This is a genomic window from Streptomyces sp. NPDC093109, assembly GCF_040701725.1.
GTDB lineage: Bacteria > Actinomycetota > Actinomycetes > Streptomycetales > Streptomycetaceae > Streptomyces.
Window position 1 is genome coordinate 55,550 of the sequence record NZ_JBFBEZ010000026.1, and the last position, 57,671, is coordinate 113,220.

Sequence of the window (57,671 nt, forward strand, 5' to 3'; positions counted from 1 at the left end):
TCCGGGTGCCGGCCGACGAACTCGGCCCAGGCGTCCTGGGCCGCGATGTCGCCGCCGCTGTTGGCGAAGAAGAAGAACCACAGCACGTGGACGGCGCCGGCGACGGCGGTCGTGAAGAGGACGGGGTGCCGCAGGACGCGGAGGCGGACGGGTTCGAAGCGGGTGCGGAGGCGGGAGCGGAGGTGGGTGGGGACGTGGGTGCCGGGCGGGGTGGTCGGGTCCTCCCCGCCGTCCTGGCCGCCGTCCTGGCCGCCGTCCTCGCCACTGCCGCCCTCGGGCTGTTCGCCCGGCGGTCCTGTGCCTCCGGCCGGCCGTGGCCCCGGTACGTCTATTCGCGGAGCGGCGGCGACGGCTCGCCCCCCGGCCGTGCTGTCGACCGTGCCGTCGGCGGTGCTGTCAGACGTGCTGCTGTCTGGCGTGCTTCCGGCGCGCGTCGGCTCAGCGGTGGTCACTGCGGCTCTCCGTCTCCCCGTCTCACCGTCGTCTGCCCGGCGTGCCGACCCCCCGGCAGCCCCAGGGACGCCATCCCGCCTCCGACGGTTGCCCGGCCGGCGAATCGGGACCGCGGCGGGCAGACGTCCGTGCAGATGTCCGTTTCGCGACGCTAGCACGCACGGGAGGGCTGAGCGGCTCGAATTCGATCCGTCACTGATCGACTTCGCTGAGCGCCCGCGCCTCGCCGTAAACGGCTGTGTGCCCGCCGGAAGCACCGGCGGGCACACAGGAGGGGGCGGGGGGACGTCAGCTCACACGCGTCACCTTCGCGCCGAATCCGGGCTCCGCCAGCTCGGACTGGAGGGCGACCGGGACGGACTCCTTGCCCGCGGTGACCTTGCCCACCACGGTGCCCGCCGCGGCGGAGTGCGGAATCGTCTCGCTCTCCTCCAGGGCGACCTTCACCTTGAAACCGCCCCAGCCGATCGCCTTGAGGTCCTTGGTGGCGACCACCGGGGTACGGGTGCCGAGCCCGTCGTCGACGTAACCGACGACATCACCCTTCTTGACGACCGTCTCCGAGCGGACCCCTGCCTGCGCGGCCTGGATCAGCTTCAGGCTCTCCTGCTTGGCGAGCGTGAGCTTCTCGTCGAGCAGATTGGCCTTCTGCATGCCCATCACGATGCCGAGAATCCGGCGCGGCTTGCCGTCGATGACCGTGTTCGCGGACCAGAGGAGGTTTCCGCCGGCCGGAGTCGACGAACCGGTCTTGATTCCGCCCACCCCGGGCTCCAGCAGAATCGTGTTGTTGTTGTAGATCGTCTTGTCGATCCCCGGAATATCGATCTGCGGCATGTCGACGATGGTCCGGAAAACATCGTTCTGCATCACGGCCCTGGCCAGCTTGATCTGGTCCACGGGGGTGGACACGGTGGCCGAGTCGAGGCCGCTCGGGTCCGTGTACGTCGTGTCCTTCATGCCGAGTTCCTTGGCGGCGGCGTTCATCTTCTCGACGAACGCGTCCTCGGACCCGGAGTCCCAACGAGCCAGCAGCCGCGCGGCGTTGTTCCCCGAGGGGATCATCAGGAGCTGCAGCATCTGCTTCTCCGTGTACTTCTGCCCCACCTTGATGGGCGCCACCGACTCGTCCTCCCGGCCGGCCTCCTCGCCCGCCTTCTTGTCGACCTCGATGTCCGGGCCGTCCTGCTCGCCCTTGATCGGGTGTTCCTTCAGGATCACGTAGGCGGTCATCGTCTTGGCGACGCTCGCGATCGGCGCGGGCTTCTGCTCGCCGAAGGTGCCGATCGCGCCCACGCCCTCGACCTCGACGGCACCCTGCCCCTCGTCGGGGTACGGCATGTCCAGCTTCTCCCCGTCGAAGGTGAAGCTGGAGTCCGCCGAGAGCGCCAACTGCGGCTCCGGGAGCGGGCGTACGGACTGGACGACCATGAAGACGATCGCCGCGAGCACGACCAGCGGCGTCCAGATCTTGACCCGGCGGACGGCCTTGCGGGTCGCGGTCTCCGGGGTGTTGGTCAGCTCGGCCAGCAGGTCGAGCGGCGGCATCGGCGGCATGGGCTGCTGCCGGGTGCGCTCGGCCTCGGGGAACGGGGCCTTGACCGCGGCGGGCGGCGGTACGGGCGGCGCCGCGACGGCGGAGGCGGCGGGCGCGGCGGCGGAGGCAGTGGCGGTGGCGGTGGCGGTGGACGCGGCGGGCTTGGCCGCCGCGTCCGGCTCCGGCTTGTCGTCGCGGCGCAGGGGGACGAAGGTGCTGCTCTTCGGCGCGGCGGCCTTGGCCGCTTCCGCCCGGAGGCTCGGGGGGATCTTCAGCGCGGTGGTGGGCTGGTCGACCGGGGGGCGCGGCAGGGCCTTGAAGACGGTGGTCGGCCGGTCGGGCTGACCCGGCTTGCCGGGCTCGTCAGGTTCGCCGGGCTCGTCGGGCTTGCCGTCGGATGCGCCTTCGGGCTTGGTCCCGGGCTCGACCGCGGGGCCGTCCGCATCGGCTTTGGTGTCCGGCGCGGGCTTGGCGGGGGCCTCAGCGGCCTTGGAGCCCTCGGCTGAGGCACGAGTGCCCTCAGCGTCTCCTGAGCCCTCAGAGGCGCCAGAGGCGTCGGATGCGTCGGGCGCAACGGATGCGTCGGGTGCGTCCGGCGCATCGGATGCGTCCGGTACGGCGGCGGGCTTGGCCCAGGAGGGCGCCTTGGCGTCCGCCGCCTCTGCGTCCGCCTCCTTGCCCTCCGCATCCTCCGCGTCCGCGTCCCCGGCCTCGTTCTTGGGCTCTGCGGCTTCTTCTTCCTCGGTGTCCTTGTCCTTCTTCGCGTCCTTGGGGGCCTCATCGCCCCTTTCGGCTATCGGCCCGCCGTCCGACTCGTCGGAGTCCTCGCCGGCTCCGCCGGCCTCCCCCGCCTCGTCCGAGGGCGTCGGCTCCTCCGTACGATTTGCGGTCGCGACCTTCGTCGACACCGCGGAACCCGATCCGGAGCCGGAACCGGATTCGGCCTTCTCGGCCGTTCCGGTCCTCTCCGCCGCCGTTTCACGGAAGACTGAGAGCCGGGGATCCTGCTCTCCCGGGGCCGTCTCCCCCGATGACTTCCGCTGCTCCGACTTACCGGGGGACTCGCCCGCCACCGCGTCTCCTTCATGTCTCATCCGACGTACCGCACTGTCCGAAGCATCTATCAGTGTCCTGCTCTGAGACCTCGGCCCACGTGCTAGACGAGAACGACATACATAACGGTTCCCACACAAAGCACCCAGGCACCCTCGACAGACCATTGTGAGAGGGGTCACCCTGTCATTCATCCACGCGGGGAGGCATGGATGGGCAGGAGCCGCAGAACAATTCCGGAGGAGCTTCTGTTGCTCGCTCTGGACCCGGCCACGGGTACCACAGCGCAGCCGCAGTCGCTCGACCTCGGCCTCGCCGGAGCACAGCTAGTGGAGCTGGCTCTGGCAGGACGGATAGCCCCTGATGGGGATCGTATCGCCGTGGTGATGCCACGGCCGACCGGAGATCCGACTCTGGACTCCGCACTGGAACTGCTGCGCAGACGCGGCAGTCCGGTCCGGGCCGTCCATTGGATTGGCGGACCCCGACTGGGGCTTCGCCAGACCTATCTCTCGCATCTGGAACGGTGCGGCATGGTGCATGCCGTGGCGGGCCAGATGTGCGGGGTGCTGCCGACGACGCGCTACCAGGCGACCGAGACGGCGATCAGCCGGGAGATCAAGTCCCGGCTGGACAATGCGATCCGCACCGGCGTTCCGCCGGACCCGCGGACCGCGGCGCTCGCCGCGCTGGCCCATGCGGTCGGACTCGGCAAGCACCTCTACCCCGGGAACGAGGGGCGCTCTTCGCGCTCCCGGCTCCGGGACCTGATCAGGCACGACCCGATGGGCGGCCTCGTGGCACACGCCGTGATGGACGTCCAGAACGGCGCGGGCGCTCAGCCGCGTCGTAACCCCGCCCAGGGCGCCGTCGGCGCTCCGGGCGGCGGCAGGCCGCCCGGCGGCGTGCCGATGCAGCCGCAGCGCGGCGGCATGGACCGGGTGCCGGCGCACTGAGCACCGCAGCACCGCTCGACCGCAGCACGCTCGACCGCATCACCGCTGTACCGCAGTCCGCCGTATCGCAGTCCCCAGACCCGGTCCGGGAGCCGCACAAGACGCGCGGGGTGGCCGGAAACCATTCGGCCACCCCGCGCGTTGTGCGTCCGGCCGGACCGGCCCGGCCGGACGGCCCCAGGCGGCCTCCAGCGGGCCTCGTGAGCCCGCAACGGCCCCCGGGGGCCGCCGTGGTCGCTGCGGAACGGACAGGGGGCGCCAGGGCGCGCGGAAGGGCGCGCGGCGTGCGGGGCGCAGACCGGTGCATACGTCTCTGTGGCCGTTTCCCAGCGCAGTTGGGACCTTTGGTGGCAGTCTGCTCAGCAGTAGATACGTACAGCTACACCAGTTATGCCGGAGGTGCAGTTTCCCGTGGCGTCCAACGTCAATCCCACCGTCAGGCGACGCCGATTGGGCCAGGAGTTGCGTCGGCTTCGCGAACTCAAAGGCATGACCGCCGAAGAAGTGGCGGAGCGCCTGCTGGTGTCCCAGTCGAAGATCAGCCGGCTGGAGAACGGCCGCCGCTCCATCAGCCAGCGCGATGTGCGCGACCTCTGCGGCGTGTACGAGGTCGAGGACGCCCGGATCGTCGACTCGCTGATGCAAATGGCCAAGGACTCGCGTCAGCAAGGCTGGTGGCACGCGTTCGGCGACATCCCGTACAGCGTCTACATCGGTCTGGAGACGGACGCGGCGTCACTCCGCGTGTACGAGCCCCAGGTCGTTCCCGGGCTGCTCCAGACCCGCCCGTACGCCGAGGCGCTGATCAACGGAGCGCTGCCGGAGGCGCCGGCGCCGGACGTCGAGAAGCGCGTCGGGGTACGGCTGCGGCGCCAGGACCGCGTCAACACGCCCGACAACCCGCTCCGGCTCTGGGCCGTGGTCGACGAGGCGGCGCTGCGCCGTGTCGTCGGCAGCAAGCAGCTGATGCGCGAGCAGCTGGAGCATCTCGTCGAGCAGTCGCAGCTCCCGCACGTGACCGTGCAGGTGCTGCCCTTCGAGATGGGCGCGCACCCCGGGATCAGCGGGCACTACGCGATTCTCGAATTCCCGGACGCCGCGGACTCCAGCGTGGTCTACATCGAGGGCGTCACCAGCGACCTCTATCTGGAGAAGGCGAATGACGTGCAGCGCTACAGCGTGATGTACGAGCACCTGCGCGCCCAGGCCCTGAATGTCGAGCAGACGCGGGATTTCATCTTGAAGATCATCAAGGATTACACCGAGCGTTGATCCATGCCCTGATCCGAGGGCTGAACCACGCGCCGAATCGGCCCTATTCCGGTCCCGGGATCACGGACACCCCCCGTGCTTCCGGGACCGCGCCGTTTCGCGTGCCGTTTCACCCGCCGTTTCGCGCGCGGTTTCCGCACCGCATCAGCCGAAATAGTCGGACAGATCCATTTACCGTCAACAGATGCGAGGGGATTATACCCCCCAACCGGGCTATTCCGTAAGCCCGTTCGCCTATTAGCCATCCGTACGAGTGAACGCCTCCCCCGGACAAGGAGCGAGGCGAGTAGCGTCGATCATGCCAGCGGGAAGTTGGCGCTATTTCACATCACTTGCTGAACCGGAGCGAACATGGCAATTCTTCAGGGCGCTACGGACACGTGGACGAAGTCCTCGTACTCCGGCGGAAACGGCGCATGCGTAGAGGTGAAGTCCCCCGTCGTCCAGACCATTGCCGTCCGGGACTCGAAAGCCCCCGAGGGGCCGTCGATCTCCTTCGTGCCCACCTCGTGGAACGCGTTCGTACAGCAGATGAGCGCGGGCTCCTTCGACCTCGGCTGAGGTCACGGAGCACCGCACCACACGCGCCACATACGCGCGGTAGCCACAGACGCGCCGCAAACGCGTACATACGCACCACTGAAGAGCCCTCTCGACCGGTCCGCCGTCCTGGCCGAGGGGGCTCGGTCATGCCCGCGACCGGGCCGCCGGCCACGCCCACCGACCGCGCCCGCCGCCGTTCGGCTTCGTGACCCCCGTTCATATCTATGACTGCACAACGTCTTGACCCGCCACAGAAGTTGGCGGTTCAATCCCTCCGGCACTCCATGGTTCATAAGGCGGAACGAACCCCTGGAGGGGATATGAACAGCCTCGACTGGACCGTGCTCATCGCCTACTTCGGTGTGATGATCGCGATTGGCCTGTGGTCGCACAAACGCGTGGACAATGTCAGTGACTTCTTCACCGCCGGCGGCAGGATGCCCTGGTGGCTGTCGGGCATCTCGCACCACATGTCCGGCTACAGCGCGGTGATGTTCACCGGATACGCGGGCATCGCCTATACCTTCGGCGTCACCTCGTTCGTCACCTGGTCCCTGCCCATCGCCATCGGCATCGGGATCGGTTCGAAGCTCTTCGCCCCGCGGCTGAACCGGCTGCGCTCCCGATTACACGTCGCGTCCCCGCTCGAATACCTCAAGAACCGCTACGACCTGAGAACACAGCAGGCCCTCGCCTGGTCGGGGCTGCTGCTGAAGATCGTGGATGTCGGCGCCAAATGGGCCGCCATCGCCACCCTGCTCTCCGTCTTCACCGGTATCTCCCTCAACCAGGGCATCCTCATCACCGGTGTCATCACGGGCATCTACTGCACCATCGGCGGGCTGTGGGCCGACGCCCTCACAGAGCTGGGGCAGTTCGTCATCCAGCTCTTCGCCGGCATCGCCATGCTCGTCGCCGTCATGGGCAAGCTCGGCGGGTTCAGCGCGCTGTGGACGGTCTGGGACAAGCTCCCCGACGGCCACGCGTCGCCGACGGCCGGCCCGTACACCGTCACTTTCCTGCTGGCGTTCCTCTTCATCAAGACCTTCGAGTACAACGGCGGCATGTGGAACCAGGCGCAGCGCTACATGGCGACCGCCAACGCCCGCGAGGCCACCCGCTCGGCCCGGCTCTCCGCCGTGCTCTGGCTGGTCTGGCCGCTGGTCCTGTTCTTCCCGATGTGGTGCGCGCCGCTGCTGGTGACGGCGGAGAAGCCCGACGCGTCGGACGCGTACGCCCTCATGACCGAACAGCTGCTGCCGCACGGGCTGCTCGGCCTGGTCATCGTCGGCTTCTTCTCGCACACGATGGCCATGTGCTCCTCCGACGCGAACGCCATCGCGGCGGTCTTCACCCGCGACATCGCCCCCACCCTCTCCAAGGCGGCGCGCTCCTGGTCGGCGCGGGCGGGGCTGCTGGCGGCGCGGCTGTCGACCATCACGTTCCTGGCGCTGTCGATGGCCATCGCGACCCAGGTCAACTCGCCGACGTTCAAGGACATCATCACGGTCGTCATCAAGTGGGTGGCGGGGCTGATGGGACCGATCGCGATCCCGTTCATGCTCGGCATGCTCAAGACGTTCCGCAGATCGGGCCCGACGGCCGCGCTCACCAGCTGGTCGATGGGGCTGCTGGCCTTCTGGCTGGTCAACTATCCGATCAACTGGAGCGTGACGGGCGGGGTGCCGCTCCAGTACCAGGTCTCCGTGCCGCTCGCGGTGTCGCTGGTGCTGTACGTCGTGATCGGCCTCCTGAAGCCGGAGGACACGCCGGCGCGCGATGTGCTGCTGGCGCGGATCAACGGCGAGGGCGACGGGGACGGTTCCGGCCTGACGGCGGAGTCGCTCCGGGTGCCTTCGCAGGGCAGGCAGGGCCATCAGGGCAAGCACGGGAAGCGGGAGAAGCGGGAGGGGTCCGGGTCCGGGTCCGGTTCGGGGTCGTCGGGCGGCTGACGGGCCCCGTCGCGTACGTACGCGCCCTACCCCTACCCCCGCGGGTAGCGGGCCAGCCAGCCCGACGCCGTCTCCGACGGGCTGTGCAGGGCCCGGCCCTGGGTCATCTCCATCGCGAAGTCGTCGGCCATCTCCAGCAGGGACGGACGGCCCTCCAGCTCGGCCACCCAGGCCGGCGGCAGGGCCGTCTCCCCGTGCAGCGCGCCGAGCAGGGCGCCGCACAGGCTCCCGGTGGCCGCGGAGGGGCCGTCGTGGTTGACGGCGAGGCGCAGCCCCTGCCGTACGTCCTCGGCGACCAGCGCGCAGTAGACGCCGACGGCGAGCGCGGACTCGGCGGTCCGTCCCTCGCCGAGTGACGCGATCACCGACGGGCCCGGCACCCCCTGGCGTACGGCGGCCATCGCCTGCCGGAGTGCCTCCGTCACCGGCTCGTGCCCGGGGCGCGGCGCGAGCAGCGCGAGAGCGCGCTCCACGCCCGTCTCCAGCGACTCGCCGCGGGCCGGCGCGTGCACGATCGCGGCGAAGGCGCCCGCCGAGAGATACGCGCCGGGCGAGCCGTGCGACTGGACCGCGCACTCCAGCGCCAGCTGGCAGACCAGCTGCGGTTCCCAGCCCACCAGCAGCCCGAACGGCGCGGAGCGCACCAGCGCGCCCGCGTCGCGCGCGATCGGGTTCCTCGGCTGGTCGAGCGAGCCCATGACCTCGCCCCCGAAGCCGGTGAGCGTGGAGATCGTCGGGTCCCTGCGCGCGTACAGCCACTCCTCCTGCGCGAGCCAGCCGTTGTCCTTGCGGCGCAGATCGGGCCCCCAGTCGCGCTGGGTCGCGAGCCAGCGCTGATGGGCGCGGTACACGTCGGTGGGCGGATGCCAGGCGCCGGTGTCGCGGCGGATCTGGGCGCGTATCAGCCCGTCGACGGTGAAGAGGGTCAGCTGGGTCGCCGCGGTGACCGCGCCCCGGCGGCCGTACGCGGGGACGAGGTCCACCACGCCCTCGGCGCCGTACGCGGCCCGCATCTCGTCGAGGGTGAGTGCGGCGACCCCCGCGCCCAGGGCGTCACCCATCGCGCCGCCGAGCAGACAGCCCCGCACCCGGCTGCGGAAGTCCTGCTGCTCCAGACGGCCCCAGATGGCACCGGACGGTGTACTCACTCGCCCCTCCCTCACCCTGTGCCTCGCAGCGGCTGCGCAGCACTGTAATCGACCGGGAACAGCGGGTTGAGGGCGCTCTTGGTTACGTCCCGGGATCACGGGGCCGGTATGGGGGGCCGTGGTCGCGGAGGTCGCATTTGAGCCACGTGGAGGGTATGTAAAACTTCGGTTTACGACGTGAGGCGCATGGCCGGCCGCTCCCGATAGGTGGCGGCCCGCAGCAGCCACTCCACCGGGCCCATCCGGAACCGCCGCAGCCACCACGCGCTCCACAGCAGCTGTACGGCGTAGATCGCCAGCGCGATGCCGATGACCCCCGCGTACGGGACCCGGCCGACGAGGCCGAGGCCGGTGCCCGTGAAGATCAGCACGCAGAGCAGGGACTGGCTCAGGTAGTTGGTGAGCGCCATCCGGCCGGGCCGGGCGAGCGCCTGAGCCACCCGGCCGCCCCGGACCGTACGGAAGAGGCGCAGCAGCGTGGCGACGTAGGCGGCGGTGAGGAAGGGCGCGGTCAGGAAGTGGAGGCTGCCGGCGAACAGGTTGTCCGTACTGGCGAAGGTGTAGAAGGCCGAGCCGGCCAGCCCCACCGGGAAGCCGATCCACTGGATCAGCCTCAGCTTCGCCTCGTACGCGCCGGGGCCCGCGCCGGGGTCCTGGTCCGCGCCCGCGCCCGGGCCCGCCAGGACGCGCCGCTTTCCGGCCGCCAGTCCCACCAGGAAGGCGGAGAAGGCCAGCGGCCCCTGGACGAAGACGGTCAGCGGAAGGGTCGTCGACAGCGCCGCCACCCGGTCCGCGATCACCGACCACGGGCCGCCCCGCATCGCCTCGGTGGCCGCCGCGCCGTCGGCGAGCATCTTCGCGTGCTCCGCGGCGGTGGGAGAGGACGACCCGTCGAACACGGCCACCAGCGTGGCCAGGGCCAGGAAGAGCAGGACGAAGGTGCCGGTGATGATCCCGGCCACCCACAGCGCCCGGCGCGGGCTCACCCGGTGCATCGCGAACAGCAGCAGCCCGAAGAGCGCGTATGTGATGAGGATGTCGCCGTAGTAGAGCAGCGCCGCGTTGGCCACGCCTATCAGGAACAGCGCCCCGAGCCGCCGCAGGAAGCGTGGCCGGAAGTCGACCCCGCGTGCGGCGGCCGAGTCGAGCTGGAGGGTGAAGCTGTAGCCGAAGAGGAACGAGAAGAGCAGATAGAACTTCGCCTCGAAGAAGAACTGGACCACGCCCAGGGCGAGTCCGTCGTGCCAGGCCGTCCGGGCCGGATCGGCCACCCCCGGCAGGGTGTAACCGCTTGCGAAGAACGGGATGTTGACCATCAGGATGCCCAGGAGTGCAAATCCGCGCAACGCGTCGACATCCGTCAACCGGCCCGTCGAGCGTCTCCTGCTCGTGCCGCTGTCTACCTCAACTGTCATACCGCGACGGTACAAACCACTGCCCGGCCCTGGACAGCCGACCAAAGTAGCGCGGCCCGTCTCTTCGGTCTCCCCGCGACGCGGTCGTCGTCGGGGAGACCGAGGAGCCGGAGTGGCAGCGCGTATCAGCGCGCCGTGCGGCCGTCGAGCGCGCCGATCCAACCGCCCTTGGTGCCCGCCGAGTTGAGCGGAGAGTGGCGGGTGGGGCGGAGGAAGTCGCCGTAGATCAGCGCGCCGTCCTTCTGGCGGGCGTACGTGCCCGGCAGTGTCAGGGAGCGGAAGTCGCGCGCCCCGGCCGTGGTGGTGGCGTCCTCGTTGGTGGCGCGTTCGCCGTCGAAGAGGACGTTGGTGCGGTCGGTGTCACCGGAGATGTAGTCGCGCACCGGGGTGTCGCCGCCGCGGCCCTCGGGGGTGCGGAACGACAGGTTGTCGCGGTAGACGCCCTGCTCCTCGACGGAGAAGTAGGGGTTGAAGCGCATGATGTAGTTGAAGCGCTTGTTGTCGAACGCGGAGTTGTGGGACAGCTCAAGACGGCCCGGGTTGAAGTTGTCCGAGAAGCCGTCCATGTTGTTGTCGAAGGCGATGTTGCCGCGCACGACATGGGCGACGGGCAGGCCCTCGCCGCCGACCTTGAAGCCGTTCCCGGTGTCGCCGTCCTCGTGATAGCCGTTGCTGAGGCGGCCGTTGGCGTAGGCGATGTTGTTCTCCAGGAGGACGGGCATGTTGGCGCCCTCGTTGACGCGGTTGTAGAGGTCCCAGCCGTCGTCGATGTTGTGGTGCGCGATGTTGCCCCGGAACACGTTCCCCGCGCCGACGCCGAGCTTCGCGGCGAAACCGTCGGCGTTGATGTCGGTGAGGTCCCGGTTGTCGTGCGACTCGCTGTTGAGGATCAGGTTGTGCGCGGGCCACAGGGCGGGGGCGTCGCCGTTGCCCGACATCTGGAAACCGCTGTCCATGTTGTAGTTGAAGAGCATGCGCTCGATGACGTTGTGGCTGCCGCTGACCCGCATGCCGTTGCCCGTCGAGCCGGTGACGCGGAAGCCCTCGAAGCGCCAGTGGTCGGCGTCGAGCCGCAGGGTGATGGGCAGGACGCCCCGGCCGTCGAGCACGACATCCGCCCCGCGGTAGGGCTTGACGGTCTTGGGCTTGCCCTTGGTCCCGCTGTACGCGGCGTCGACCGCGACCGTGCCGGCCGGCGTGTACGTACCGCCGTGCAGCAGCACCTTGCCTCCGGGGGCGACGTACGCGAGCGCGGTGGCGAGGTCGACGGGGTCGGCGGCCGTACCGGCGGCGGTGGTGGCGCCCTCGGGGGCGGCGTGGATGGCGGCGCCGTCGCCGCGCTCGCCGTACGCCTTCGTCCGTACCGTCAGCGACTGGCTCACCGGACCGCCGGCGGACGCGTCGTCCGGGACGAAGCGCAGGCCGAAGTCGGTCCGCCCGGCGGTGAGGGTGACCCGGTGGCCGACCGTACGGTTCGCGGTGGTGTGTTCACTGTGCAGTACGGTCCCGGCCGCGTCGGTGAACTCCACCGTGCCATCGACGTTGGGGCGGGCCCGCAGCGGGTAGTCGAGTCCGCCGGCCACCGGCGGAGAGAGCACGGTGAGTGCGGGCTTGACAGGGACCGGCTCGATCGCCGGGCGGGGCTGGGTGTGCGCCTCGGAAAGTTCGAGGCGGGCGTTGTCGAAGGTGACCTTGGCGTTGCGGGCCGCGTAGAAGCCGACGTACATGTGGTCCGGGTCGATGTCCTGGACCCAGTCCGCGCCGGTCACGCGCCGCTCGAAGGTGACGGGCTGCCCCACGTGGGTGAAGGTCGAGGAGATGATGAACTCGGTGTCGGTGCGCTCAAGACGGAGGGTCACCGGAGTGTTGAGGGGCAGTGTGTAGCGGGAGTCGGTGGTGAACGCGGTGGCGCTCATGCTGCTGCCCGTGTTGCCGTACGGCTTCACGACGCCGGTGCGCTGGATGGCCGTGACGCCCTGGCGCATCACCCCCGAGGCGAACATGTTGGACGCGGCCGGCACCTCCTCGTAACCGAGGACCATCGGGTTCTGGCGGGCCCCGCCGTTCACATCGCGCACCATGATGCCGGCGCTGTCCTGGGAGCCGACGGCGCCGCCGGTCTCGGGGCCGAGCTGGTTGACCGTCATGTCGGCGGTGAGGACGAAGTTGTCCGTACGGGGGTCCAGGGCGGTCTGGTAGAAGGTGAGCCCGTCGTGCCCGGGGGCGATCTTGCCGCCCCGGCTCTCCATGACGACGCGGCCGTCGATGGTGCCGGGGTGCTCGGGCGCCGCGTAGTTGGTGCCGACCTTCTCCGGCAGCACATTGGAGGCGAAGTTGAGGTCGGTGGACTGGCCGAACGTGATGGCTTCCCAGGCCGGAGCCGCGGCGGCGGCAGCCGGAACGGCCGCAGCAGAAGCGGCGACGGCCGTGGCAGGGGACGTCAGCAGCCCGGCCGCGGCCAGCAGCCCCGCCGCGGTCAGCGCTGTCAGACGTTGGGCTCGCGCGATGGGTCTCACATGCAACTCCCTCATGAAGGCGCCGACTTGGCCGTCCTGTGCGGGGACAGTCAAACGGCCGCGCCTTCGCGGGGGCAACAGGTAGGAAGCGCTTTCTTATCCGGACTCCTCTTCTGTCCATTACTCGACTACGCGAACCCGGCTACGAGCCCGGCTACGAGGGCAGCACCGGCAGCAGCTCCGGCAGATGCCCGTCCGAGGCCGCCGCCGCCCGTACGCGCTCCTCCGGGACCTCGCCGTACAGCGTCGTACGGGGCCGGGCGGGCCGGCCGGCGGCATCCGCGATGGCGACCAGGTCCTTGACCGACCGGTACGAGCCGTAACTCGACCCGGCCATACGGGAGATGGTCTCCTCCATCAGCGTGCCGCCCAGGTCGTTCGCGCCCGAGCGGAGCATCTCGGCGGCGCCCTCGGTGCCGAGCTTGACCCAGCTGGTCTGGATGTTGGGGATATGGGGGTGGAGGAGGAGCCTGGCCATCGCCATCACCGCGCGGTTGTCGCGGTCGGTCGGGCCAGGGCGGGCGATTCCGGCCAGATAGACCGGGGCGTTGGTATGGATGAAGGGGAGCGTGACGAACTCGGTGAAACCGCCCGTCTGCTGCTGGATGCGGGAGAGCGTACGGAAGTGGCCCAGCCAGTGGCGCGGCTGGTCGACATGGCCGTACATCATCGTGGAGCTGGAGCGGATGCCCAGCTCGTGGGCGGTCGTGATGACCTCGATCCAGGTGGCCGTGGGCAGCTTGCCCTTGGTGAGGATCCAGCGGACCTCGTCGTCGAGGATCTCCGCCGCCGTACCGGGGATCGAGTCGAGACCCGCCTCCTTCGCGGCCGTCAGCCACTCGCGGATCGAAAGACCCGTGCGCGAGGCGCCGTTGACGACCTCCATCGGCGAGAAGGCGTGCACATGCATGCCGGGGACGCGCTCCTTCACCGCCCGCGCGATGTCGAAGTACGCCGCGCCCGGCAGGTCCGGGTGGATACCGCCCTGCATGCAGACCTCGGTGGCGCCGACCTCCCACGCCTGCTCGGCCCGGTCGGCGACCTGGCTCAGGGAGAGCGTGTACGCGTCGGCGTCCGTACGGCGCTGGGCGAAGGCGCAGAACCGGCAGCCGGTGTAACAGACGTTGGTGAAGTTGATGTTGCGCGTGACGATGTACGTGACGTCGTCGCCGACCGTGTCGCGGCGCAGCTCGTCGGCGATCCGGGTCAGCGCGTCGAGCGCCGGTCCTTCCGCGTGGAACAGCGCGAGCGCCTGGTCGTCGGTGAGCTTCGTCGGGTCGTCGGCGGCCTGCGCCAGGGCTCCCCGGACGTCCGTGTCGATCCGGGACGGCACCATGCCGGGCGCGGCGGCCTCGCGCAGCGCCTCCCAGTCCCCGTACACGACGTCGAAGTCGTCGCGCCGGTCGCCCGTGCGGCCCTCGGTGTCGATGGTGCGGTGCAGATCGGTGCGGCCGGTGGAGGTGAAGCCCTCGTCCGGCTCCTGCCAGGGCAGGCCGGCGGGCAGGACGCCCTCCCGGGCCAGCCCGGTCTCCGGGTCGGCCAGCGCGCGTACGTGCGGCAGCAGCCGGGGGTCGAGCCACGGCTCGCCGCGCTGGATGAACTCCGGGTAGATCGTGAGCCGTTCGCGCAGCTCGAAGCCGGACTCGGCGGTCCGTGCGGCCAGTTCGTCGATGTGCGGCCAGGGGCGCTCGGGGTTGACGTGGTCGGGCGTGAGCGGCGAGACGCCGCCCCAGTCGTCGATGCCCGCGCCGATGAGCAGCGCGTACTCCGCGTCGACGAGATTCGGCGGGGCCTGGATACGGGCGGCGGGGCCCAGGATGTGCCGTGCGACGGCGACGGTGGCCGCCAGCTCCTCCAGCTCCGCGTCCGGCATGCCGCGCATCGCGGTGTCCGGCTTGGCGCGGAAGTTCTGGATGATGGCTTCCTGGAGGCCCTGGTACGCGCGCTGGACGCGCCGCAGCTCGAAGAGGGCGTCGGCGCGCTCCTCGTACGTCTCCCCGATGCCGATCAGCACCCCGGTGGTGAACGGGACGTTGGAGCGGCCGGCGTCCTCCAGCACCCGCAGCCGTACGGCGGGCTCCTTGTCCGGCGAGCCGTGGTGCGGGCCGCCGGGCTCGGACCAGAGGCGGGTGGCGGTGGTCTCCAGCATCATGCCCATGCTCGGCGCGACCGGCTTGAGCCGCTGGAGGTCGGTCCAGGTCATGACGCCCGGGTTCAGGTGGGGCAGCAGCCCCGTCTCCTCCAGGACCCGGATGGCCATGGCGCGTACGTACGCGAGCGTGTCGTCGTACCCCTCCGCCTCCAGCCACTCACGCGCCTCCGGCCACCGGTCCTCGGGCCGGTCGCCGAGCGTGAACAGCGCTTCCTTGCAGCCGAGCGCGGCGCCCTGGCGGGCGATCTCCAGCACCTCGTCGGGCGAGAGGAACATGCCGTGCCCGGCCCGGCGCAGCTTGCCGGGCACGGTGACGAACGTGCAGTAGTGGCACTTGTCCCGGCAGAGCCGGGTCAGCGGGATGAAGACCTTGCGGGAGTACGTGATGACGCCAGGCCGCCCGGCCGCCGCGAGCCCCGCGTCCCTGACCCGCGCGGCGGACGCGGCGAGGTCGGTGAGATCGTCCCCGCGCGCCTGAAGGAGCACGGCGGCCTCGGTGACATCGAGGGCGACGCCGTCGCGGGCGCGCTTGAGCGCGCGGCGCATGGAGTTGGCGGTCGGCCCTCCGGGCTGCTGATTCGTCATGAACCCGAGCATACGAGCGTGGGCGGGGAACATGCGGGTGGGCAAGGGGGTGGCATAGGTCTCGTCCGAGCGGCGGCGCCGCCGCGCCGTCGCCTTCTCGCCTCCGCCCAGCCGCCCGCCACCCGGCGCGTACCCCTCGATCCAGGGCTCGCCCGCGCAGGCGTCGTGGCCCTGGCCGGCGGAGGCGATGTCGATCAAGGTTGACCGGCCGGGCGCACCTTCGACAACCGCGCCCGCGACTTGCTCGCCAACAGCTGAGTCACACGTCGTCGTGTACCGGCGACTCCTGTGTGTACCGACGGACAACCGGCTCCAAGTAGTCCACGTGCGGGCCGGCCAGGCCGGCCAGGTCAGCCGGGGAGCGTACGAGCGCGAACTCGTCGAGTTCGGGTTCACGCCCCTGGGCGTGTTCCGTCCTCGCCGCAGCGGCAAAGCCCTCACGCAGCGCTGACTCCGGCAGGGCCGGGGCCAGGTAGGTCAGGCCGACGCTGCCGTTCTTCCCCCGGGTGACCGCCCACAGCCGCAACGTGTCGGGAGGCGTACTGATACCCATCTCCTCGACCAGCTCTCGCGCCGCCTGGCCGCCCAGCGCGGCCTCGTCCAACGTCTCTCCGTCCTGAGGCGGCTCCACGGAACCGCCCGGTAACTGCCAGCGGCCCGGGGCGGCCGTGGACGGCGACATCCTCGCCGCCAGTACACGGCCCTCGTCCGTCGGCTGAACAACGTTGACGAACAACGACGGCAGCGCGGTGGCGCCCGGGACCCGGCGCAGGGCGTAGTGCCGGTAGGTCACCCGTGCCCAGGAAAGACTCAGAGCGCCCTGACCGGCCCATTCCAGCCCCGCACACGCCGCCACCGGCCCGTCGAAGAGAGACGGATTGGCCTGGACCGCCCTGTCCCACGCACGGTCTCTGGCCGATTCGTCCGCGGGTGACAGCGGGGGAGCTTCCGACTCCACCAGGCAGAGCCGCTCAACATCGAAGAGGTCAATACCCACGGGGGGCAGCGTCTCGGGCACCTACTCATCGTAAAGCCCGTTCCGATCACGCGCCCCAGGGACCTCAGACGTACGCCGCGTACGCGTCCAGCGTGCGCAGCACCTCCGTCTCGCCCGCCGGCGGCAGCTGGAGGACTACCTCCTCGATGCCCAACTCCGCGTAGTGCGCCAGCTTTCCCTCGCTCGGGATCACCGCGTACGGCACGACCTGGAGGCCGCCCGGGTCGCGGCCCGCCGCCGTCCAGGCCGCGCGCAGTGCCGGGAGTGTCTCCGTCAGGCCCCGGCCGCCGATCGGCAGCCAGCCGTCGGCGGACTCGGCGATCCCGGCGAAGAGCTTCGGCCCGGCCGTGCCGCCGATGAGGACGCGGGGCTCGCCCCGTACCGGCTTCGGGTACGCGGTGCTGGGCCGTACGGCGCCGAACTCGCCCTTGTACGCGGTCGGTTCCGCCGCCCACAGCGCCCGCATCAGCGCCAGCCGCTCGTGGGTGAGCGCGCGCCGCGACGCCCACTCCACTCCGTGGTCGGCGGCCTCCTCCTTGTTCCAGCCGAAGCCGACGCCGAGCGTGAAGCGCCCGCCCGAGAGGTGGTCGAGGGTGGCGATCTGCTTGGCCAGATCGATCGGGTCGTGCTGGGCGACGAGCGTGATGCCGGTGCCGAGCCCCAGCCGCTCGGTCACGGCGGCGGCCTGGCCGAGGGCGACGAAGGGTTCGAGCGTACGGCCGTACTCGCGCGGCAGTTCACCGCCGGCCGGGTAGGGGCTGGTCCGCTCGACGGGGATGTGGGTGTGCTCGGGGAGGTAGAGCCCGGCGAAGCCGCGCTCCTCCAGCGCGCGGGCGAGCCGTACGGGCGTGATCGTCTCGTCGGTGAGGAAGATGGTGGTCGCGATCCGCATGGGTGGAGCCTCCGTCGTCGGCGTCGGTGGGGCGGCTGTCACCGTACAACTCCCGGTTACTCGCGGGTAGTGGGGCGGAGGGGCCCCGCGGGGTGCTCCGGCCGTGTTTCGGTCATCCTCCGACCGCCGTGCCGTGTGCCACGGTTCACCGGGCGTGGGCAGAGTACGCACACGTACGCCCCCACCCCCCTCGGCATCCCGGGAGCCGCCACCATGGGCAAGGACCGTACCGACAGCACCGACTCCACCGACCGCGCGACCGCGGGCCCCGGCCGGCGAGGGCTCCTGGTGACGGGAGCCGCCGCCGCGCTTACGTTGGGCCCCGTGAGCTTCGCGAACGCGGCGTCCCCCGGCGGCTCCGGCGCGTCCGGTGCGTCCGGTGCGTCCGGTGACCTGACCCGGACCGTGCGCGGCACGCTCCCGCCCGGCGCGCCCGACTTCGTCTACCTGCCCGTGGACGTGCCCGAAGGCGTCGGCGAGATCCACGTGTCGTACGCCTACGAGCGGCCCGCCGTCCCCGCCGGCACCCTGGGCAACGCCCTCGACATCGGCCTCTTCGACGAACGCGGCACGCGGCTCGGCGGCCCCGGTTTCCGCGGCTGGTCGGGCGGCGCCCGCAGCGAGTTCTTCGTCCGCGCGAACGCGGCCACCCCCGGCTACCTCCCGGGCCCGGTCCGCGCCGGCACCTGGCACATCGCCCTCGGCCCGTACACCGTCGCCCCGGCGGGACTCCCGTACGAGGTGACGATCACGCTGCGCCCCGGCCCGCCCGCACCCGGGGGAACGCCCGCACCCGAGGGGACGCCCGCGCCCAAGGGAACGCCCCCGACGCCCGCGCCCGTCTACCCGCCGCCGCGTGCGAAGGGGCGCGGCCGGGCCTGGTACCGGGGCGACTGCCACCTCCACTCCGTGTACTCGGACGGCCGGCGCACGCCCGCCGAGATCGCCGCGCTCGCCCGTGCCGCCGGGCTCGACTTCATCAACACCAGCGAGCACAACACCCACGCGGGCCACCGCGCGTGGGAGGGCCTGTGGGGCGACGACCTGCTGATCCTCACGGGCGAGGAGGTCACCACCCGCAACGGGCACGTCGTGGCGCTCGGCATGGACCCGGGCACGTTCATCGACTGGCGCTACCGGGCCCGCGACAACCGTTTCGGCCATTACGCGCGCGAGATCCGGCGGGCCGGCGGGCTGGTGGTTCCGGCGCATCCGCACGGCACCTGCCTCGGCTGCACCTGGAAGTTCGGCTTCGCGGACGCGGACGCGGTCGAGGTCTGGAACGGCCCGTACACCCCGGACGACGAGGTGTCCCTCGCCGAGTGGGACAACCTCCTTGTGCCGGCGGCCCGTTCGGGCGCGCGCTGGACCCCGGCGATGGGCAGCAGCGACGCCCACCGCGACCCCGACCCCGTCGGCACCCCGCAGACGGTCGTCCTGGCCGAGGACCTCACGCGCGACGCGATCCTCGCGGGCCTGCGCGCCGGCCGCAGCTACGTCGCCGAGTCCGCCCGGGTCTCCCTGGCCTTCGGCGCCACCGGCGGCCGGGGCCTGCGCGCGGGCATCGGCGAGCGGCTCAGGGTCGCCGCGGACGCGCCGGTGACGGTACGCCTCGACGTCACCGGGGCCCCCGGCCGCACCGCCCACTTCGTCACCGACCAGGGCACCGTCCACACGGCCACGCTCCCCCAGGCCGGCACAGGCACCGTCGAATGGCGCACCACCGCCTCGTACACCACCTACGTACGGGCGGAGGTACGGCACCTCCCGACGGTCCCGGGTCTGCCGGGTGCCCTCGTCGCCTTCACCAACCCGGTCTTCCTGGGACAGCGACCGGGGGAATAAAAAGGGGGAACGGAGGAGAATCGGGCGGGCTGGAACCGTTGGCACCGGGCACCGCATCCTTCTCTGAATGACCGTTCGGGCGCCCGCCGTCACGATCCTGTCGCGGGCCCCCGGAGACCCGAACTCACTGCTGACTCAACGCCTCTGACAGGGCAGACTGTCGGGGGCAGTGAGGCAGTAACGGTGGCAACGGGGGCAGGGCAGGGGGAGCAATGGAACGTGACGGCGGGCCGCGCGTGCCGGAGCAGCGGGCTCCGGCGGGAGCGGCGGGCGAGGGCAGGAGCACGGGCGGGGGCGCGGGCGAGGCCGCGAGCGCGAACGGTGACGAGCTGCGCTTCAGTGTGCTCGGCCCCGTACGCGCCTGGCGGGGTGCCGAGACACTGGCGTCCGGATCGCCGCAGCAGCGCGCGCTGCTGGCCGCCCTGCTGCTGCGCGACGGCCGTACCGCCACCGCCCCCGAGCTGATCGACGCGCTCTGGGGCGACCGGCCGCCGTCGCAGGCGCTGGCCGCCGTACGGACGTACGCCTCGCGGCTGCGCAAGGTGCTCAGCTCCGGTGTGCTGGTCAGCGAGTCCGGCGGCTACGCCCTGCGGACCGCGCCCGAAACCCTCGATCTGAGCCTCGCCGTGGAGCTGGCCGGGCACGCGGACAAGGAGCGGGCCGCCGGGAACCGCGCCCTGGCCAGGGACCTGCTCAACCGGTCGCTCGACCTGTGGACCGGCGAGACGCTGGCCTCCGTACCGGGGCCGTACGCCGAGACGCAGCGCGCCCGCCTTGAGGAATGGCGTCTGCAACTCACCGAGTCCCGACTTGACATGGACCTGGAGGCCGGTTGCCATGCAGGGGCCGTCTCCGAGCTGACCGCCCTCACCGCCGCGCACCCCCTGCGCGAGCGGCTGCGCGAACTGCTGATGCTCGCGCTCTACCGGGGCGGCCGGCAGGCGGAGGCGCTCGCGGTGTACGCGGACACCCGCCGTCTGCTCGCGGACGAACTCGGTGTCGACCCCCGCCCGGAGCTGGCCCGGCTCCACCAGCGCATCCTGGAGGCCGACGTCTTACTGGCCGGCCCGGCCGAGGAGCCCGCCCCGTCGCACCCCGTACTGCGACCCGCTCAACTGCCCGCCACCGTGCCGGACTTCACCGGCCGCGGCGCTTTCGTACGGGAGCTGAGCGACCGGCTGGCGACCCCCGAGGGCGCGGTGATGGCGGTCTCCGCGATCGCCGGAATCGGCGGCGTCGGCAAGACGACCCTCGCCATCCATGTCGCGCACGCGGCCCGATCGCACTTCCCCGACGGGCAGTTGTACGTGGACCTCCAGGGCGCGGGCCCCCGCGCCGCCGAGCCGGAGGCCGTACTTGCCTCGTTCCTAAGGGCGTTGGGCCTGCCCGACAGCGCCATCCCCGACTCCCTCGACGACCGCTCCGCGCTCTACCGCTCCACGCTCGACGGCCGCCGCGTCCTCGTCCTGCTGGACAACGCGCGCGACGCCGCCCAGGTCCGGCCCCTGCTGCCCGGTACGACGGGCTGCGCGGCGCTGGTGACCAGCCGGGGCCGGATGGTGGGCCTCGCGGGCGCGCATCTGGTCGACCTCGATGTGATGTCACCGGAGGAGGCGCTCCAGCTCTTCACCCGGATCGTCGGCCCCGAGCGCGTCGCCGCCGAGCGCGAGGCCGCCCTCGACACCGTCGCGGCCTGCGGCTTCCTGCCGCTGGCCATCCGGATCGCGGCGGCCCGCCTCGCCGCCCGCCGTACCTGGACGGTCTCGGTCCTCGCCGCGAAGCTCGCCGACGGGCGGCGCCGGCTCGACGAGCTCCAGGCGGGCGATCTCGCCGTCACCGCGACGTTCGAGCTCGGCTACCGGGCCCTCGACCCCGCGCAGGCCCGCGCCTTCCGCCTACTCGGCCTGGCCGACGGTCCCGACATCTCCCTCGCCGCGGCGGCGGCCCTGCTCGGCCTGCCGGTCCAGGAGGCCGAGGATCTCCTGGAGTCCCTGGTCGACACCTCCCTCCTGGAGTCCGCCGCCCCCGGCCGCTACCGCTACCACGACCTCGTCCGGCTCTACGCGCGTGCCTGCGCCGAGCGCGACGAACAGCCCGCGTCCGGACGGGAGTCGGCGCTGTCGAGGCTGCTGGACTTCTATCTGGCGACGGCGGCGAACGCGTACGCGCTGGGACGCCCGGGCGACCGGCTCGTGAACCACCTGGAGCCCACGTCGTACGGCGGCCTGGAGTTCCCGGACTCCGGCGAGGCGCAGGACTGGCTGTACGAGGAGGCCCGGGGCCTGCTCGCCTGCGTACGCCAGTCGGCCACCGACGCGCGGCGGCTGCGCCGGGCGGTGGACCTGCTGTGGGCGGCGCTGGACCTGGTCGAGTCGGGCGCCAACTCCAAGGAGTACGAGTCGACGGCGGTCGGCGTGCTGAGCGCGGCGCGGGCTCTGGGTGACTCCTGGGCCGAGGGCCGCGTCCTGGTCACCCTGGGCAATGTCCACCACCTCATGGGCCGGTTCGACCAGGCCGACGAGGAGGCCCGGCGCGCCACCGAGCTGGCCCGCCGTAACGGCGACACGCTTGCCGCCTGCTGGGCGGGCAACCACCGGGGCATCATCGCGATCTATCAGAATCGTGGCGCGGACGGGGAGCGGTACTTGACGGAGGCGATCGAGGGCTTCCGTGCCGGGGACAACCAGCCCGGCACTGCCTCCGCGCTCTGCAATCTCTCGCGCATCCGGCTCGCCATGGGCCGTACGGCCAGCGCGGTCTCCCTCGCCGAGGAGGGCATGAGCCTCTACGACGCCACCGGCAGCACCTTCCGCGGTGCGAACGCCCGCTACGCGCTCGGGATGGCCCTCACCCGGAGCGGCCGGCTCTCCGACGCGGCCAAGCGGCTGACGGAGGCGCTGGAGGTGTTCCGGGAGAGCCGGCAGCGGCTGTGGGAGGGGATGGCTCTGTACCGCCTCGCCGAGGTGGACCTCGCGGCCCGGCGGCACGCCTCGGCGGCCTCCCACGCGGAGATGGCGCAGACCGTTCTGCGCGGAATCGGCGGGGAGTGGCGGCGCGCCAATGTGCTGACGGTGCTCGGGCGGGCGCTTGACGGCATAGGGCAGTCGGGCCGGGCCCAGGTCTGCTGGCAGGAGGCGCTGGCTGTCTTCGAGGAGTTGAACGCCCCCGAGGCGGCGGAAGTGCACACCCTCCTCGTCTCGGCCACCGCCGCGTAGTTCCGTTTCGCCGAACCCGCCCTGGTCTGGGCGTTCATCATTCATTTAGCGGCACACGGCATGGTCGTACCCGTCGAACCGTTGCTTCGGGGGGCAGACGGATCGATGTAAGGCCGAACCCCTAGGGTGAGCGGCCTTGAGACGCCCGCCTGGTCTTTCGGGGGAACGGCCGGGCGGGCCTCATGCCCCACATCGAGAAGATCCACCCAAGGGAGTACGGACGATGAGCGACAAGACGACGGACACGGTCACCAAGCCGCAGGGCGACTCCCACGCCACCGGCGGGGCCGAGCCGAAGACGGCCACGACGCAGGGTGACTCGCATGCCACGGGTACGCCGGACGGCGACTCGCACGCCACTGGCGAAGGCGTCTAGAACCGCCTGAACACACCTCTTCGACGGGGGTGACGACCGCGGCGGCGCGGAGGGGGAGCCGCCGCGGTCGTGGCATGTCCGGACCCCCTCGGAAACCAGGTCGGCTCTGCTCAGGAGCCGCTCGGAAAGGTATGGATGACGCTCTCCAAGAGAATTCTGGTCACTGCGACCCTGGTGGCCGCGACAGCTGGGGGCGCGGCATCGCCGGCGCTCGCTGACAACCACATCACCTCCGGCGACAGCCACGTCACAAGCGGCGACTCGCACGTCACGAGCGGCGACTCGCACGTCACGAGCGGCGACTCCCACGTCACTGTCACGCCGCAGGACAGCCACGTCACCTGAGAACCACCGGGGACGTCGCACAACAGTGGGGCCGGGGCTCACAAGGCCCCGGCCCCACCCATGTTCCCGCGCCCGGCTGAGCCGACGCCGGCTCAGCCCGCTCGCTCAGCCCTCCACGGTCGCCGTCGCCGCGCACTGCCGTACGCGCGTCACCTTCCGCGGGGTGTCCATCGGCACCCGCACCGTGCGCGTCTCGCCGCCGGCCAGGGTGACCTCCGCGTCGCCGTAGTCGACGTAGGCGCCGGCCGCGTCCTTGAAGGTGACGTCGATGTCGTATGTCTCCGACGCCGGCGAGTCCTCGTCCGCCACCACCCGTACGGTCGCGTACGTGACGGCCTTCCGCTTGCCTTGCGCCTTCCGTACGCAGCTCACCACCTCGGCCCGGACGCCGTCGTCGTCCGTAACCGGGCCGGACGAGCTGCCCGAGCCGGACGAGTCGGTCGAGTCGTCGCGGTGCTGCCCGCTGATGCCGGAGCCCGATCCCGAGCCCGAGTGCGAACCTCCGTTGCCCTGCCTCGGGCTGGAGCAGCCGCCACCCCCACCGCTCCCGCCACTGCTGCTGCCGCCGCTCTTGCCGTGGCCGCGCGAGCCACGGCCGCCGGACGCGGCCGGCTGGAAGCCCGTCAGGGCCAGTACCACCACGACCAGGACCGCCATGAACCGTGCGTGTCGCATCGTCAAAACCGTTCCACTCCCCCGTCCGTGCCCTCGGGCGCGTTGCCCGTGGACCTGTCAATCGCGCGCGACAACGTATCAGCGCGCCCACGGATCCCGGCGTCCGCATGGCGCGGGCCTGACACCCGGCGTAGCGTCGGGCTCCGTAGCCGCATCACGCGTCAGCAGGCCCCAAGGAGGCCGACGATGGTCCGTAACGTCCTCGGTTCGATCCTCGCGCTCGCCGGCGCCGCCGCGGCCGTCCTCGCCCCGTTCCGCCCCTGGTACGACGGCCGTGAGGGGCGCGACTTCCGCATCGCCGATCTCTTCGAGGGCCTCACCGACCGAGGCTCCGGGGTCCTCGTCTCGCTCCTGGCGCCCTTCGCCTTCGCCGCGCTGCTCACCCTGTTCGCACTGACGCTGCGTTCGCGGGTGCTGGTTGCGCTCGCCGGGCTGGTCGTTCTCGGCTTCACCGTGCTGTGGATGGTGCGCCAGGGCCAGGCGGCGGGCAGTCTCGCCCTCAACGGTGACGGGTCGGGGCTCGGGATCGGCGTCGCGTACGCCCTCGGCGGCGGGATCGTGCTGCTGGTCGCCGCGCTGCTGATGAGCGGGCGGCGGCGCGCGAGGCAGCCGTGGCCACCGGCGCAGCAGCCGCAACAGCAGCAGCCGTATCAGCCGCAACAGCCGCCGCAGGACTGGGAGTACGCCCCTCAGCAGCCGCATCAGCAGCAGTCGTCGTCGCCCTACGGGTACGACCCGGGCCCGGCGCCCCAGCAGCCGTACGCGCCCCAGCAGCCCCCGCAGCCGTACGCGCCCCAGCCCTACCCACAGTCCTACCCGTCCCCGCAGCCCCAGGACGGCTGGTCCCACGACGGCGACACCCAGTCCCTGCCCGTCGTCGACCGCGACCGCCCGTCCCACGACCCGCGCGCGTAGTAAGCCCATAAGCGCGCTACCGCGCCCCGCCGCGTCCCGTCGCCGTCCCCTTCACCGCGTCCAGCGCGTACACGCACCGGTCCTTGCTGCACGCGTACACGACCCCCCGCCGCGCCACCGGCGAGCCGGTGATCTCGCCGCCCGTCGCGAGCTTCCAGCGGAGCTGGCCGCCGCTCGCGTCCAGCGTGTACAGCACATGGTCGGCCGAGCCGAAGTGCAGCCGGCCGTCCGCGACCACCGGCGCGCCGATGACGTCGCCGCCCGCCGCGAAGCGCCACTTGGGGGTGCCCGTCACCGCGTCGAGGGTGTAGAGCGCGCTGCCGCTGCCGACGTGGATGTTGCCGTCGGCGACGAGCACCGGCTCGATGGACTGGCGGGACTCCGTCGCGATCCGCCAGCGGTCCTTGCCGGTGGTGGCGTCCAGCGCGTACACCGTGCCGAGGTAGTCGGCGAGATAGACCCCGCCGCCCGTGACGGCCGGGCCCGGCGCGAAGGCGGGCGGTGAGAGGAAGACCGCGGGCGCCTCGAAGTGCCAGCGCACATGGCCGCTCACGAGGTCGATGGAGAGCACGCGCGGACCGGCCGCCACGTACAGCTGGCCGTCCGGGGCCGGACTCACCCGTACGGGTACACCGCCGCAGGAGGCCGCGTCGCCGATGGGGTACGACCACAGCTCGGTGCCGGTGCGCGCGTCCAGCGCGAGCAGCCGGGCGTTCTTCCAGACGTAGACCGTGCCGCCGGAGATCGCGGGCCCCGCCTCGGGGGTCTCGAAGTCCGTCTGGGCGCCCGAGGTCTCCCAGAGCTTCTCGCCGTTCGCCGCCTCCCACGCCTGGACGCCGCCGCCGCGCGTCCCGGTGACGACCGTGCCCCGGTCGACCTTGAGGGAGTACACCCAGGCGTCCGTCTGGAGGCGCCAGCGCTCGCTGCCGTCCTTGCCGTCGAGCGCGTAGAGCGTGGGGCCGTCCGAGGCGTGGATCCGGCCCCCGGAGACGGCCATCGCCCAGGCCACGTCGCGGGTCTTGAACTGGCGGCGCCCGCTGGCCACGTCCAGCGCGTGCACCTCGAAGGAGGTGACGTAGAGCAGATCGTCCTCGACGACGGGCGTTCCCCAGACGTCGTTCGACATACGGAACCGCCAGGGCCGCCAGTGGGCGGGGGCCGGTGCCGCGTCGGGCGGCCGGGTGGGCGCGGGCACCGGCGGGGCGGCCGGGGCCGTAGCGGGACCGGCGACGGCGTCCGGGGCGGTGAGCCCGGCCGGTGGTCTGACCCAGCCGGTGGCCTGGCCTGCCTCGGCGGCGCCCGCGGCTCCCGCGCCGGCGCCGCCCGCGCCCGCGACGCGGGGCCCGGGGCCGATCGGCAGGGGCGCTCCCGGCAGCCGGACCGGGCCGTCCGGGGACGCGGCCGGGGCGGCGCGCGGGGCCACCAGCGGCGGCGCGGGGGGCGGCGGGAACGGTGTCGGCGGGGGATGCGGCGCGGTCCGCTGCACCTCGGCGGCCGGCCGGCCGCCCACCCTGCGTCCGCCGCCACCGCCACCGCCGCCGTCCGGCCGCCACGCGGCGTCCCAGTCGGGCGACTGCGCGGGCCGGGGCGGGGGCGGGAGCGGCGGGGGCGGGGGCTGTACGGGCGCGGGCGCCGGGGCCGGGGGCGCGGCGGGCGTGGGGCCCCGGCCGCCGGCCCGTCGGCGCTCGATCATCGCGGTGGCGGACTCGGGCAGCCACGCCGACGCCGTACCGCTGTCGTCACCGCCCGAGGCGAAGAGGTGCGGCGCCAGCTGCGCCTGGAGGTCGGCGGGCGTGGGCCGCAGCGTCGCGTCGGTCTGCATGCACGACTCGATCAGCGGTCTCAGCTCGTCCGGCAGCCCATCGAGGTCCGGGCCTTCGCGCAGCAGCATGAAGACCGTCTCGACCGCGTTGACCCCGTGGAACGGCGCGTGTCCGGTCGCGGCGAAGACCAGCGTGGAGCCGAGCGAGAAGATGTCGCTGGCGCCCTTCACACTGCGCGAGTCGCGCGCCTGCTCGGGCGACATGTAGGCGGGGGTGCCCACGGCGACGTTCGTCATGGTCAGGCGGGTGTTGGAGACACCGGAGGCGATGCCGAAGTCGATGACGCGCGGGCCGTCCTCGACGACCAGCACGTTCGACGGTTTCAGGTCGCGGTGGACGAGGTTGGCGCCGTGGATCGACTGGAGCGCCTCGGCGATGCCCGCCGCCAGCCAGCGCACCGCCTGCGCCGGCATGGGACCGCACTCGTTCACTATCTCTTCGAGGGAGGGCGCGGGCACATAGGCGGTGGCCAGCCAGGGCACGGCGGCCCGGGGATCGGCGTCCACCACGGCGGCGGTGTAGAACCCGCTGACGGCGCGGGCGGCCTCCACCTCACGCGTGAAGCGGACCCGGAACAGCTGGTCCTCGGCGAGCTCGGTCCGTACGGTCTTGATCGCCACCCGGCGGCCCGAAGCCGAGCGCGCCAGATAGACCAGCCCCATGCCGCCGGCCCCGAGCCGCATCAGCACCTCGAAAGGGCCGATACGCCGCGGGTCGTGCTGCGTCAGCTGCTCCACTTGCCTGCCACCTCCCCGTACGGGCCACGAAGGTACGGCCCCATCCCCGGTGATTCTTCCTGTCGGAGGCGGCTGTTGCGAACCCGGGGGCGGATCGGGGTGTCCCGTACCGATCCGGACACCGCGACCTGTACGGGTTCGGGTTCTTACGCCGGTTTACGACCCTGGTCCGGACCGGAATCCGCCGCCGAGTCCGTCGCCGAGTCCGCCGCAGAAGCCGAGCCCGTCGCAGAAGCCGTCTTCGATTCCGCGACTGATGCCGCCGAGGCCGCTGTTGCCGCCGACTCAGACAGTACGGCGAAGGACGCCCCCTGATTGTCCAGCAGCACGGCCATCCGGCCGTGCGGGATGTCGAACGGCGGCGCGGTGACCCGGCCGCCGAGGCGGGTGGCGAGCGCGGCGGTCGCGTCGCAGTCGAAGACGGAGAAGTAGCTGAGGAAGTGGCTGGGCATCGCCGCCGGGAAGGCGTCCGTGATGACGCTGCGCCCGCCGATCGCGGTCGCCTCCCCCGGTTCCGTACCGGCCGGGGACCACATCCGGAAGTCGACGGAGGGGCCCGGCAGATCCGTCCCCCGGAAGCCGAGGACGGACTCGTAGAACGGGTCGACGCGCTCCTTGTCCCGTGTGTAGCACTCGGTCCAGCAGAAGGATCCGGGCAGGCCCTTCTTCTCGAAGCCCGGGTCCTCGCCGGCCTGCCAGATCCCGAAGACCGCGCCGTCGGGGTCGGCCGCCTGGGCCACGATCCCGCTGCGCCCGATCGCGACCGGATCGCGCACCAGCCGGCCGCCGGCCTCGGTGATACGGCGGCAGAGCGCGACGGCGTCGGCGGTGGCGAAATAGATCCCCCAGACGGTGGGCATCCGCCCGTCCTTCTTGGCGACGAGCCCGGCGACGCGCTTGCCGTCGCTGAGCGCCTCCGTGTACTGCCCGGACTCCCGGTCACCGCTCGCGCCGAAGGTCCAGCCGAACAGCTCTCCGTAGAAGCGCTTGCCCGCCTCCAGGTCGGGGAGCGACACATCCACCCAGCACGGCGTGGATTCCGCGAATGCGGCCATGGGCCCGAATCCTTCCTGGCGTGGACGCGGAAACAGGCTTCCCGCACCGCCAAGCTAATGCGCGGCGGACGGAACCGCAGCGCGTGAGCCGACTGCCACCCCGAGTTATCCACCGAAGTTATCCACAGGCTGTTGATAACACTATTCACGCTCACTTTCAGCCAGAGAGCAGAGCACCCGCGGCTCGGGACCCCTGTGCGAGATGGCCGGTTCCCCATTTGCAGTCGGCCAAATCGCGCTGGGATCACCCCTCGGTAAGCTGACGGCATGACAGGACAAGTGCGCACCGTCGACGGCCGCGTGGCTGGTCGACGTGGGCAGGCGACGCGGCAGAAGCTGCTCGACTGCCTCGGCGAGATGCTGAGCTCCTCGCCGTACCGGGACGTCAAAGTCATCGACGTCGCACGGAAGGCGGGCACCTCGCCCGCGACCTTCTACCAGTACTTCCCGGACGTCGAGGGCGCCGTCCTGGAGATCGCGGAGGAAATGGCCAAGGAGGGCGCCGGGTTGACCGGCCTGGTCTCCGGCCGCTCCTGGGTCGGCAAGGCCGGCTGGCAGACGTCGGAGGAACTGGTCGACGGCTTCCTCGATTTCTGGCGCAAACACGACGCCATCCTCCGGGTGGTCGACCTGGGCGCGGCGGAGGGCGACAAGCGGTTCAACAAGATCCGGCTGAAGATCCTGAACTCCGTGACCAACTCCCTTACGGAGTCCGTGAAGGAACTTCAGTCCAAGGGCCGGGTCGACAAGGACATCAGCCCGGCGGCACTGGCCGGCTCCCTGGTCGTGATGCTCGCGGCGGTGGCCTCGCACCAGAAGAACTTCCAGAGCTGGGGCGTGAAGCAGGCCGAACTGAAGCCGAACCTCGCGCTCTTGGTCCACCTGGGCATCACCGGCAAGAAACCCACGAAGTAACACCGCCCGCAGGGCACGAGGCGCAGGGCACGAGGCGCGGGGCACTGGGCGCGACCAGCTCCACAGCCGGTCACTCCCGGGAGGACGGCTCGACGGAAATCTCCTCTCTCAGCCAGGCGACAAGAGATTCCCACTCCGCCAACTCACGCTCATCTGCGACAAGTTTCCGGATCGGATGCGAACCGTACTGGCCATCGAGGCCGACGCAGCACGCGCAGGGACACGAGATCCGCCCCCGGGCGCCGGGAAATCCCAGCGCCGACCCGAGGATCAGGCGGACCAGGAGCCGGCCCCGGCGCGCGACAACACGACTACCCTTCACGACCCGCCCATACATTCCGCCTGCTGCCGAACCGCCCGGACGAAGCCCGTCACGCTCGTCCGGAAGCCGGTATGTCCCGTGCGACGCGCGTGATCGAGGGACCACGCCTCGCTCCCGTCGACCGCATCCACCGGCCGCGCCACCTGGCGGCACGTCGTGCACGCGACGTGATGAACGACCGGACCCGCGTACGGGTCGTCCGTCAGCGACCAAGCCCAGGCCGCGGCCCGCGGAATCACCCGCACCACACCCCCGGCGGGCAGACGCAACGGCCACCCCCGGGCGAACCAAAAATCGACCGCGAGACCGCCCGTCACATACTGATCCGTACAGACCTCGGTCACCTCGCGCCACCGTTCACGGACGTACACCCAGTCCCCCACATGCACCTGCCTCGGCGTGCCCGCCGGTGCCGTACTCGTGGAGACCCGCGCCCGCAACACCGGCGAGAACATCCGCTTCTCCCGGGCCGTCCTCGACGACGCAGGGGTCGACGTGGCGTCGGTGCTGCTGGTCAGCAAGCCGTACGAGGAGCGCCGCGCCTACGCCACGGCGTGCGCGCTGTGGCCCGGGGTCGCGTTCGTGAGCGCGTCGGCGGCGGTGGAGTTCGGCGCGTACACCGGCTCCATCGGGGACGCGCGGCTGGTGATCGACATGCTCGTCGGCGCGTTGCAGCGGCTGCTGGTCTACCCGGAGCAGGGCTTCATGACCCGGCAGGACGTGCCCGACGACGTCATGGCGGCGTACGAACGGCTCTGCCGCGACGGCTTCACCAGCCGGCTCGCACCGAACGCGCGCCACAACCCCCCGCCACGCGGCACGGCGTGATCGATTCGCAACCGATTCCCGGCGTGAACGAGACCCGTCAATTGTGAAGATACGACTACGCTCAGCTCACATGTGTGCCGATTTCGACCTCACCCACGACCGTCCCGTGTACGTCATCGGCGGCGGCCCAGGTGGGCTCGCGGTAGCCGCCGTACTTCGGCAACAGGGCGTGCGGGCCGTCGTACTGGAGAAGGCCGACGCCGTCGGCGCGTCCTGGCGCGGGCACTACGCGCGGCTGCGGCTGCACACCACGCGCGCGAAGTCCGGGCTGCCGGGGCTCGGGATACCGCGCGCCTTCGGCCGGTGGGTGGCGCGTGCCAACGTCGTCAGGTACCTGGAGAAGTACGCCGAGCACCACGGCCTGGAGGTCGTCACCGGCGTCGAGGTCACCCGGATCGACCGCGCCCCCGACGGCACCGGATGGCTGCTGCACGCGACCGGCGGCCGGGAGCTGAGCGGGCGCGCGGTCGTCGTCGCGACCGGCTTCAACCACACGCCGAAGCTGCCGGACTGGCCCGGCCGCGAGACGTACGAGACCTCCGGCGGCACGCTGCTGCACGCGAGCGGCTACCGCGACGCGGGTCCGTACGCGGGCAAGGACGTGCTGGTCGTCGGCGTCGGCAACACCGGCGCCGAGATAGCCGTCGACCTGGTCGAGGGCGGCGCCGCGCACGTCCGGCTCGCCGTCAGGACCGTGCCCCACATCGTGCGCCGCTCCACCCTGGGCTGGCCGGCGCAGGCCACCGGCATCCTGGTCCGCCGGCTGCCGGCCCGGCTCGTCGACCGCGTGGCCGCGCTCCAGGCCCGCGTCGCGATCCCCGACCTCGCGGCGTACGGCCTGCCGCGCGCGGACACCGGCCTGTACACCCGGGTCCGCGAGGGCGCGATCCCGGTGCAGGACGTGGGCCTGATCAAGGCCGTACGGAAGGGACGGGTCGAGCCGGTGGCGGCGGTCGAGTCCTTCGAGGGGAACACGGTCGTCCTGGCCGACGGCTCCCGCATCACCCCCGAGGTGGTCATCGCGGCGACCGGCTACCACCGCGCGCTGGAGGGTCTGGTGGGCCACCTGAAGGTCCTGGACCCCCGGGGCCGCCCGACCGTCCACGGCGCCCGCGCCCCCAAACACGCCCCCGGCCTCTACTTCACCGGCTTCACCAACCCGATCAGCGGCATGCTCCGCGAACTCGCCATCGACGCGCGCCGCATAGGCAAGGCGGTGGCCCGCGAGAAGCGCGCACGGATCCGGGCCGAGGCCCGTCTCACCGGCAAGCGCTGAGCCGTAGGCCCGCCCGCCGGGCGGTGGTGGGGTCGAACGTGTTGGTGCGGACGTGCAGCGGCGGGCCGGTCGGCATAGGTGCGACCGGCTCGTACCGGGTGGCGAGGAAGTGGGAGTTGGCCATACCGGGCTGGTAGTGCCGGGCTTCGGCCAGCCACCAGGCCAGCTCCGGGGCGACGCCCCCGGCGCCCCCCGCGCCCCCGCTGCCCCCGTCGCCCCCCGCGGCAAAGGTGGCGATGAGGTCCTTGACGATCGCACCATGGCGATCGAGAAGTTGCCCGGCGGCGTCGGCATAGGTGATGTCCTGTTCACGCACCAGCGCCGCGACGATGTTGGGAAGGCCGTCGGCGCGGTCCTTGCCGATGCTGACCAGGTCGTTGCAGCACATGTACAGCTCGCACGTGGCCCGGTAGACGCTCTCGACAGTCGGACTGGCACGTTGGGCGGGCGTGAGTTCACGGGCGTGCGCGTATTCCAGCAGGTCCAGCCACGGGTACATGCCGGAGTTGACGGTACGCAGCGCCCAGTAGTCCTCGCTGCGGGGCCACTGCCCCCCGTGGCGGGTGAGGGCCGGTCGGCCAGGGGTCCGGTACCAGTCGGCCATGCTGCTGCCGATCCGCTCCAGCCATCGCGGGCTCATACCGTCGTCGCGGAAGGTGTCACCCAGGTCGCGCCAGCACCGCAGAAAGCGGTCGTCGGGCAGGCCGTCGGGGGCGGGCAGGCCGCGGATCGCGTCGCTCACCCGCCGCGGGTAGTCCGCCGGGACACCGGTGTGCTCGATCTGGTCGTCGTGGATGGCCCACATCAGCAGGAATTTCGCGCACGTGCCCTGCCGTTCGGCGAGCCCGTTCGGAAACGAATAGCAGCCGTAGACCGCTGGGCGGACCATGGAGAGGCTCCACTTGGCACGTTCGGCGTCGGTCCGGGCCAGGCCCATCGCGTCGCGCCACTCCATGGCCTGCTGATCGGCCGCGCCGATGACGGCCTCGTCCGGCGGCGCGGTCCACTCCGGCGGGAACCACAGAGTGATCGCCCGGACCGTACGGTCGTCACCTGTCGGTGTGGTCAAGGTGGGCCGCTCCCTTCGGTGTTCCGGGGATTCCGGCCGGTGGTGCCGACGCCACCAGCCGCACGCGCAGTGCCTTCGGGCTCAGCACCAGTGAGGTACGCCAGGCGGGTGGGCGCTGGGTCAGCGGCAGCACGGTCCACGACCGCAGCAGCGTGGCCAGCGCGATCGCCGATTCCGTCAGGCCGAAGGTGTCGCCGATGCATTTACGGGCTCCCCCGCCGAAGGGCACGAAGGTGCCGCGCAATGCCGCGGGGTTGAGGTCGTTCCAGCGATCCGGGTCGAACCGGTGGGGATCGGGAAACACCGACGGGTGCCGGCACTGAAGGTACGGGCTGTAGGCGACGGTGGCGCCCTTGGCCAGCGGGTGTCCGCCGAGCGTCGTATCGGTCGTCACCTCACGCGTGAGCAGCCACGTCGGCGGTTGCAGCCGTAACGCCTCATGCAACACCCGTCCTGTGTAGCGGAGTTGCTTCACATCCTCGGTGGTGGGCACGCGGTCACCGAGGACGTCGTCGATCTCGGCGCGCACCCGGTCCTGGATATCGGGGTTACGGGCAAGCTCGTCCAGGGTCCACGACATGAGGCCGGCGCTTGTCTCCACGGCGGCGAAGTACATGGTGACCAGTTCGTCGATGATCTCCTGCTCGCCCAAGCGGCTGCCGTCCTCGTCGCGGGCGCCCAGCAGAACCGCGGCGACGTCGTCGGCCTTGGTCTCAGCACCGGGGCCGGTACCGGCCCCCTTCTCGGTCTCGGTCTCGGTCTCGGCCCGGCGTATCGCGTCCAGGATCGTGGCGTGGAACCGGGCGCGCGCCCGGTCGAACGCCCGGCCTCCGGCGATGCCCCGCAACGCCGGAGGGGCGACCATCCGCCGCAGCCAGCCGCTGGTCACCGTGGAGATGTCGTCGTAGACCTGATCCAGTTGCTGGGCCGTGAGCCGCGAGGCGAACAGCGCGGCGATCGACATCCGGCCGATCAGGGTGTGCATCTCAGCGGGTACGTCAAGGATCTGCCCGCTGCGCCAGCCGCTGACGGTCGCCGTCGCCCGCTCGGCCATCAGCTCGGCATAGCGGGGGAACCGTGAGTGGTGGAAGACGGGCTGCACCAGCCGGCGGGCACGGCGGTGCCGCGCGTGGGTGCAGGTGACCAGATCGTCGCCGAACACGGTACGGACCTGGTCGTACACCGCACCGCCCTTGTCGAACACGTTGTCGTGGGTCAGTACGTGGTGCACCAGTTCGGGGGAGCAGACGACGTGGACGCGGGTGGAGCCGAGACGGAGTTCCACCACGTCTCCGAGAGCGGGCAGCGAGTCCAGCAGCGGCCACGGCCGGACCAGCCGGGCGGCGTGCCCGATGAAGGGCAGCGCACCGGGTGCGGTGGCGAAAGTGGCGACGTCGGCCAATGTGTTTCCTCCTGGTTGTCGTCGTCAGGAGTACGCGGAAGTCCGGACGTGGTCAACTTCCGTTCAGAGTTTGGCTTTCGAGCCGCTCGACCGGGTTCTCCGCCCCCGGCCGGCGCCTGATCACCAGGGCCATCAGCGCCGCCGTCGCGCACAGCGCGCCCGAGGCGTACCAGACCACGTCGTACGAGCCGAAGACGTCCCGCGCCAGGCCGCCCGCGAAGGCGACGGCCGCCGCGCCGATCTGGTGCGAGGCGAGGACCCAGCCGAAGACGATCGCGCTGTCGTCCCCGTAGTGCTCCCGGCACAGGGCGATGGTCGGCGGGACCGTGGCGACCCAGTCCAGGCCGTAGAAGACGATGAAGAAGACCATCGGCGGGTGCACGGAAGGCGCCAGCAGCATCGGCAGGAACAGCAGCGAGACCCCGCGCAGCGCGTAGTAGACCGCGAGCAGCCGGCGCGCGTCGAAGCGGTCGGTGAACCAGCCGGACGCGATCGTGCCGATCACATCGAAGACCCCGACCACCGCGAGCAGCGACGCGGCGGCCGTGATCGGCATGCCGTGGTCGTGCGCGGCGGGCACGAAGTGGGTCTTCACCAGGCCGTTCGTGGAGGCGCCGCAGATCGCGAACGTACCGGCCAGCAGCCAGAAGGGCCCGGTACGGGCCGCCCGGACCAGCGCCCCGACCGCCCGCCGCGCGGCACCGGGCACCGGCGGCGGTTTCGGTACGAAGGCGGGCGCGCCGTACGGCGGGAGCCCCACGTCCGCCGGGTGGTCCCGCAGCAGCAGCCAGACGAACGGTACGACCGCGGCGGCGGCCAGCGCCACGGTGACCGCCGCCGGACGCCACCCGTGCCGCTCCACCAGCCAGGACAGCAGCGGCAGAAAGACCAGCTGCCCGGAGGCGCCGGCCGCCGTGAGAATGCCCGTGACGAGTCCGCGCCGGGCCACGAACCAGCGGTTGGTGACGGTCGCGGCGAAGGCGAGCGCCATCGAGCCGCTGCCGAGGCCGACCAGCAGGCCCCAGTAGAGCACCAGTTGCCAGGCGGCCGTCATCCACACCGTGAGCAGGGAGCCCGCCGAGATGACGGTGAGCGCCACGGCGACGACCCGCCGGATCCCGAAGCGGTCCATCAGCGCGGCGGCGAACGGCGCGGTCAGCCCGTACAGCGCGAGGTTGACGGAGACGGCGAACCCGATCGTGCCGCGCGACCAGTCGAACTCGGTGTGCAGCGGCTCGATCAGCAGCCCCGGCAGCGAGGCGAAGGCCGCCGCGCCGATGATCGTCACGAAGGTGACCACGGCGACGGACCACGCCCGGTGGAACCGTGGCGGACGGGCCGGACGGGCCGGACGGGCCGGACGTCGCGGAAGGCGCACGTCGGGTGTCTCACGTATCTGCGTCACGCCGGACAGCATCGGCCGGGCGGCGCCGTCCGCGCGAGTGGCCGGAGGGACATGGTTCGCTACGATCGGGCCATGGCCCGAGACGCCCGAGACGCCCGAGACGCCCAAACCCCCCGCGCCGTCCCCCGGCACCGGCCGCACCGGGTCGTCGTGCTCGCGCTCCCCGGGCTGATCCCGTTCGAACTGGGCATCCCGCAGCGGATCTTCGGCCTGGCCAGGCACCCGGCGCGGGAGCGGCTGTACGAGGTCGTGACCTGCGCGGTCGACGCGCCGGGGCCGGTCCGTACCGACGCCGACTTCTCGATCCTCGTCGAGCACGGCCCGGAGGCGCTGGCCACCGCCGACACCGTCGTCGTCCCCGCGTCGTACGCGCTCGGGCCCGTCTACGAGCAGGGCGTTCTCACCCCCGAGCTGGCCGCCGCCCTCGCCCGTATCCGACCCGGCACCCGGCTCGTCTCGATCTGCACCGGCGGTTACGTCCTGGCCGCGGCGGGCCTCCTCGACGGCCGGCCCGCCACCACGCACTGGTCCTCGGCCGCCCACTTCCAGCGGCTGTTCCCCCGGGTCGGGGTGGACGCGGACGTCCTGTTCATCGACGACGGTGACGTCCTGACCTCGGCCGGGGTCGCCGCCGGGATCGATCTCTGCCTCCATATCGTGCGGCGCGACCACGGCTCGGCCGTCGCCAACGAGGTCGCCCGCCGTACGGTCGTGCCCCCGCACCGGGACGGCGGCCAGGCCCAGTACATCCGGCGCCCGGTGCCCGAGCCCCGGCTGGCGACCACCACCGCCGCCAGGACCTGGGCGCTCGCCCGGCTCCATCAGCCGATCCAGCTGCGCGACATGGCCGAGCAGGAGTCGATGTCCGTCCGGACTTTCACCCGCCGCTTCCGCGAGGAATCCGGTATCAGCCCAGGTCAGTGGCTGGTCCGCCAGCGTGTCGAACGCGCCCGCCAGCTCCTTGAGTCGACGGATCTCCCGGTCGACCGGGTCGCCCGCGACGCCGGCTTCGGCACGGCCCAGTCGATGCGCCAGCACCTCCAGACGGCGCTGGGTGTGCCACCGACGGCGTACCGGCGCGCCTTCCGCGCCAGGACCCCGGGCCGAACCGCGCACACCCCGGATCCGGGCCGGTCAGGCGCCTGATGCATACTCCCTCAGTCTTTTCCGAAGAGGGGGGAAATTTCATATGGGGGCGTCTCTCCGTGCCCTGCGCGCGCTCGCGCTGCTGGCCGGATTCCATCTGCTGGGCCTCGTCGTGCTGGGGGCACTCGCGGGCGCGGACTACGCGTTCTTCCGCTGGGGCCCGGCCTCGGTCGCGGTCAAGCTGACCGTGGTGTCGCTGCTGCTCGCGATACCCGTGGTGCGGGGCATGTTCATGCTGGGCAGCCGGGGCCCGGACGACTATCCGTCCGGACTGCCGGTCGACCCGGACACCGAACCCGAACTCTGGCTAACTGTACGGGAGTTGGCGGACCAGGTTGTCACCAGGGCGCCGGACGCGATCATACTCACCGCCGAGGTGAACGCGGCGGTCACCGAAGAGGCCCGGCTGCTGGGGCTGCTGCCGGGCCGCCGGCTGCTCTTCCTCGGCGTACCGCTGCTCCAGGGCCTCAACCAGGCGCAGTTGCGCTCGGTCATCGCCCACGAGCTGGGCCACTACTCGCACTCCGACACCCGGCTCGGCCCGGCGATCCGCCGTGGGCGCGATCAACTGCTGCGCACCATCGGGGACTTCGAGGAGCGCGCGGACCGTACGCAGGACAAGGAACGGGCCCGCCAGGAGCGCCGCAACGAGAAGCGGCTCGCCAAGGGCCGCGAGGCGCGCGAGATCGACCCGGGCGGCGCGGGCTTCACGTACCGCGTGATGGCCCGGCTCTACACCGCCTACGCGAAGCTCTCCCTGCGCGCCACACTGGCCGACGCCCGGCGCCAGGAGTACGCGGCCGACGCGACGGCCGCCCGGATCGCCGGCCGGGACGCCACCGCGTCGGCGCTGCGCGAGATTCCGGTGCTGGACTCCGCGCACGGCTTCTACCTTCGCTCGTACGCTCTGATGGGCACGGAATCCGGACTGCTCCCGCCGCGCGGCGCGGTGTTCGGCGGCTTCGGGGAGCTGCTCAGCGCCCGCGCGCTGCAACTGCTGCCGCTGCGCGACGAGTTGCCGGACGAGCCGGTCTCCCCGTACGGATCGCACCCGCCGATCGCGGACCGGGTACGGCGGATCGAGGAGCTGCCCACGTCGCCGGAACCGGAGCCGGGACCGGGACCGGGACCGCAACCGTCACCGTCACCGTCACCGTCACCGTCACCCGAAAAGTCCCCCGAGAAGTCCCCGGCCGTCAGGGCTGCCGGCAGCGGCAAGGGCGCCGCCCTGGATCTCCTCACCGACCCCGCCCGCACCCTGGTGGCCCTGGAGGACGCGGTGCTCACCCCCGACGCGCGGGCCATGCGCCGCGCGGCCGACTGGCCTGAGCTGCTGACGGAGTCCTCCCGCGGCCGGCTCGGCGCCCTGGACTCGCCGCTGCACCGGGCGCTGGCCGACTACACCCGTGACCAGCCCACCATGGCGGTGCTGCTCCGGGTGATCGACGACGGCCAGCTGTGGCAGCTCGCCCGCAGACTGCCGCTCTCCGAGACGACGGCCACGGTCACCGGCCGGGCCTTCCAGGAGCTGGTCCGTCCGGCGCTGGTGAACGGCGTCACCGCCATGGTCCTGGCCGAACTGGCCGGCCGGTCCCGGCTGAGCTGGACGTTCTCCTGGTCCGAGGCGGCGGCGGTACGGCTGATGCCCGAGCACGCCGAGCACGATCCGGAGGCCGCGGTCGCGGCGGCGCTGGCCGACCGGCCGGACACCGATCCGCTCAAGCGGCTGCTGCTCGACCCGGCGCGGTGAGTCCGGGCGGGCGGCTGCCACCCACGGCCGCGCCGCGCCGCCGCCCGCCCGCCCGCCCGTACGCGTAGCCGTACTCCCCATCCGTCAGCCGTGCTCGCCATCCGTCAGCCGTCCTCCCCATCCGTAGCTCCGCAGCTCCGCCCACCGAAGGAACCCGCCCATGCTCGTCGCCCTGATCATCCTTCTCTCCCTCGGCTGTCTCTTCCTGCTCGTGAAGCTGCTGGCCCTGGACGTGTACGTGGTGACGTTCGTCCAGGAGTTCCGCAAGCAGATGCGCGGCGAGTCCGACGGATCGGGCCCCGAACTGTCCGCGGAGAGCGCGGAGCTGGGGTTCCTGCCGCCCGAGCGGCAGAACACCGAGTACTCCGCGCCCCTGCCCGCCGGGCTGACCGGCGCCCAGCACGCCCTGGAGACCGGCGACTGGCGGCCGGTGGCCGACCTGCTCGCCGCCACACGGAGCGCCACCGCGACGGCGACCGGCCCCGACTGGGAGCACCGCAGCATGTACGTCGGCCATCTCGGCGGCCTGGCCGCCAAGGACGACGGCTGGCTGGCCGACTGGGAGGCGGAGCGCCCCGACGACCCGGACGCCGCGGTGGTACGGGCCCGGTCCACGGTCGATCTCGCGTGGGACATCCGGGGCGCGCAACGGGCCAAGTACACCAGCGGCGAGCAGTTCGCGGGGTTCCACCGGGTGCTGGAGCGGTCCGTCGCGGAGTGCGCGAGAGCGGCCGAACTGGCGCCGGACGACCCGACCCCGTACATCGTGGAGATCTGGACCGGGCTCGGGCTCGGCTATCCGCACGCCCGGCTGGACCGGCTCTGGAAGGAGCTCGTCCAGCGGGCGCCGCACCACTACGAGGCGCACTTCTCGGCGCTCCAGTACTGGTGCGCGAAGTGGCGCGGTTCGGAGGAGCTGGCCCGCGACTTCGCGGCGCGGGCGGCGGCCGACGCGCCGCTGGGCAGTCTGCTGCGGATCCTCCCGCTGATCGTCCTCTTCGAGCACCGCGAGGAGGTCGAGGGCTACGTGACGGAGAACACCGACGAGGCACGCGCCCTGGTGGACGCCGCCCTGACCGACGCGGCGGCGGCCGATCCTGACCATCCCCGGCTCGCCGAGGTCCGGCACCTGCTGGCGTACTACCTGTGCGTACAGGACCGGGACGAGGCGGCCGTGGAGCTGTTCCGCCAGGTGGACGGGTACGTCGGCGCCCTGCCCTGGCGCTACCGCAACGACGGCGCCGAGGAGTTCTGCCGCCTGCGCGACCTGAGCGTGGCGGCCGTACTCGGCTGAGCCGGACCGCGGTTCAGCAGGGCCCGCGGTTCAGCAGGCCCCGCGGTTCACCAGGGGTAGACGGTGTAGGACGGCTCGAAGGGAGCCGGCTCGCGCGGCACCGGCTCGCGGGGCGCCGGGGTCAACGACGCCGGGGCCGTCAGCGTCGCCGGGGCCGTCGGCGCCTTCTGCGGCGCGTCGTCCGGCTCCTTCGCGGTGCGGTCGATCTCGCACCAGATGCGCTTGCCCGCGCCCTCCGGCTGCCAGCCCCACCGGTCGGCGAGACAGTCGACCAGCTCCAGGCCGCGCCCGTTGGTGTCGTCCCCCTCCGCGTGACGCGGGCGCGGGGGGACCGCGCTGGCGTCCGCCACCTCGACGCGTACGGTGTCGGCCTCGGCCGGGCCCGCGCCGAAGAGCATCCGCAGCACGGCCGGACAGCCCGTGTGCACCACGGCGTTGGTGACCAGCTCGGAGATGAGCAGGATCAGCGCCTCCGCCACCGGCTCATCGCCGTCCATTCCCGAACCGACGAGCCGCGACCGCGCCCATCTACGGGCCCGCCCCACCTCCGCGGGATCGGGTCCTACCTCCAACTGCATCTGAAGCACCTGCACCGCTCACACCATCCGAACCGGCGGACACATCGCCTCGCGCCTCGACAAGGTCCTCAACAGGATCACTGAACGTGATGTACCTGCGACACAGCATGGTTGACATACAGTCACCGCAACAAGCGCTTCGGGCATATTCCAGCGCGAAGGAGTACGCGTAGTGCATACTGTGCGACGCACATCGCGGCGAGTCGAACGCGGGCGCGCACGGCGCACTTCGAGCGCGCGAGCGGCGCACATGCCCGCTCCCGGCGCCGCCGCACCGCCGGCACCGCGACCGCCGCGCCCCTCAGGGGCCTGCCTTGGCTCTCGCACCCAACGGAGCGTACCGGAGCCCGGCGCGACTCCGGCCTGTGACGGACCGCCGTAAGGACACAACCCGGTATCGACCTCAACTCCCCGGCCCGATACGCACAGTGACGCATTGCAGGGTTAGGGCCAGAGCTTTGGCAACGGTGCCGATGAGCGGCTTTCCGGGACGACTCGGACGCCCCGGACGACACGCGAGCCCCGGACGTTCCGGAAACCCCGGGCGTTCCGGAAACCTCGGATGTTCCGGAAACCCCGGGCGCCCCGGCGGTCCCGTCAGGGCTCGGGCGTCACGTAATACCCGGCGAAGCCGGTGAGGATGTCCGCCTCCCGGATCCTGCCGTCGCCGTCCGCGTCCAGCTCCCGGGCCACCCGCTCCGCCGCCGCCCGGTCCACGCCGAGCACCCGCAGCGCCCGCTCGACCGCGGCCGGGGTCACCCCGCCACCGTCCTCGTCGGCCACGGCGATCGCGGCGTGCAGGAACGGGCGGGCGATCTCGGCGAACCGCGCGGGGCTGTCCCGCAGGCGCTTCACCGCGCCCGTCACGAACTCCTGCCTGCTGACCCGCTGATCGCCGTCCACGTCCGCGATGCCGGCCATGCCCTGCCAGAACGCCTCCGCCCCGCTGTACAGCGCCTGTCCCTTGTCGGAGCGGGCGGCCGTACCGAACTCCGCCAGCAGCGCCGCCGCCGCCCCGCTGAAGTCCTCACGGTCGATGGAGCCACTGCCGTCCTGGTCGAATGCCGCGAACCGGGAGGCGATCTTGGCCTCGTACTCTGCGCTGTCCATGCCCGGAGCGTACGACGACAGCGGACGGCATGCGTCCGGTTGTAGGTTCCCGGTGAAGCAAGGGTCGTCCCAAGAAGCGCGCGGACCGGGCGGACTACGCGGACAGCGACTGCGACGACCCGTCCACGGCCGACCGGACATCGGGATAGACCTCGAAGAGCCGGCGCACACCGAGCGCCGCCAGTACGCGGTTGACATGCGACCCGGCACCGGCCTCCGCACCGCGCGCGGGCAGTACGAGCCGCAGCCGCCCCCGGCAGGAGTGCAGCAGCCGGCGCGCGGCGATCAGCACTCCGACGCCACTGGAGTCGCAGAAGAACACCCGGGAGAGATCGAGCACCACATCCCGCCGCCCCTCGGCGACGGCGTCGTGCACCCCCTGCCGGACCTCAGGAGACGTCAGCAGGTCCAGCTCACCGGTGACACACAGCACGGTCCACCCGGCCTGCTCGGACTCCTCCACCTTGAGCGTCACGTGCCTGGACCTTTCCTCGGGCCCGGTTCCGGGCTGATCCGGAATCCGTCCTTCCCTCTGCCGCGACTGCCCCGCACCACTCCCGCGAAACGTACCCCCCTGGATACCCACCTTCGCCGTCCCCTACCCTGCCGGACGGCCCCGGGGGCGCACTTGCCTCAAAGGAGCGTGCGTTGTCGGCGCCGCCGACTACATTCGGGTAACGGTGGGCCCGGACACGACGGTGTCGCGCGGCTGAGCAGGGGCGGATCGCACAGCGGAACAGAGCGCGGAAGAACAGAGCAGGGGGTCGTATGGCGAAGGACAGTCCTCCCCGCTGGGACCGCAGGATGCAGCAGCGGATGGCCCGGGGCGAGGCGGCGGCGCTCGGCGAGCTGTACGACAGGTACGCGCCCCTGGTGCACAGCCTGGCCCACCGGGTGCTGGACGACGACGAGGCGGCCGGCCGGATCACCCGCGAAGTTTTCGGCCATCTCTGGGAACACCCGGACACGTACGACCCCAAGCAGGGCTCGATCCGCTCCTGGGTGGCGAACGTCACACAGGAGCTGGCCGTGGCACAGCTCCGGCGGACCGAGGCGGCGGCGTACGAGGCGAGCGGCGAGACCTCGCGCGAGAAGCTGGCCGCGCTGGAGGAGAAGATACGCCGGGTCGCGGCAGCCGCCCGCGCGGATTACATCGTCAGGTCCATGCCACCGCCGCTCTGGGACGCGCTGGAGCTGGCGTACTTCCAGCGCAGGGACTACCGCCAGGCCGCCGCGGACCTCGGCGTCACCGAGGACGAGGCCAGGCGCCGGCTGCGGCTCGGCCTCCAGCTGCTCTCGACGGCCAACACCCGGGCCGGCGAGGACTTCCCGCGCGACGGCACCTCGCCGCCCGGCCACGGACGCGCGCGATGACCGGCCCACTGGACGGCGGCCACCACGACGGCCGGGATCCTGACGAGCCCGCGGTCTACTCGCGCATACCGAGCCCACGCCCGGCCACGGAGAACCACGCGCACCTCACGAACCTCGCGCCCCAACTGCCACAAGAACCGGTGCCGGTGCCGGCCCCCGCGACGGATCCCGCGACCCCCGCGGAGAAACCGCCCCACACCGTGCTCAGCTCGCTCCTCGGCGCCTGGGCGCTCTCGGCCTGCTCCGCCGAGGAGACCACCCTCGTCGAGGACCACCTCACCGAGTGCGCGCCCTGCGCCGAGGAGGCGCTCCGGCTGCGCGACGCCGTGGGGCTCCTCCACACCGAACAGAGCCTGGACCTCGACCCGTTGCTGCGCTCGCGCGTCCTGGAGAGCTGTCTCGGCGTCCGCCCGGCCCGGATACCGGTGCCGGACTGGGCAGCGCCGTACGACGCCGAGTCCGCGCGGCTCGACGCGCTGCTGCGCGACATCCGCGACACGGAGTGGCACGCGCCCGTCAAGCTCAAGTGGTTCGAGGAGGAACGGGCCACCTCCCGCCGGACGACGGTCGCCGGTGTCATCGCCCATCTCCTGTCCGTGGACGGTCTGGTCTCCGCCGCCCTCGGGCTCGACGACCCGCTCGGCCCCGGCGCCGCGACCGACCCCACCGCCCGTACGGAGACCTTCTGGCACGAGGGCGGCGCGCACCCGCCGCCCACCCGGGCCCTTCACGAACCCTGGCGCGAGCAGAGCCACACCCTCATCCGTACGGTCTCCTTCGCCGGCCGGGGCGTCGCCGAGCTGTCCGTCTCGTACGGGGAGTTCGCGCTGCCCCTGCGGGACGCGCTGCTCGACCGCGCCTTCGAGTGCTGGGTGCACGGCGCGGACATCGCGGAGGCCGTGGACTACCCGTACGACCCGCCCTGCGGCGCCCATCTGCGCGAGATGGTCGACCTGTCGGCCCGGCTGCTGCCCGCGGCGCTCGCCCTGCGCCGCCGCAGCGGGCTCGCGGGCCCGGCGAAGGACCTGGTGGCGGCGGGCGCGCCCGGCCGGTCCCTGCATCTGGAGGTCGAGGGCCCCGGCGGCGGTGACTGGTACATCGCGCTGGACTCCCCGGCCGCGCTCGCCGTGCCCGAACGGGCCGTCGGCTCGGTGGCGCTGGACGCCGTCGAGTTCTGCCAGCTCGTGGCGGGCCACGTACCGCCGGAGGACGCGGCGGCCGGGCAGGAGGGCGACCGGGAGGCGATCAGGGACGTGCTGTTCGCGGCGGCGGCACTGAGCCGCCTCTGACCGCCGCCGCGTTACGGGGCTGGGTCCGCGATACGGACCGCCGCCGCGTTACCGGGCCGGGGCCGCGACACGGGTCGCCGCCGCGCGCAGGTCCGGTACCGGGACCCGCTCAGCCGAAGACGACCGTACGGCGCCCGTTGAGCAGGATCCGGTGCTCGGCGTGCCACTTCACCGCGTGCGCCAGCGCCCTGCACTCCACGTCCCGGCCGATCGCCACGAGCTGGTCCGGCGTGACCTGGTGGCCGACGCGCTGGACCTCCTGCTCGATGATCGGGCCCTCGTCGAGATCCGCCGTCACATAGTGCGAGGTCGCGCCGATCAGCTTCACCCCGCGCGCGTGCGCCTGGTGGTACGGGCGCGCGCCCTTGAAGCTCGGCAGGAAGGAGTGGTGGATGTTGATGATCCGGCCGCTCAGCTGCTTGCACAGATCGTCCGAGATGACCTGCATGTAGCGCGCCAGCACCACCAGCTCCACCCGCTCCGCCCGTACCAGCTCCAGCAGCTCCGCCTCGGCGGCGGCCTTGGTGTCCTTGGTGACGGGGATGTGGTGGAACGGGATGTGGTACGAGGCGGACAGCTCGGCGAAGTCCTGGTGGTTCGAGACGACGGCCACGATCTCCACCGGCAGCGCGCCGATGGAGGACCGGAACAGCAGGTCGTTGAGGCAGTGGCCGAACCTGCTGACCATGAGCACCACACGCATGCGCTCGTCGGCGCGGTGGATCTGCCACTCCATACGGAACGAGTCGCCGATCGCGGCGAAGCTCGCGCGCAGCTTCTCCACCGTCACGGGAGCGCCCGCGGAGAAGTGCACCCGCATGAAGAAGAGACCCGTGTCGTGGTCCCCGAACTGCTGGCTGTCCTCGATGTTGCAGCCGGTCATGAAGAGATAGCTCGACACGGCGTGCACGATGCCCTGCTTGTCCGGGCAGGACAGCGTCAGGACGTACTGGTCGGACAGGGTGGGGGACGCGGCGGCGGCAGGTGGCTGCGGGGCGGTGCTCATGACCTCAGAGGATCCCACATCCGCGCCGGAGGCGGGATCCTCGCCCGGACCGCGGACACGCCGGCCGGACGCGTACGCGGTTCACGCCTCAGCCGGACCGGGTGACCATCCGCAGCACGTCCAGCGACTGCGGCACCGTGTCCGGGTCGTCCCCGTCGCTCACCGCCAGCCGTACGTGCGCCTCGCGGGCCGCCCGTACCGCCTCCGGCCAGCCGTGGTGCTCCAGATACGCGGAGACCGGCGCGTCCGCGCCGACCTGGTGCATGATCCGCAGCACCCGCAGCACGGCGACGTCGACGAGCGCGGCCTCGCCGGAGTCGCGGAAGATCGTGCCGACGTACTTCTCGGCGGACCAGTTGTCCAGCCAGGTGTCCTCGACGAGCCGGTACACGGCGTCGGTGACGTCGCCGTATCCTTCGAGGCCGGCCAGCCAGCACTCCTGGTGGAACACGGGGTCGGAAAGCATGTGCAGCGCCGAGCGCACGTTGCTGCGCCAGCGCCACCACGGCATGTCATTCAGCGGCATGCCGCCCATGGTGGGGGAGCGACGGGCGGGACGGGAAGAGTTCTCGGAACCTTGCAGCACAGTTGTCGACTCTACGTTCCACCCCGGCACGGAGCACCGGGCCCCCGCAATTCACCTGCCCGTAACCGACAGTTGAGTACCGCACAGCCCAGTGTTACCCCCGGGCCGGAAGTGTGCCTACTTATGACCGTACGTAGGCTCCGCACAGCCCTCGCGGGCGTGTCACTGCTGCTCCTGCCACCGCTGGCGGGGTGCGGCGTCCTGCCCGGCGGCGCGGACGGCTCCCGGGCGCCCGTCACCGTCATGACCTGGGCGCCGAGCGGCACCGAGGCCACCAACCGGCCCGGCATGCCCGCCATGGCGAAGGCGTACGCGCGCTACGTCAACGCGGCCGGTGGCATCGACGGCCACAAGCTGCGCGTCCTGACCTGCAACGAACGCAACGACCCGGCGCACGCGGCGGACTGCGCGCGGCGCGCCGTCAAGGCGAAGGTGGTGGCGGTCGTCGGCTCGTACAGCCAGCACGGCCGGGAGTTCATGGCGCCGCTGGAGGCCGCGTCCATCCCGTATCTCGGCGGTTACGGCATCGCCCCCGAGGAGTTCACCAGCTTCATGTCGTATCCGGTCAACGGCGGTCAGGCGACGCTCCTCGCGGGCAACGGGCAGCAGCAGGCCCGCGACTGCGCCGGTACCGCGCTCGTCAGGCCCGACACCACCACCGGTGACGACTTCGCCGACCTGCTGGACTCCGGCCTCGCCACCGCCCGCCGCGCCCGCGCCGCCGACATCCGCGCGCCGGAGAGCGCCACCGCGTACGCGGGCGCGGCGGAGCAGGCGCGCGCCAGGGCGGGCGACGGCGGCTGTGTGACGGCCGTGCTCGGCGACCGTACAGAAACGTTTTTTGACTCCTACCGGCGCGTCCCCGCCGACGGCAGGAGCATCCGCGTCTCGTCGGTGCTCGGCAGCGTCGGCCAGTCCCTCATCGACAGCACGGGCGGCAAGAGCGGCCCCTTCGAGGGCGCGTATCTGACCGGCTGGTACCCGCCGGCGGGCGACTCCGTGTGGCAGCCGATGCGCGACGTCATCGAGAAGTACGCCTTCGGCGACGACGACATCGACCCGGCGGACCCGGGCGCGCAGACCACCTGGATCGCGTACACCGCGCTCAGCGCCGTCATCGAGTCCCTCCGCACGGACAAGATCACCGCCGGCACCCTCACCAACGCCCTTGACCACGGCGCCGAGGTCGACACGGGCGGCCTGACCCCGCCGCTGCGCTGGCGCTACGAGGACATGCAGGGCACCCCGGGCTTCCCCCGCATCGTGAACGGCGACGTGACCTTCCAGGTGGTACGGAAGGGACGGCTGGTGGCGCAGCGGAAGGGCTTCGTGAACGTGGCCGGCATCCTGGGCAGACCGTCGCAGTAACGCGGCCGGCCCGCCTCTCCCCGTCATCCCGCCTCTGCCGGAGCCAGAGCAGGAGCCGCAGCCGCCAGCCGCCAGCCGCCAGCCGCGTTACAACTGCGTCGGTGCGCGCTTGGTGAGGCTGTACGTGTCGGCGATGCCGTTCCACAGGCCGGAGGCCTTCTGTTTCGCCGCCGTGGCCTCGCCGCTCGCCTTGTTGCCCTGCGCGGTGTCGTTCGTGACGCGGGCGTGGCCGCGGCGGCAGCCCTTCTTGCCGTTGACCTGGTCGGCCCAGGCCGCGTAGTGGTCGTCGGCGGAGGCCGACGCCTGCCAGGCGTTGGTGAGGGAGGACGTCAGCTCCGTGTGGTTCGGGAGCTTGTCGACGGTCAGCCCGCCCAGCCGGGTGACCAGGCCGCGCCGCTGCTCGGCGGCGGCGCGCAGGTCGGAGGCCGCCTGGTCGAGGTCGCGGCAGGACTTGATGGAGTCGACGGCCTTGATCACGGACTCGCGGCTGCTGCTGCTGTCCGCGAGGAGCGTGTCGAGCGCCTCTGCCTGGGTCTTGACCGGATCGGGCGCGGGTGAGGACGCCGACGGCTCGGAGGAGGCAGAGGCGGACGGGCTGGAGGCCGAGGCGACGGTGCCGCTGTCGTCCTGCTTCTTGTCACCGCCGCCGCCCATCAGCGCGCCCGCGCCCAGGCCGAGGACGACGATCCCGACGCCCACGGCCGCGATGGCCGGCACGCGCGACGACTTCTTGCGTCCTGCGCCTCGCCCGGGCGACGGCGGCGGCGCGTACCCGGGGTCCGCGTATCCGGCGTCCGCGTGGCCGTGGCGCTGCGGGCGGGGGCGGCCGGGCTGCCGCGCCTGCGCCTGCGGCTGTTGGGCGTACGGCTGGGCCGCCGGGTCGAACTTCGGCATCTGCTGGGTCGGAGCCGCGAACCCGCCCGGGACCGGGGCCGGCGCGGCGCCGGGGCCGTCCGCGCGGAAGAGGTTGTCGAAGTCCGCGGGCGGCGGGCGGTCGCCCGGGTCGCCCGGTGTGCCGGGGACACCGGGTGTGCCGGGGCCGCCGGGACGAATGTCGTATGGGGCGGGGCCCGTCGCGGAGACCGGCGCGATGAACTGCGTGGCGTCGGCGTCGGAGCCGCCGCCCTGGGCCGGCACAGGCGGCAGGAACTGGGTGGCGGCGAAGCTCTCCGGCGGCAGCATGCCGGGGCCGGGACCACCGGCCGCGATCGGCGGGATGAACTGCGTGGCGTCCGCGTCCGGGCCGCCGGGGCCACCCGGGCCGCCCATCGACGGCATGGCACCCGACGACGGGATCGGCGGCAGATACTGCGTCGCGTCCGCGCTGCCCGGTGCCGGTACGGACTGCGGGGGTACGGACGGCGGCGCGAACGGCGGCACGGGCGGCGCCTCAGGCGGCAGCGGCGCCCCGTACGGCTGCCCGTACGACTGTCCGTACGGCTGCGAAGCCGGGGCCTGTGCCTGCCCCTGCCCCTGCCCCTGCCCCTGCTCGGGCAGCGGGAGTGCCCCGCCGTACGTCTGCGGCTGCTGCCCGTACAGCTCCGGCAGCTCGCCGTACGACTGCTGCCCGGGAACCTGCTGCTGCCCGTAGGACGGCTGGGCCCCGTACGACGGCTGCTGTCCGTACGTCTGCTGCCCGTACGCCGGCGGCTGCGGTGCGTACGGCTGCGCGGGCCGGTGGTCCGGAACGTCGGCGTCCGTGGTGGAGCCGGGGATCCAGGGCCCGCTGCCGTCGCTCGGCAGCACGACGCCTTCGTGGGCGGGCCGAGCCGCGGGATTCCGCGGCTCGTCCCCTTGTCCGCTCTGCGTCACCGGGACTCCTACGTGTGGAACGGGTGGAACCTCTGCATCTGACGAATCAGCGGTTCACGCTACCGGGTGAACCGAGCCGCTCGACCACATACATCTGTTCCATAACAACTCACCCCTGCGACACGCCACCGTCAGAGGTGAATTACGCCGCTGTGTCCCGTCCCCTCACCACCATCACCACCAAAAGTTCACGCGGCCTGGATCTCCAGCCGCGCCCCGAACTCGCGCACCGCGGGCTCGTCCCCGTACGGCTCCAGCCGCTGCTGGAGATCGTCGAGATACTCCGCGCCCCGGCTCGACCGCAGCGTCCCGAGCAGCTCCACCGCGCGCGTCCCCGTCTGGCACCCCTGCTCCACCTCGCGCTGCTGGACCTGTGCCGTGGCCAGCAGGACGAAGCCGATGGCGCGCCTGCGGGCCCGCGAGGCGGGGTGGCCCGCCAGCGACTCGGCCGCGTAACGGGCGGAGATCTCCGGACGGCCGAGATCCCGGTAGCAGTGCGCCAGTTCGTCCGCGAGATAGGCGTGGTCGAAGTGCGCGATCCAGTCCGGATCGTCGCCCGCCCCTGACCTGGACCCCGAGCCGCCTTCCCCGGGCTCCCCCGCGTGCTCCAGGGCCGTGACCGCCCGGCCCACCACCAGCTCGCAGGTGTGGGCGTCGCCCATCAGCGCGTGCCCCCGGGCCTCGGCCGCGTAGAACATGGCCTGCGCGCGCGGGGTCACCTGCCCGCGCGTGCCCTCCTGCGCGGCGCGGGCCAGCTGCGCGATCTCGCGCGGATTGCCCAGCTGCGCCGCGAGATGGCTCATGGACGCGGCCAGTACGTATCCGCCGTACCCCCGGTCACCGGCGGCCTGGGCGAGCCGCAGCGCCTGGATGTAGTAGCGCTGGGCGAGTCCTGGCTGGCCGGTGTCGACCGCCATGTATCCCGCCAGCTCGGTGAGGCGGGAGACCGCGGCGAAGAGCCTGCGGCCGACCGGCTCCCGGTACGAACCGGCGAGCAGGCCCGCCACCACGCTGTTCAGATAGTGGACGACGACCGGCCTGACATGGCCGCTGCCGAAGCGGTGGTCGAGATCGATCAGCGCGCGTGTCATCGCCCGGACCGCGTCGACGTCCGAATCGCCCACGCGCGCGCCGGTGTTGCGCGCCACGGCCGGATCGGCGCCGGTGATCAGCCAGTCACGGCTGGGCTCCACGAGCGCCGAGGACGCCACCGCGGAACCTGACAGGAAGTCGCGGCGGCCCACATCGCTCCGCCACAGCTCGCAGACCTGCTCGATCGCGCCCATGACCGTCGGCGAGAACTGGAGGCCGACGCCCGAGGCCAGGTTCTTCCCGTTGGCCATGCCGATCTCGTCGATCGTGACCGCGCGGCCCAGCTTGCGGCCGAGCGCCTCGGAGATGACGCCCGGGGCCCGGCCGCGCGGCTGCTGTCCGCGCAGCCAGCGGGCGACGGAGGTCTTGTCGTACCGCAGATCCAGTCCGCGTTCCGCTCCCACCATGTTGACGCGCCGGGCGAGCCCGGCGTTGGAGCACCCGGCTTCCTGAATGAGCGCCTGGAGCCGTTCGTTCGGCTGACGCGCGACGAGTGGCCTGGCTGCCAATGGATACCCCCTGAAAGCCGCAGTGGTCGACTCAGTGATCACTGCCCGGCAAGTGTACGAAGAATGCGCATGTTCGGTAATAACGGAAAAATTCGATGACTTTCCTGAAACTTCCTTCAAAGACGGCCGGTTGGCCTTGCGCTGCCCATATGTTGTCGGACCACCGGGGTTGGTTACCCCCGTACCGCTCCACTCCTTCCCGAGCGCCCCCGCACATGCCTCCATGCGCCCCATGTGCGGTACCGGCGCGGCGTGGTGCGCCTCCGCGCGCCCGTAACCGGCCGTGGCGGCGGGAGTTGTGCTCAGCGTGGAAGAGATCATCGCGGAAAAGACCATCGGGCCCGTCGGAACCACAGGCGCCTCGGGCGCCACTGGAGTCGCCGGAGTCGCCGGAACCACTGGAACCACCAGAACCACCGGAGCCACGGACGCCGTACGGATCCCCGGACAGCGGGGCGAATCGCTGCTGGACAGCGCGGTGCGGTACGCCGAGGAGCGGCACTGGGACGTGTTCCCCGGCACCTGGCTGGAGCCGGCGGAGGTGGAGGCGGCTGCGGGCATGGCGGGCGGGGAGCGGTGCTCGTGCCGCCGCGCCGACTGCCGGGCCCCGGGGGCGCACGCGGCCGGCCCCGACTGGGTGGGGCTGGCGACGGGCAGCGCGGTGTCCGCGCGCCGGCTGTGGGCGGAGCGTCCCGCGGCCTCGGTCCTGCTGCCCACGGGGCGGAGCTTCGACGCGCTGGAGGTCCCGGAGTCGGCCGGGTTCCTCGCGCTGGCCAGGATGGAGCGGCTGGGGGTGGCCCCCGGCCCGGTGACCCGCACCCCCGGCCGGCGGATGCTGTTCTTCGTCCTGCCGGGCGCGGCGGGCAAGCTGGACGGGCTCGTACGGCAGTTGGGCTGGTCGCTCTCCTCGCTCGACCTCGTCGCGCGCGGCGAGGGGGATTACGTGGCCGCGCCGCCCACCCGGACGCGCGGCGGCACGGTCCAGTGGGCCCGCCGGCCGACCCCGGCCAACCGCTGGCTGCCGGACGCGGAGGAGCTGATCAGCCCGCTGGCGTACGCGTGCGGGCGGGAAGCCGCCGCGGAACGGGCACGCCGTACATAAGGTGGTCCTTCAGCTGTAAGGGACACCGAAAGGCAGTGCGCCGCCATGCCGGACCAGAATCAGGATCGGTCCACGCCCGCCGAGCCCGCCGTACGTGTCGAGCCGGCCCTACGTGTCGCGCCCGCCGTGCCGGCCGTGCGTGTCGAGGGCCTGTGGAAGCGCTTCGGCGAACAGATCGCCGTCGCCGGGATCGATCTCGACCTGCCCGCGGGCCAGTTCATCGGCCTGGTCGGCCCGAACGGCGCGGGCAAGACCACCACGCTCTCGATGGTGACCGGGCTGCTCAGGCCCGATCAGGGACGGATCCTGGTCGCGGGCCACGACGTATGGCGCGACCCGGTGGCGGTCAAGGCGCGCATCGGGGTTCTCCCGGAGGGGCTGCGGCTCTTCGAGCGGCTCTCGGGGCGTGAACTCCTCGGCTACACCGGGCGGCTGCGGGGGCTGCCCGGCGCCGAGGTCGACAAGCGGGCGACCCAGCTCCTCGACGTACTGGACCTGGCGGGCGCGCAGCACAAGCTCGTCGTCGACTACTCGACCGGTATGCGGAAGAAGATCGGGCTGGCGGCGGCGCTGCTGCACAATCCCGAAGTCCTCTTCCTGGACGAGCCGTTCGAGGGCGTCGATCCGGTCTCCGCGCAGACCATCCGGAGCGTTCTGGAGCGGTACACCGCCTCGGGCGCGACCGTCGTCTTCTCCAGCCATGTGATGGAGCTGGTCGAGTCGCTCTGCGACTGGGTGGCGGTGATGGCGGGCGGCCGGATCCGGGCGCAGGGCACGCTGGCGGAGGTACGGGGCGACGCCGCGTCGCTCCAGAGCGCGTTCCTGGAGCTGGTGGGCGCGCGGGGGCGCGATACCGGGGACCGGCTGGACTGGCTGGGCGGCGGCGCCCGATGAGCGCCCCGCGTACGCCGGACGCGTCCGGCCCGGTAGACGCGGGCGGCCAAGTCGACGCATCCGGCCAGGTCGACGCGTCCGAAGCGGTCGGCCCGGCCGATCCGTCCGGTGCGCCGGCCTCCGTGCCGAGCACCGGCCCGGCCTCCGTGCCGACCGCCGCACCCGTCGCACCCGCCACGGCCGCCGCGCTCGCGCCGGTCTTCGTCCGGCTCAAGCTCACCCTGCTGCGCAACGGGCTGCGCCAGTCGTCCGGTCGCCGCTTCGCCTACGTGCTGAGCGCGCTCGGCGCGCTGCTCCTCGCGGCCGGGCAGCTGGCCGGCCTGGTCGTGCTGCGCGGCAGCGCGCACGCCGGCACCCTGACCGTGCTGCTGACGGCCCTGCTCGCCCTGGGCTGGGCCGTGATGCCGCTGTTCTTCCCGAGCGGTGACGAGACACTCGACCCGACCCGGCTGGTGATGCTGCCGCTGCGCCCGCGCCCGCTCGTCGGCGCGCTGCTCGCCGCGTCGCTGGTCGGCCTCGGGCCGCTGTTCACGTTCCTCCTGCTGACCGGTTCCGCGGTGGCCACGGCGTACGGGACGGCGGCGATCGCCGTCGCGGTCGTCGCCGTACCGCTGACGCTGCTGGTGTGCGTGGCGCTGGCACGGGCCGTCGCGACGGCCAACATCCGGCTGCTGACCTCGCGCAAGGGCCGCGATCTGGCCGTACTGAGCGGCCTTGTGATCGCGGTGGGCTTCCAGCTCGTCAACTTCGGTGCCCAGCGCCTCGGCGACGCGGGCGGCCTCGCGGCGCTCGACCCGGTGGCGGAGGCCGTACGGTGGCTGCCGCCCGCGTCGGCGACCGGCGCGGTGGAGTCGGCGAGCGAGGGCGCGTACGGGCGTGCGGCGGCCCAACTGCTGCTGTCGGCGGGCGCGCTGGCGGCGCTGCTGTTCGCGTGGCGGCGGTCGCTGGTCAAGCTGATGACGGCCCCTGACAGTTCGACGCTCGCGGCGGCCGGGCCGTCCCGGCGGGAGTCGGCGGCGGCTGCGGCCGGTTCGGGCACGGGGGCGGTCGCGCGGGTGGTCGCGCGGGCGGCGCGGCTGCTGTCCGGCACGTCCGGGGGCCGTACGGGCGCGGTGGTCGGCCGGAGCCTGCGCTATGTGTGGCGCGACCCGAAGACGAAGGCGGCGTGGGTGACGTCGCTGGCGATCGGGCTGATCGTGCCGGTGTTCAACGCGCTCCAGGGCACGGGCACGATCTATCTGGCGTGCTTCGCGGCGGGCATGCTCGGCGTCCAGATGTACAACCAGTTCGGCCAGGACACCTCGGCCTTCTGGATGGTCGCCCTGACCATTTCCTCGCCCCGGGACGCCTATCTGGAGCTGCGCGCCCGCGCACTGGCCATGCTGGTGATCATCCTCCCGTACGCGACGCTGGTCACCGTGGTGACGGCGGCCGTGCTGGGCGACTGGCGGCCCCTGCCGGAGGCGCTCGGCCTCTCCTTCGCGCTGGTCGGCGCGATGCTGGCGACGGGCGCGGTGGCCTCGGCCCGTTTCCCGTACTCGATACCGCAGGACAGCGGCTACAAGAACGTCGCCCCGGGACAGGCCGGACTCGCCTGGATCTCCATCTTCGGCGGCATGCTGGGGGCCGCCCTGCTCTGCGCCCCGGTGCTCGGGCTCACGCTCTGGATCCACGCGGCGGGCGCGGAGGAGTGGTCCTGGCTGCTGCTGCCCACCGGCGCGGTGTACGGCACGCTGGTGGCCTGGGGCGGTCTGCGGCTGGCGGGCCCGCCGACGGCCTGGCGGCTGCCGGAGATCCTCACGGCGGTCAGCAAGGGCTGAGGAGCCGCCGGCTGAGGAGCTGCCGGCCGTGGGCCGTCCTCTCCCCGTGCCGGGCCGGGGCCGATCGCGGTCAGGCCCGCGCGGCGATCCCGTCGAGGAACGGTTCTATCGCGGCCCGCCACGCGTCCGGCCGGTCGTAGTGGACGAGGTGCCCGGCATCGCTCACCTCGGCGTACTGCCCCTGGGGCAGGACGCGGACCATCTCGTGCGCCTCCGCCCGCCCCAGCTCGCCGTCGAGCCCCCGGACCACGAGGGTGGGGCAGCGGACATGGGCCAGCTCCTCCCAGTGCGCGTCGTGGACCCAGGTCTCGCGGACGCTCAGCATCTGCCGGCGCGAGAACACCGGGCCCCAGCCGTCCGCCCGCTCGGCCATCACCTCGGCGAAGAACTCGCCGCGCGCGGGCGTGGGGCGCTCCACCCAGGGGTCCTCCTCGCCGAACCACTTCCGTACGTCGGTAAGCGACGCGAAGGGCACGGGCCAGGCCCCGAACCAGTCCTTCCACTCCCGCTGCGACGCTGCTCCCAGCGCGGACGCCCGCATATCGCTGATGACCAGGGCGCGCACCAGATCCGGGCGCTTGGCGGCGAGCTGCCAGGCGGTGAGCGCGCCCATCGCATGGCCGATGAGCGTGACCGGCGCGAGCCCGAGCTGCTCGATCGCGGCCTCGGCGTCCGCCACATACGCCTCGCGGGTGTACCGGCCGTCCGCCGGCTTGTCGCTGCGGCCGTGGCCCCGCTGGTCGAGGGCGACTGCGCGATGCCGCCCGGCCAGCCAGCGGGCGGTACCGGCCCAGTGCGAGGCGCGGCCCATCAGGCCGTGCAGCAGCAGGACGGCGGAATCCCGGCCGGCGCCACCGGCCCCCGTACCCAACGGATCGCCGCTCGACGGATCACTGCTTGACGGATCGCCGCTCGACGGATCACTGCTCGACGGATCGCTGAATTCCCAGGCGGCGAGGCGTACGCCGTCCGCTCCGGTCACATCAAGGCGCACATCAAGGCGCTGCTCCATCTGCCCGGCACCCCCTTCGGTCCTGAGCCGGTCCTCTGCGTCTTTGCGTACTTGCGTCCCTGCGCCTTGCAGACTATCGAACCTTTATTCGAAAACAGGGTTCTCGCCCGCAACACCCCTCGTTCGAGTGACCACTGCCCGGGATTGCCGGGCGCGGCCGAGGGGAGATCTTCTTCCGGGAGACGGGCCGCCCGGGGAGGGGTGGTCCGTGAGGGGGGGACGACCCCGGGCGCTCGGGGCCCCGGGTCGGCCGGAGGGGGACGGGCTCCGGTGCCGCGCGATACGTCGCACGGCACCGGAGTCGGCTCCTTCGCGTACCGCGCGCCTGCCTCTACCGAGCTCTACCGCGACCGCTGTTGCTGCTGCTATTGCTGCTGATGCTGCTGTCGTCCCGCTACTGCTGCTACTGCTACTGCTACTGCTTGGCGACGAAGACGTGTGACGCCACCTCGGACGCCAGTTCCGCGGACTCTCCGCTGCTGCCCACCAGCACCCCGCCCGGGGACTCCGTCACACTCACCACGGAGCCGGGCCGCACGCCCGCCCGCCGCAGCGCGTACATCAGCTGGGCGTCGGTCTGGATCGGCTCGCCGATCCGCCGCACCACCACCGTCTTGCCCTCGGCGCCCGGGTCCAGATCGGCCAGGCTCACCATGCCGGCGTCGAGGAACGGGTCGGCCTCGGTCTTCTCGCCCAGCTCCTCCAGGCCCGGGATCGGGTTCCCGTACGGCGACTCCGTCGGGTGGCGGAGCAGTTCGAGCACGCGCCGCTCGACCGCCTCGCTCATCACGTGCTCCCAGCGGCACGCCTCCGCGTGCACCTGCTCCCACTCCAGGCCGATCACATCGACCAGCAGGCACTCCGCGAGCCGGTGCTTGCGCATGACACGCGTCGCCAGCCGGCGCCCCTCCTCCGTCAGCTCCAGGTGCCGGTCGCCCGCGACCTGAACCAGTCCGTCCCGCTCCATACGGGCCACGGTCTGGCTGACCGTAGGACCGCTCTGGTCGAGCCGCTCCGCGATCCGGGCGCGCATCGGAACCACGCCTTCCTCTTCGAGCTCAAGGATGGTGCGGAGGTACATCTCCGTGGTGTCGATCAGTCCGGACATACATGCCCCTCGATAAATCGTGCGCTGGCCCTGAGTCCAATTCTGACGCATACCACCGACAACCGTGCGGGGCCGGGAGAAGCGGTATTGACAGAGTAATGGTCCAGACCTCAACGTGATCCCTCGCACAGCGTTCCGCGCCCTCCACCGCCCCCACCCCGAAGGGCCCTCCGATGAGCGAGAGCAAGCTGGCCGACCGGTTCCTCGACGCCGCGATCGGGCTCCTCCGGCGGGTACGGGACGAGGAGTCCGCCGCCGTCGCCGCGGCCGGTACGGCGATCGCCGACACCGTCACCGCCGGGGGCCGGCTCTTCGCCTTCGGCGCCGGGCACTCCTCGCTCGCCGCCCAGGACGTGGTCTACCGGGCGGGCGGCTTCGCCGTCATGAACCTCCTCACCGTCCCCGGCACGGTCGGCGTCGACGTCATACCGGCCACCCTGGGCTCGGCGCTGGAGCGGGTCGAGGGGCTGGCCGCCGCCGCCCTCGACGTGAGTCCGGCCACCGCCGGGGACCTGCTGGTGATCGTCTCCCTCTCCGGGCGCAACGCGCTGCCCATCGAGATGGCCCAGCACGCGCGGGCGCTGGGGCTGACGGTCATCGGCGTGACGTCCGTGGCGTACGCGACGGAGACGGAGCCCCGGAACCGTACCGGCACGTTCCTGAAGGACCACTGCGACATCGTGCTCGACAACGGAATAGCCGTCGGCGACGCGGAGCTGACGGCGGACGGCATCGGGACACCGTTCGCGCCCGCCTCCACGGTCGTCACGAGCGCGCTGATGCAGGCGATGATGGCGACCGCCGCCGGGGTGCTCGCCGAGCGGGGCGTCGAGCCGCCCTTGCTGCGTTCCGGCAATGTCGACGGCGGCCCGGAGTGGAACGTCCGGATCATGGACGAGAACCGCGACCGGATCTTCTACCGCCGCTGAATGCCCACCCAGAACGCCGCCGCGAACACCCGTCGCGCATCGCTACTGAGAGCGACCCTCGAACGCACGCACGCCTCTGAGCTGACACTTTGCGTCACCGCGACCTTACGTGGCGGAATATTGATCTTTCACCAGAAGGTAATGTGTGAGTAAAGTACTCGAAGCTACGGTGCCGCATCCTGGATGCCGACCGTAAGCCAACGGCACGACTCCGCAAC

General features: G+C 72.0%; 44 protein-coding genes and 1 pseudogene (1 of these 45 cut by a window edge). 22 read left to right on the forward strand and 23 right to left on the reverse strand.

Annotation, left to right across the window (positions count from 1 at the left end; all coding sequences use genetic code 11):
• On the reverse strand, positions 1–134 hold the start of the coding sequence (locus AB0389_RS24170) for an MFS transporter (RefSeq protein ID WP_366397611.1). The gene continues 1,552 nt to the left of window position 1, outside the view; only the first 134 of its 1,686 coding nucleotides appear in the window; the start codon lies at positions 132–134; its stop codon lies off the left edge, out of view.
• A gap of 607 nt (positions 135–741) precedes the next feature.
• Positions 742–3,084: a D-alanyl-D-alanine carboxypeptidase gene (locus tag AB0389_RS24175; protein ID WP_366397553.1), complete on the reverse strand. Its 2,343-nt coding sequence runs from the start codon at positions 3,082–3,084 to the stop codon at positions 742–744.
• Between the two features lie 171 nt (positions 3,085–3,255).
• Here AB0389_RS24175 and AB0389_RS24180 point away from each other — a divergent pair, with 171 nt between their 5' ends.
• From AB0389_RS24180 to AB0389_RS24195, 4 genes are all read left to right on the forward strand, one after another.
• Positions 3,256–3,999, forward strand: a complete 744-nt coding sequence (locus tag AB0389_RS24180; protein WP_366397554.1) for a GPP34 family phosphoprotein — start codon at positions 3,256–3,258, stop codon at positions 3,997–3,999.
• Positions 4,000–4,410: 411 nt separating this feature from the next.
• Entirely contained in the window at positions 4,411–5,271 is an 861-nt protein-coding gene (locus AB0389_RS24185; RefSeq protein ID WP_366397555.1) for a helix-turn-helix transcriptional regulator, read from the forward strand.
• Between the two features lie 351 nt (positions 5,272–5,622).
• On the forward strand, positions 5,623–5,832 hold the full coding sequence (locus AB0389_RS24190; RefSeq protein ID WP_366397556.1) for a DUF397 domain-containing protein: 210 nt from the start codon (positions 5,623–5,625) through the stop codon (positions 5,830–5,832).
• A 302-nt stretch (positions 5,833–6,134) separates the two neighbouring features.
• Positions 6,135–7,766: a sodium:solute symporter family protein gene (locus AB0389_RS24195; protein WP_366397557.1), complete on the forward strand. Its 1,632-nt coding sequence runs from the start codon at positions 6,135–6,137 to the stop codon at positions 7,764–7,766.
• A gap of 32 nt (positions 7,767–7,798) precedes the next feature.
• On the opposite strand, the gene AB0389_RS24200 is transcribed toward AB0389_RS24195, so the two are convergent.
• From AB0389_RS24200 to AB0389_RS24225, 6 genes are all read right to left on the reverse strand, one after another.
• Positions 7,799–8,914 (reverse strand): ADP-ribosylglycohydrolase family protein, encoded by a 1,116-nt coding sequence (locus AB0389_RS24200; RefSeq protein WP_366397558.1) that lies wholly within the window; start codon positions 8,912–8,914, stop codon positions 7,799–7,801.
• Positions 8,915–9,084: 170 nt separating this feature from the next.
• Positions 9,085–10,329, reverse strand: a complete 1,245-nt coding sequence (locus tag AB0389_RS24205) for a DUF418 domain-containing protein (protein ID WP_366397559.1) — start codon at positions 10,327–10,329, stop codon at positions 9,085–9,087.
• Positions 10,330–10,454: 125 nt separating this feature from the next.
• On the reverse strand, positions 10,455–12,845 hold the full coding sequence (locus AB0389_RS24210; RefSeq protein ID WP_366397560.1) for a right-handed parallel beta-helix repeat-containing protein: 2,391 nt from the start codon (positions 12,843–12,845) through the stop codon (positions 10,455–10,457).
• 154 nt (positions 12,846–12,999) lie between these two features.
• Positions 13,000–15,582, reverse strand: coding sequence for a bifunctional FO biosynthesis protein CofGH (locus AB0389_RS24215; protein WP_366397612.1), 2,583 nt, complete (start codon positions 15,580–15,582; stop codon positions 13,000–13,002).
• A gap of 259 nt (positions 15,583–15,841) precedes the next feature.
• Positions 15,842–16,579 (reverse strand): NUDIX domain-containing protein, encoded by a 738-nt coding sequence (locus AB0389_RS24220; RefSeq protein WP_366397561.1) that lies wholly within the window; start codon positions 16,577–16,579, stop codon positions 15,842–15,844.
• Between the two features lie 64 nt (positions 16,580–16,643).
• The gene (locus tag AB0389_RS24225; RefSeq protein WP_366397562.1) at positions 16,644–17,471 is read right to left on the reverse strand and encodes an LLM class F420-dependent oxidoreductase; all 828 of its coding nucleotides are present in this window, start codon (positions 17,469–17,471) and stop codon (positions 16,644–16,646) included.
• Between the two features lie 213 nt (positions 17,472–17,684).
• Between AB0389_RS24225 and AB0389_RS24230 the strand changes: the two genes are divergently transcribed.
• The 4 genes from AB0389_RS24230 (at position 17,685) to AB0389_RS24245 (ending at position 23,252) form a co-directional block, all read left to right on the forward strand.
• Positions 17,685–19,316 (forward strand): CehA/McbA family metallohydrolase, encoded by a 1,632-nt coding sequence (locus AB0389_RS24230; RefSeq protein WP_366397563.1) that lies wholly within the window; start codon positions 17,685–17,687, stop codon positions 19,314–19,316.
• Between the two features lie 212 nt (positions 19,317–19,528).
• Positions 19,529–22,531: a BTAD domain-containing putative transcriptional regulator gene (locus tag AB0389_RS24235; RefSeq protein ID WP_366397564.1), complete on the forward strand. Its 3,003-nt coding sequence runs from the start codon at positions 19,529–19,531 to the stop codon at positions 22,529–22,531.
• A gap of 223 nt (positions 22,532–22,754) precedes the next feature.
• Complete coding sequence (locus AB0389_RS24240) at positions 22,755–22,907, forward strand: hypothetical protein (RefSeq protein WP_366397565.1); 153 nt, start codon at positions 22,755–22,757, stop codon at positions 22,905–22,907.
• A gap of 135 nt (positions 22,908–23,042) precedes the next feature.
• Positions 23,043–23,252 carry a hypothetical protein gene (locus tag AB0389_RS24245; RefSeq protein ID WP_366397566.1) on the forward strand — a complete coding sequence of 70 codons (210 nt, stop codon included), beginning with the start codon at positions 23,043–23,045 and terminating at the stop codon, positions 23,250–23,252.
• Between the two features lie 105 nt (positions 23,253–23,357).
• On the opposite strand, the gene AB0389_RS24250 is transcribed toward AB0389_RS24245, so the two are convergent.
• Complete coding sequence (locus AB0389_RS24250; protein WP_366397567.1) at positions 23,358–23,927, reverse strand: hypothetical protein; 570 nt, start codon at positions 23,925–23,927, stop codon at positions 23,358–23,360.
• 186 nt (positions 23,928–24,113) lie between these two features.
• Between AB0389_RS24250 and AB0389_RS24255 the strand changes: the two genes are divergently transcribed.
• The gene (locus AB0389_RS24255) at positions 24,114–24,842 is read left to right on the forward strand and encodes a hypothetical protein (protein WP_366397568.1); all 729 of its coding nucleotides are present in this window, start codon (positions 24,114–24,116) and stop codon (positions 24,840–24,842) included.
• Between the two features lie 16 nt (positions 24,843–24,858).
• On the opposite strand, the gene AB0389_RS24260 is transcribed toward AB0389_RS24255, so the two are convergent.
• Positions 24,859–27,348, reverse strand: coding sequence for a PQQ-binding-like beta-propeller repeat protein (locus AB0389_RS24260; RefSeq protein ID WP_366397613.1), 2,490 nt, complete (start codon positions 27,346–27,348; stop codon positions 24,859–24,861).
• A 200-nt stretch (positions 27,349–27,548) separates the two neighbouring features.
• Positions 27,549–28,457, reverse strand: a complete 909-nt coding sequence (locus AB0389_RS24265) for a VOC family protein (protein ID WP_366397569.1) — start codon at positions 28,455–28,457, stop codon at positions 27,549–27,551.
• A 267-nt stretch (positions 28,458–28,724) separates the two neighbouring features.
• Here AB0389_RS24265 and AB0389_RS24270 point away from each other — a divergent pair, with 267 nt between their 5' ends.
• The 3 genes and pseudogenes from AB0389_RS24270 to AB0389_RS24280 all read left to right on the forward strand — a co-directional run bounded on the left by AB0389_RS24270 (position 28,725) and on the right by AB0389_RS24280 (position 31,798).
• Positions 28,725–29,372, forward strand: a complete 648-nt coding sequence (locus AB0389_RS24270) for a TetR family transcriptional regulator (RefSeq protein ID WP_366397570.1) — start codon at positions 28,725–28,727, stop codon at positions 29,370–29,372.
• Positions 29,373–30,087: 715 nt separating this feature from the next.
• Positions 30,088–30,522: pseudogene (locus AB0389_RS24275) on the forward strand (YdcF family protein); the annotation flags it as partial.
• Positions 30,523–30,592: 70 nt separating this feature from the next.
• Positions 30,593–31,798: an NAD(P)/FAD-dependent oxidoreductase gene (locus AB0389_RS24280; RefSeq protein ID WP_366397571.1), complete on the forward strand. Its 1,206-nt coding sequence runs from the start codon at positions 30,593–30,595 to the stop codon at positions 31,796–31,798.
• Here the strand turns inward: AB0389_RS24280 and AB0389_RS24285 are convergent.
• From AB0389_RS24285 to AB0389_RS24295, 3 genes are read right to left on the reverse strand one after another with little or no spacing between them, the layout of a single operon-like run.
• A complete protein-coding gene (locus AB0389_RS24285; protein ID WP_366397572.1) occupies positions 31,782–32,867 on the reverse strand; it encodes a terpene synthase family protein in 1,086 nt (361 codons plus the stop codon). The genes AB0389_RS24280 and AB0389_RS24285 overlap by 17 nt on opposite strands.
• Positions 32,848–34,269, reverse strand: a complete 1,422-nt coding sequence (locus AB0389_RS24290) for a cytochrome P450 (RefSeq protein WP_366397573.1) — start codon at positions 34,267–34,269, stop codon at positions 32,848–32,850. The genes AB0389_RS24285 and AB0389_RS24290 overlap by 20 nt, the downstream gene beginning before the upstream one ends.
• Before the next feature lie 52 nt (positions 34,270–34,321).
• The gene (locus tag AB0389_RS24295) at positions 34,322–35,686 is read right to left on the reverse strand and encodes an MFS transporter (protein WP_366397574.1); all 1,365 of its coding nucleotides are present in this window, start codon (positions 35,684–35,686) and stop codon (positions 34,322–34,324) included.
• Between the two features lie 60 nt (positions 35,687–35,746).
• Here AB0389_RS24295 and AB0389_RS24300 point away from each other — a divergent pair, with 60 nt between their 5' ends.
• The 3 genes from AB0389_RS24300 (at position 35,747) to AB0389_RS24310 (ending at position 39,864) form a co-directional block, all read left to right on the forward strand.
• Positions 35,747–36,820, forward strand: coding sequence for a helix-turn-helix domain-containing protein (locus AB0389_RS24300; RefSeq protein WP_366397575.1), 1,074 nt, complete (start codon positions 35,747–35,749; stop codon positions 36,818–36,820).
• Positions 36,821–36,863: 43 nt separating this feature from the next.
• Positions 36,864–38,570, forward strand: coding sequence for a M48 family metallopeptidase (locus AB0389_RS24305; RefSeq protein WP_366397576.1), 1,707 nt, complete (start codon positions 36,864–36,866; stop codon positions 38,568–38,570).
• Positions 38,571–38,730: 160 nt separating this feature from the next.
• Positions 38,731–39,864: a hypothetical protein gene (locus tag AB0389_RS24310; RefSeq protein ID WP_366397577.1), complete on the forward strand. Its 1,134-nt coding sequence runs from the start codon at positions 38,731–38,733 to the stop codon at positions 39,862–39,864.
• 47 nt (positions 39,865–39,911) lie between these two features.
• Here the strand turns inward: AB0389_RS24310 and AB0389_RS24315 are convergent, their stop codons facing one another.
• From AB0389_RS24315 to AB0389_RS24325, 3 genes are all read right to left on the reverse strand, one after another.
• A complete protein-coding gene (locus tag AB0389_RS24315; RefSeq protein ID WP_366397578.1) occupies positions 39,912–40,457 on the reverse strand; it encodes an ATP-binding protein in 546 nt (181 codons plus the stop codon).
• Between the two features lie 582 nt (positions 40,458–41,039).
• Positions 41,040–41,552, reverse strand: coding sequence for an EF-hand domain-containing protein (locus AB0389_RS24320; RefSeq protein WP_366397579.1), 513 nt, complete (start codon positions 41,550–41,552; stop codon positions 41,040–41,042).
• 94 nt (positions 41,553–41,646) lie between these two features.
• Entirely contained in the window at positions 41,647–42,027 is a 381-nt protein-coding gene (locus AB0389_RS24325) for an STAS domain-containing protein (protein WP_366397580.1), read from the reverse strand.
• 293 nt (positions 42,028–42,320) lie between these two features.
• On the opposite strand from AB0389_RS24325, the gene AB0389_RS24330 reads away from it, so the two are divergent.
• Together AB0389_RS24330 and AB0389_RS24335 are read left to right on the forward strand one after the other, a co-directional pair.
• The gene (locus AB0389_RS24330) at positions 42,321–42,926 is read left to right on the forward strand and encodes a sigma-70 family RNA polymerase sigma factor (protein WP_366397581.1); all 606 of its coding nucleotides are present in this window, start codon (positions 42,321–42,323) and stop codon (positions 42,924–42,926) included.
• The gene (locus tag AB0389_RS24335) at positions 42,923–44,215 is read left to right on the forward strand and encodes a maleylpyruvate isomerase N-terminal domain-containing protein (protein ID WP_366397582.1); all 1,293 of its coding nucleotides are present in this window, start codon (positions 42,923–42,925) and stop codon (positions 44,213–44,215) included. Before AB0389_RS24330 ends, AB0389_RS24335 begins: the two co-directional genes overlap by 4 nt.
• A gap of 109 nt (positions 44,216–44,324) precedes the next feature.
• Here AB0389_RS24335 and purU read toward each other — a convergent pair whose 3' ends face one another.
• Together purU and AB0389_RS24345 are read right to left on the reverse strand one after the other, a co-directional pair.
• Positions 44,325–45,221: a formyltetrahydrofolate deformylase gene (gene purU / locus AB0389_RS24340; protein WP_366397583.1), complete on the reverse strand. Its 897-nt coding sequence runs from the start codon at positions 45,219–45,221 to the stop codon at positions 44,325–44,327.
• An 88-nt stretch (positions 45,222–45,309) separates the two neighbouring features.
• Positions 45,310–45,756, reverse strand: coding sequence for a hypothetical protein (locus AB0389_RS24345; protein WP_366397614.1), 447 nt, complete (start codon positions 45,754–45,756; stop codon positions 45,310–45,312).
• A 174-nt stretch (positions 45,757–45,930) separates the two neighbouring features.
• Here AB0389_RS24345 and AB0389_RS24350 point away from each other — a divergent pair, with 174 nt between their 5' ends.
• The gene (locus AB0389_RS24350) at positions 45,931–47,175 is read left to right on the forward strand and encodes an ABC transporter substrate-binding protein (RefSeq protein ID WP_366397584.1); all 1,245 of its coding nucleotides are present in this window, start codon (positions 45,931–45,933) and stop codon (positions 47,173–47,175) included.
• An 87-nt stretch (positions 47,176–47,262) separates the two neighbouring features.
• Here the strand turns inward: AB0389_RS24350 and AB0389_RS24355 are convergent, their stop codons facing one another.
• Together AB0389_RS24355 and AB0389_RS24360 are read right to left on the reverse strand one after the other, a co-directional pair.
• On the reverse strand, positions 47,263–48,987 hold the full coding sequence (locus AB0389_RS24355; protein WP_366397585.1) for a hypothetical protein: 1,725 nt from the start codon (positions 48,985–48,987) through the stop codon (positions 47,263–47,265).
• A gap of 188 nt (positions 48,988–49,175) precedes the next feature.
• The gene (locus tag AB0389_RS24360; RefSeq protein ID WP_366397586.1) at positions 49,176–50,588 is read right to left on the reverse strand and encodes a transcriptional regulator; all 1,413 of its coding nucleotides are present in this window, start codon (positions 50,586–50,588) and stop codon (positions 49,176–49,178) included.
• A 439-nt stretch (positions 50,589–51,027) separates the two neighbouring features.
• Here AB0389_RS24360 and AB0389_RS24365 point away from each other — a divergent pair, with 439 nt between their 5' ends.
• The 3 genes from AB0389_RS24365 to AB0389_RS24375 are packed head-to-tail and all read left to right on the forward strand — an operon-like array spanning position 51,028 to position 54,404.
• On the forward strand, positions 51,028–51,690 hold the full coding sequence (locus AB0389_RS24365) for a bifunctional DNA primase/polymerase (protein ID WP_366397615.1): 663 nt from the start codon (positions 51,028–51,030) through the stop codon (positions 51,688–51,690).
• A gap of 45 nt (positions 51,691–51,735) precedes the next feature.
• Complete coding sequence (locus tag AB0389_RS24370; protein WP_366397587.1) at positions 51,736–52,584, forward strand: ABC transporter ATP-binding protein; 849 nt, start codon at positions 51,736–51,738, stop codon at positions 52,582–52,584.
• Complete coding sequence (locus AB0389_RS24375; RefSeq protein WP_366397588.1) at positions 52,581–54,404, forward strand: transporter; 1,824 nt, start codon at positions 52,581–52,583, stop codon at positions 54,402–54,404. Before AB0389_RS24370 ends, AB0389_RS24375 begins: the two co-directional genes overlap by 4 nt.
• A 70-nt stretch (positions 54,405–54,474) precedes the next feature.
• Here AB0389_RS24375 and AB0389_RS24380 read toward each other — a convergent pair whose 3' ends face one another.
• Positions 54,475–55,416 (reverse strand): alpha/beta hydrolase, encoded by a 942-nt coding sequence (locus AB0389_RS24380; RefSeq protein WP_366397589.1) that lies wholly within the window; start codon positions 55,414–55,416, stop codon positions 54,475–54,477.
• 415 nt (positions 55,417–55,831) lie between these two features.
• Positions 55,832–56,524, reverse strand: a complete 693-nt coding sequence (locus AB0389_RS24385; protein WP_366397590.1) for a metal-dependent transcriptional regulator — start codon at positions 56,522–56,524, stop codon at positions 55,832–55,834.
• A gap of 173 nt (positions 56,525–56,697) precedes the next feature.
• On the opposite strand from AB0389_RS24385, the gene AB0389_RS24390 reads away from it, so the two are divergent.
• A complete protein-coding gene (locus AB0389_RS24390; protein WP_366397591.1) occupies positions 56,698–57,453 on the forward strand; it encodes an SIS domain-containing protein in 756 nt (251 codons plus the stop codon).
• The last annotated feature ends 218 nt before the right edge of the window (positions 57,454–57,671 follow it).

Bases quoted from the DNA above. Each gene is read 5' to 3' on its own strand.
- AB0389_RS24175 (WP_366397553.1), bottom strand. From the start codon at position 3,084: ATGAGACATGAAGGAGACGCGGTGGCGGGCGAGTCCCCCGGTAAGTCG.
- AB0389_RS24180 (WP_366397554.1), top strand. From the start codon at position 3,256: ATGGGCAGGAGCCGCAGAACAATTCCGGAGGAGCTTCTGTTGCTCGCT.
- AB0389_RS24190 (WP_366397556.1), top strand. From the start codon at position 5,623: ATGGCAATTCTTCAGGGCGCTACGGACACGTGGACGAAGTCCTCGTAC.
- AB0389_RS24195 (WP_366397557.1), top strand. From the start codon at position 6,135: ATGAACAGCCTCGACTGGACCGTGCTCATCGCCTACTTCGGTGTGATG.
- AB0389_RS24205 (WP_366397559.1), bottom strand. From the start codon at position 10,329: ATGACAGTTGAGGTAGACAGCGGCACGAGCAGGAGACGCTCGACGGGC.
- AB0389_RS24215 (WP_366397612.1), bottom strand. From the start codon at position 15,582: ATGACGAATCAGCAGCCCGGAGGGCCGACCGCCAACTCCATGCGCCGC.
- AB0389_RS24225 (WP_366397562.1), bottom strand. From the start codon at position 17,471: ATGCGGATCGCGACCACCATCTTCCTCACCGACGAGACGATCACGCCC.
- AB0389_RS24230 (WP_366397563.1), top strand. From the start codon at position 17,685: ATGGGCAAGGACCGTACCGACAGCACCGACTCCACCGACCGCGCGACC.
- AB0389_RS24235 (WP_366397564.1), top strand. From the start codon at position 19,529: ATGGAACGTGACGGCGGGCCGCGCGTGCCGGAGCAGCGGGCTCCGGCG.
- AB0389_RS24240 (WP_366397565.1), top strand. From the start codon at position 22,755: ATGAGCGACAAGACGACGGACACGGTCACCAAGCCGCAGGGCGACTCC.
- AB0389_RS24245 (WP_366397566.1), top strand. From the start codon at position 23,043: ATGACGCTCTCCAAGAGAATTCTGGTCACTGCGACCCTGGTGGCCGCG.
- AB0389_RS24250 (WP_366397567.1), bottom strand. From the start codon at position 23,927: ATGCGACACGCACGGTTCATGGCGGTCCTGGTCGTGGTGGTACTGGCC.
- AB0389_RS24255 (WP_366397568.1), top strand. From the start codon at position 24,114: ATGGTCCGTAACGTCCTCGGTTCGATCCTCGCGCTCGCCGGCGCCGCC.
- AB0389_RS24260 (WP_366397613.1), bottom strand. From the start codon at position 27,348: ATGCGGCTCGGGGCCGGCGGCATGGGGCTGGTCTATCTGGCGCGCTCG.
- AB0389_RS24265 (WP_366397569.1), bottom strand. From the start codon at position 28,457: ATGGCCGCATTCGCGGAATCCACGCCGTGCTGGGTGGATGTGTCGCTC.
- AB0389_RS24270 (WP_366397570.1), top strand. From the start codon at position 28,725: ATGACAGGACAAGTGCGCACCGTCGACGGCCGCGTGGCTGGTCGACGT.
- AB0389_RS24280 (WP_366397571.1), top strand. From the start codon at position 30,593: ATGTGTGCCGATTTCGACCTCACCCACGACCGTCCCGTGTACGTCATC.
- AB0389_RS24295 (WP_366397574.1), bottom strand. From the start codon at position 35,686: ATGCTGTCCGGCGTGACGCAGATACGTGAGACACCCGACGTGCGCCTT.
- AB0389_RS24300 (WP_366397575.1), top strand. From the start codon at position 35,747: ATGGCCCGAGACGCCCGAGACGCCCGAGACGCCCAAACCCCCCGCGCC.
- AB0389_RS24305 (WP_366397576.1), top strand. From the start codon at position 36,864: ATGGGGGCGTCTCTCCGTGCCCTGCGCGCGCTCGCGCTGCTGGCCGGA.
- AB0389_RS24310 (WP_366397577.1), top strand. From the start codon at position 38,731: ATGCTCGTCGCCCTGATCATCCTTCTCTCCCTCGGCTGTCTCTTCCTG.
- AB0389_RS24320 (WP_366397579.1), bottom strand. From the start codon at position 41,552: ATGGACAGCGCAGAGTACGAGGCCAAGATCGCCTCCCGGTTCGCGGCA.
- AB0389_RS24330 (WP_366397581.1), top strand. From the start codon at position 42,321: ATGGCGAAGGACAGTCCTCCCCGCTGGGACCGCAGGATGCAGCAGCGG.
- AB0389_RS24335 (WP_366397582.1), top strand. From the start codon at position 42,923: ATGACCGGCCCACTGGACGGCGGCCACCACGACGGCCGGGATCCTGAC.
- purU (WP_366397583.1), bottom strand. From the start codon at position 45,221: ATGAGCACCGCCCCGCAGCCACCTGCCGCCGCCGCGTCCCCCACCCTG.
- AB0389_RS24345 (WP_366397614.1), bottom strand. From the start codon at position 45,756: ATGGGCGGCATGCCGCTGAATGACATGCCGTGGTGGCGCTGGCGCAGC.
- AB0389_RS24350 (WP_366397584.1), top strand. From the start codon at position 45,931: ATGACCGTACGTAGGCTCCGCACAGCCCTCGCGGGCGTGTCACTGCTG.
- AB0389_RS24370 (WP_366397587.1), top strand. From the start codon at position 51,736: ATGCCGGACCAGAATCAGGATCGGTCCACGCCCGCCGAGCCCGCCGTA.
- AB0389_RS24375 (WP_366397588.1), top strand. From the start codon at position 52,581: ATGAGCGCCCCGCGTACGCCGGACGCGTCCGGCCCGGTAGACGCGGGC.
- AB0389_RS24380 (WP_366397589.1), bottom strand. From the start codon at position 55,416: ATGGAGCAGCGCCTTGATGTGCGCCTTGATGTGACCGGAGCGGACGGC.
- AB0389_RS24385 (WP_366397590.1), bottom strand. From the start codon at position 56,524: ATGTCCGGACTGATCGACACCACGGAGATGTACCTCCGCACCATCCTT.
- AB0389_RS24390 (WP_366397591.1), top strand. From the start codon at position 56,698: ATGAGCGAGAGCAAGCTGGCCGACCGGTTCCTCGACGCCGCGATCGGG.